This is a genomic window from Labrenzia sp. VG12 (assembly GCF_002237595.1).
Classification (GTDB): domain Bacteria; phylum Pseudomonadota; class Alphaproteobacteria; order Rhizobiales; family Stappiaceae; genus Roseibium.
Genome location: NZ_CP022529.1, coordinates 3436985 through 3492620, shown reverse-complemented (window position 1 = coordinate 3492620; position 55636 = coordinate 3436985). Strand labels below are relative to the sequence as shown.

Below are 55636 nucleotides of genomic sequence, written 5' to 3'. Positions count from 1 at the left end.
CGCTTCCGCGGTTTTCTGAACGGCGATCACCTCGTCCAGGATCTCGGCTTCCGCCTGTTTATGGCGTTCGTCGCTCCACTCGCCGAGGACGATCAGGTGTTTTTTCAATCGCTCGATGGGATCGCCGAGCGGCCAGGCGGCAGCTTCGGTCTTGGACCGGTAAGCAGAGGGATCGTCGCTGGTCGAATGTCCGCCAGCGCGGTAGGTGACATGCTCGATCAGCGTCGGTCCGAGGCCTTTGCGCGCACGCTCACACGCCCATTTGGCAACGGCATGCACCGCCAGATAATCATTGCCGTCGACGCGGATGGAAGCGATGCCAAACCCGTGGCCACGGGCGGCGAAGGTTCCGACACCGCCGCGGGCAATGCCCTGAAAGGTCGAGATGGCCCACTGGTTGTTGACGATGTTCAGGACAACAGGCGCTCTATAGGTCGAGGCAAAGACCATTGCGGCATGGAAATCGCTTTCGGCAGTGGAGCCGTCGCCAATCCAGCCTGCAGCGATCTTCGTGTCTCCGGAAATCGCCGATGCCATGGCCCAGCCGACGGATTGCACGAACTGTGTGCCGAGATTGCCGGAAATGGAAAAGAAGCCGTGTTCCTTCGAGGAATACATGATCGGCAACTGGCGGCCATGAAGCGGGTCGTCCGCGTTTGAGTAGATCTGGTTCATCATCGTGAGCATGGGATAGTCACGGGCGATGAGCAGGCCGGCCTGGCGGTAGGTCGGGAAATTCATGTCCCCCGGCCGCATGGCTCGGCTGAAGGCGCAGCTGACGGCTTCTTCGCCCAGGTGCTGCATGTAGAAACTTGTCTTGCCCTGCCGCTGCGCATTCATCATCCGCGCGTCGAAGGTGCGCAGGGTCATCATGTGGCGCAGGCCCGCCTTCAGGTCGTCGCTGGTCAGCGAGCCGGCCCAGTCGCCGACGGCCTCACCGTTCTTGTTCAGTACGCGGACAATGGAAAAGGCCATGTCGCGCATGTCGTCCGGGTCGATGTCCACCGGAGGACGCGGCACCGATCCGGCGCGCGGAATTTCAAAGTCGGAAAAATCAGGCGTGTCACCGGGGCGACAGCCTGGTTCCGGGACATTGAGCGATAGGGGGCTGACGTCATCGGTCATGCTGCGCCTTTCCGGACTTGGAGTGCCTGGGTCAGGATCGATTCAACCATGTCATCGGCGACTTGTATCGTTGTTTTTCCAGTCCGCAGGCTGTCGGCAAGGATGTCGCGGATCCGCGAGGCGATCCCGGTCAGGCGCTCTTCGCGATAACCGGGGCCTGCCTTGTGAATTTCACCGGCCACGCTGATGATGCCGCCCGCATTGACCACGTAGTCGGGCAGATACTGGATGTTGCGGGCGCGCAGGATTTCAGCCACTTCCGGTGTTGCCAACTGGTTGTTGGCGGCGCCGCAAACGAGGTTCGCGGTCAGTTTGCGTGCCGTTTCAGCCGTCAGAACTCCGCCCAGGGCGCAAGGGGCAAAAATGTCGAATTCAGTCTCGAAGACTGCCTCCACCGGGCAGATTTCCGCATCGAGTTTCTGCCGTGCCTCGTCCAGCGCAGCCTGATTGATATCGGAAACGATCAGGTCCGCACCGGCAGCATGCAGTTTTTGGGCGAGGGACATGCCGACGTGACCCAGGCCCTGCACCAGAACGCGCTGTCCTTTCAGGTTATCGCTGCCCGACAGGATCTCGCGTGCGGCCCGCAGGCACTGGAAGACACCTTCAGCCGTGAACGGCGAGGGATCTCCACTGCCGTGGGGGCCGCCATCCAGACCGACAGCATATGGGGTCTCCCTTGCGACAACCGCCATGTCTTCCGGCGAAATTCCGACATCTTCAGCGGTGTAATAGGTCCCGTTGAGGCTATGCACCGCCTGGCCGAAGGAGCGGAAAAGATCCTCAGACTTGTCAGTCCGGGCGTCGCCGATGATGACGGACTTGCCGCCTCCCAGTTCGATGCCCGCCATGGCATTCTTGCTCGTCATGCCGCCTGCCAGGCGAAGGACGTCGGTGCGCGCCTCCTCCTTGCTCGCGTAATTCCACATGCGGCAGCCACCTGCAGCCGGGCCATAGGCCGTGGAATGAAGACAGATATAGGCGCGCAATCCGCTGGCCGGGTCTTCTGCATAGATCAGGCGTTCGTGGCCGTCCGGTGCTTTTTCTTCGGTCAGTGTGAGCGGCATGGGAATTCTGTCCTCCTCCAGAATGCAGGTCTGGTGCCATTTTAGCCCCGCAGAGTGGTTGAAAAACCATCTTCTGGGGTCTATCGATAGGAAAGTTAGAGATAAACGCTCCAAAAATGGAAAATTTAGAGTGACTATCACTATTGACGATATAGATCGGAAGATGCTGCGCGCCCTGTGCGAAGACGGCCGGATGTCGGTTGTCCAGCTCGCCGAGCTTATCGGCCTGTCCCCGACCCCGTGCAAAAGACGTCTTCAAAGACTGGAAGAGACGGGTCTTATCGCCGGTTACAGCGCGACGATTGACCGGAAGGCCGCCGGGTTTGGCATCACAGCTTTTGTGTCCGTGGAGCTTGAACGGCAGGACACGGAAGAAATCCGGAAGTTCCAGAAACAGGTGGCCCTTTTCGAGGAAGTCGTGACCGGAGCGTTGATGACAGGTGCGCAGGATTTCCTGCTTGAGGTCGCGGTTGAAGGACTGGAGGAATATGAAACCTTCCTGCAGGCCAAGCTGATGAAAGTGGCTGGTGTCCGGGCCGTCCGCTCCCGTTTTGCCTTGCGCAAGTTTATCGACCGGGACCGGCTGCCCTAGCAGCCTGTTCCTCTCGCTGCCTGAACCGCGTTTTCAGGTCGGTGTGACCTGTTTCCAAACCTGTGCAGCCGGTCAGAGGACTGTGCCTGACACGGGTCTTCAGCAGGCCCTTGCTTGCAGGAAAGCCGAAGCTGTGCTGCAATTCCGGAGACTGAAGGTGGGCTCACTCTGGAGGATCTGATGATACTCCTGCGGATATTTGTTTTTCTGTGTGTGATACTGGGACTTGTGCAGCCGTCGCTTGCCGACAGACGGCTCGCTCTGGTCATCGGCAATTCCAGCTATCTCAATGTGCCGTCGCTGCCCAATCCGGGCAATGATGCAAACGACATGACGGCCAAGCTGGAGTCTCTCGGCTTCCAGGTCACCAGGGGCGTGGACCTGACCTATCAGGATATGCGCAAGACGATCAGGTCTTTCGTGACGGCGCTGAAGGACACGGATATCGCGCTGTTCTATTATGCCGGGCACGGCCTGCAGGTGAACGGAAAAAACTATCTGGCCCCGATCAATGCGCAGCTTCTGCATGAAGAGGATATTCAGTTCGAGCTGGTCCAGGTCGATCTGATCCTGGCCGCGATGGAGCGCAATTCCAGGACGAGTCTGGTCTTCCTGGATGCATGCCGCAACAACCCGCTTGCAGGCAATCTGGTGCGGTCGATGGGGGTGAGCCGGTCTGCGGCCGTTGGTAGAGGTCTGGCCCAGATCGGAACGGGTGTCGGCACATTGATCAGTTTTGCCACACAGCCGGGAAACGTTGCGCTTGACGGCACCGGACGGAACAGCCCCTTCACATCCGCGCTGGTCCAACATCTCGGCACGCCCGGTGAGGGCATCACGCGCAATCTGATCCGTGTGCGCAATGACGTGTTGCGGGCGACCGACGGCAAACAGGTTCCCTGGGACAATTCCTCGCTGACCGGTGAGGTGGTTCTCAAACCGTTGCCGTCCCTGACAGGCGAGCCTGGGGGAAGTGCATCAGAACCGGCAATGTCAGGTCCGCAGCAGGCTGAAATTGTCTACTGGAACTCGATCCGGCAGTCGGAAGACCCCGCTTATTTCGAGGCCTATCTCAATCGTTTTCCCGACGGGCGTTTCGTGGATCTGGCGCGCCTGAAACTTGCTGCCCTGAAATCCGGAACGCCTGTGAACCGGGACACTGCCGAAGAGACACAACCGGAAAGCGGGTTTGACCGGTCGAAGCTGGCCCGTCTTGATCCGAAGGCGGCCGGGTCGGCGCTGCCAGCGAAACCGCTTTCCCGGTCCCCCGACGATCTCGAACGCCAGCTGGCTCTGGTGCCGGATGACTATAAGCGCATTCAGGTCGCGCTGAATGCGCTCGGTTATGACGTCGGTATCCCCGACGGGGCCTTCGGGCCCAAGTCACGTGCGGCCTTGCGCCGTTACCAGATCCGCAACCGGCTCGAAGAAAGCGGCTTCCTTACCGAAAAAACGCTGACTGCACTGCTCAAGACATTTGAAACAACGCCAAACACCTATGACGGCACCTGGCTGCTCCAGTTTCATCGCTGGCACTATGGCTCGCAGGACAGAAGCGGCGTCAATCTGCGTTCGCTGCTGGCACGGGCCAGGGTCACTGTTCGGGGCGGCGAGATTTTCATTCTGGATGGCAAGGTCTTTTCCTCCGACAAACCCATGTTCGATACGTTCAAGGGACGGTTGTCGGACGCCGGTCAGCTCACCCTGTCCATGAGGATCGACAGCCTGTTCGGGAACGAACCCAAGCCCCAGCAGGAGGTCGACGTGACAGTGAGGACCAGGCTGCCGGCGCTTGTTCCTTACGACCACTCCCTGTCCGTCAAGGGATCGCGTCTTTGGGTCAACCCGAAGAAGGGGGAAAATGTCTGGCTGAGGCTGGAAATGCGCCGGATGAAATAGCGCACCGGGCGCGGTGGCAAGTCGCTGATCTCCCGGGCTGAAGCTCTCCGGGTGAGCCCCTTTGTTTTCGGGTCATACTGGAAGCGGGTCTACTTCAGATAGTGCATTTTGATGGTCCGTACCGGGTCTTTCGATGCGGCCCGCTGGAAAGGCGGCTCGTCATAGGCGTCGCGGGCACCGGACAGCGCATACCCCTCCACTGGGATCTCGCCTTCCAGATCAAGGTCGCGATTCCTGTTTTCGTCGTGAAACGCAATCACAGCGTAACGCCCTCCGGCAAGCTCCGGAAAGTCGGCCCGTACCGATCCCGTCGAAGCCGGGATTTCCAGGTAGCCCACGGCAGCCTCGTCATTTCCGCTTTGATAGGCGTGAGCGTCCTCCATGACCAGAACAATGACCTGTCCCCGGGTGTTGCGGATGTTCTTCACAGTGACAGACAGGCCTTGTCTGGTTTCACCGGTTTTCAGCTCATTGGCGCTGGCGCCTGGGACAAGGCTCGCGGCCCATGCACCACCGGCCAGGATGGCGGCACTGATAAAAACGGCGGCAAGGCGTTGGCGATGGTTTGGCCTGCGTGTCTCCTGTTACTCGGACCTGGGGGTTTGGGAGCCGGATTTCGGTTGCCAGCCCGGCGGGTTCGTCAGGACACGGACCTTGTTGGCAAGGTCGGGCATCTGCCAGATCTCCTGACCGAGCCGATGGAAGCCATGAAAGAAGGCAATCAGTGGATTGACGGAGTTGATGGGCCGGGTCAGGCCATAGGTGACCGGTTCCCGCTCTTCCGCGAACGTGCCGAACATCCTGTCCCAGATAATGAAGATGCCGGCGTAGTTCTTGTCGAGATAGGCCGGGTTCGAGCCGTGGTGCACCCTGTGATGGGAAGGCGTGTTCAGGACGGCTTCGATTGGCCGCGGCAGTTTCTTGACCGCCTCTGTGTGCAGCGCTGTCTGGTAGACCTGAACGATGACTTCAGCAAAGACCACGACCACCGGATTGAACCCCAGCAGGACAAGCGGCAGGTGGAACAGCACCGGCCAGAAGGAATCCATCGGCCCGAAGCGATAGGCCACCGAGATATTGAAAAACGGCGAAGAGTGATGAACCGAATGGGTCGCCCAGCCGAAATTCACCCGGTGCAGGAAACGGTGTTCCCAATAGTAGACCAGATCCGCCAGCACGATGCAGATCAGCACCGTTGCCCAGTTGATCTCGATGTCGAAGATCGCGAACTGCCAGACGTAGTAAAAGGCGGCAACATAAAACGCGGCCAGGAAGACTACGGTGATGCCCATGAACATGGCAAGCGTGACGTAGTTGGTCAGCGTATCCCCGATCAGGGTCCAGTTCAGCTTTTTGAGCAGCCAGTACCGGCCCAGTTCGAACAGCAGGAACACCAGTGCAAAAACAAAGAACCAGTCGTCTATGAAGACCTGCAGTCCTTCGAGCCAGGCTGGGCTGAGAGGTGATAGAATGCGGTCCAAGTGACATTCTCCAAAATTATCAAGGTTGACAATTAAATGTGGTGACGATATTTGTTTGTCAAGATTGAAAATCTATTTTGAGGTGACATTTGGCTCGGCCCGACATCAAGGACGATCGCAGGGAGCAGATCCTGGATGCGTTTGAAACCTGCGTTGCGCGTTATGGCGTCGAAGGAGCGACGCTCGGCAAGACGGCCGAGATTGCGGGGCTTGCCCGGCCGCTGATCCGGCACAATGTCGGCAACCGGGATGACCTTCTGGCAGCGCTTGTCGAACGGTTCCTGGCGCAGAGCCGCAGCAGCACGGCGGCGCTCCTTGACATGTTGCCGGCGGAAAACCGGATGGAGGCGTTGATCGAGATCCTGTTCGATCCCCGTTACGCCAATCCGCAGGCCGTTCTGGTGTTCAACGCCCTGAGCGCGGCTGCCCTGGAAGACCGAGCGCTGGGTGATCATCTGCAGACCTGGCTGGGCGATTTTGTCGACGTGCTGGCAAGGGAAATCGCCGCGGCCCACTCTCGAGCTGACGACAAGGATGTCCGGGCTGTCGCTGCGGGAATCACCGGGATCTATTTCAACGTCGAGGCGCTGCACCCGATCAATGTGCCGATGTCCTTTTCACAGGATTCGAAGCGGGCGGCGCGGCTTCTTCTGTCCACTCTGGCGAGGGCAACATGAGCGAGAATTTCCGTCTGCCGCGCAGCGCGTATGTCGAACCTGACTGGTTGAACCGAGAGAACGGCGATCTTTTTGCCGGTGCCTGGTGCTATGCCGGCACCAGCAAGATGTGCCCCGGCCCCGGCGACTATGTCACGCTGCAGATCGGGGCCTATGATGTTGCGGTTCTTCGGACCAAGGACGGAACGCTGCACGCGGTTCACAACCATTGCCGCCATCGCGGTGCGGCCCTTTTCGACGGGCCGAGCGGCAATGCCGGTGGCAGCATCGTTTGCCCTTATCATCGCTGGACCTACGGACTGGACGGCGCCTTGCGCGGCGTTCCGGATAGGCAGACCTGTTTTCCGGGGCTGGACAGGTCGGAGTTCGGACTGAAGCCGGCAGGTCTCGGTGTCTTTCGAGACTTGGTCTTCGTCAATGCGAACCCGGCTGCCGATTTCGAAGCCTGGATCTGAACGGTTGCGAACGAGGCCTGGCCGCATGATCTTTTTGCCGCCGACGTGAAGGCGTGCGTCCCGCTTCACTACGACGTCAAATGCAACTGGAAAGTCTTCGTCGAAAACGCTCTCGATGGCTATCATCTGGCCTATCTGCACGAAAAAACACTTGGTGGGCCGACACCGGACAAGAACGTCTGGGACCGGGCGGGAGACCATATGATCTGGTATGCCAACGAGGAGGGCGTTCGTCACCGGCTGCCGGCCAAGATCCGCAATGAAGGCGGACGCACCGGCATGATCAAGAGCGCGTCGGCACCAGGTTATGGCGGTGTCTATTTTCTGTTCCCGCTCACGCTGGTGGTACCGACACCCTATGGTCTCTCGCTGACCGCGCTGAAACCGCTATCAGCCGATCGGACACGTCTGGATGTCTACCAGTGGGTCGGACCGTGGCAATCGACAGACGAGCGCAAGCATGTGCCGGGCTACGACAATAAGAGCGATTTGATTTCGTCGGAAAACTGGACGCAGCATCCGCTTGAAACAGGTGATTTCCAGACCGAGGACATCTGGATTTGCGAGAAGGTCCAGCGCGGGCTGTCCTCGCCTGCCTTTGAACCGGGGCCCCTGTCGAAAGGCCCCGGCGCTGAAGATCCGATCACCTGGTTCCACGACAGCCTTCGGCGGCACATGCAACTCTGATGGCAGGAAAGGATACGCCATGACCTGGATGGCCCTGCTGGGTATCGCGTTGCTGGTCTGGGTGCTTTACGATCTCGTGACGGGCAAGGTCTGGCTGCATCGCGCCTATCACCGGTCGGAAGAACCTGCGGGATACTGGCTGACGATGGGGCTCTGGTTCCTGGTCGCTCTGTCCTGTTTTTACTGGGGCGGCGGCCTGTAGATCCATCAGGTCGGTTCTGGCGAGATATCAGCCCCTCTAGCCTTCGGTTTTGCGTTTGCCGGAAAATGACATGTTGCTGTTTTCGCCCAGGCCGTGGCGCAGGCAGTAATATATGATGGCCAGGCTCGCTGCCAGCCACAGGCCGCCCCAGAAGACCGTCGGGCCGCCGAATTCTTCCGCCAGCATATAGGCGTCGGAGCGGATGCCCGAGCGGCGGATCGTGTCGTCGAAAATGTCGTATGGCACATAGAGTATGCTCGACAGGCCGATGACCCTCAGGATCAGGTCGTTGGCCTGGACGCTGAGATAGCGCGCGGCGCCCAGCATGGCGATGCCGGTCGCGAGGCAGAACGCGAGCGCGAACCAGTCGCGGATGTAAAGCGCCGTCACAATCAGCGTGAGGCCGCCAAGCACGCCCAGCACCATGCGGTCTGCTTCCGTTTTCAAGGCCAGCAGCAGCAGGGCGACACCAAACAGGAGGGAACCGAGATAGCCCGCCGTCAACGTGAGGAAGCGGTTGCCGCCCCGGGCAATGACATGACCGCCCTGATTGGGTGAGAGCGAAATCTCGTCGACGGAACCACCGGTCAGAATTGCTGCCAGGGCATGGGCCAGCTCGTGCAGATAGACGATGAGAATCTTGAGTGGAACCACGAACACCGAGTTCCAGAACAGGAACAGCACCAGGGTGATCAGGATGAGCTGCCAGTGGCCTTTGAGGATCTGCATGTGCTGAAAGACCATCGCATGGTGCGAAAAGTCAAGCTGTCTTGCCGGCCGCCACGCCGGTCAACCAGCCGGTGAAGGTCCTGGCGTCTTCGGTGTCACTGTTGCAAGATAGAAAATAGCCTTCCTTGGCGTCGATCAGCACGTCCGAAACACGGGCAATCAAGCCGTGTTGCAAGGGGTGCCGGGACAGCAACTCATTGACCAGGCAGGCACCGTTTCCCTGAACGGCCAGATCCAGGGCGGCGCCATAAGAATCCACAAAAATCGATGGCGACTGAACAGGGCTGCCTGTCGCCCGGCCCCACGCCGGCCAGCCACCGGAAATGCCGATGGCCTCTATCAGCGGCATTTCTTCGAAGGGCACCGCGACGTTTTTCGGCTTCAGTGCAATCAGCTTGTTGGAGCCGAGTGGAACGGCCTTCGGCGCGGCCTGTTTCCTGGATCCGAAACGGATCTCGATATCGGCAAGCGTGCGGCTGAATTCGTCGGGCCAGATGGCGCTGATGAACCGCAGCGATAGGTCCGGGTGCTCTGCCCGAAAGCGCGGCAGCAAGGGGGCGATGACCCATTGCAGGACGCTGACAGAGGCCGACACTGTCAGAAGCCGGGCTGGCTGGTCCGTAAAGAAGGCGCCTGTGGCAGCCGACAGGGTTTCGAGCGCCGCATCGACCTGCGGCAGGAGGCGCCGGCCATGATCCGTCAGGGCCAGACTTCTTGGTTTGCGCTCGAACAGGGGGACGCCAAGTCGGACTTCCAACGATTTGATCTGCTGGCTGACCGCCGACTGGGTCATGCCGATTTCCTCGGCTGCCGCCGTGAAGCTCAAATGTCTGGCCGCGGCCTCAAAGGCCCGAAACCAGTTCAAGGGGGGAGTGTTTTGCTCATGGTCAAGCGTCCCATTAGTCAAGCTAATGCCAAAGGGTCAAAATCATTCGTTTGTGCCGGAAGTCAACCGCACCGATAGTTTTCTGAACACAGGCCAATGCGAAGAGGGAGCCGGAATGCGGCCGGACATCAGAAAAATTGTCACCTATGAAGAGGAAACGCTGATCGAAGGTTTCCGGAAAACCGAGACGCCCTGGCGCATGTTCGGCGTTGCCGCCATTGTCCGAAATCCCTGGTCCGGTCGTTTTGTCGAGGACCTCAAGCCGGAGATCTCTACCTATGGTCCGGAACTCGGCGCTCTTTTGACGGAAAGAATGTTGCGGCTGGGGGGCAACGGCGAAGCGATCGAGGCCTATGGCAAGGCTGCGGTCGTCGGCCTGGACGGAGAGATCGAGCATGCCTCAGCCCTGATCCACACGCTACGCTTCGGCAATCATTTCCGGGAGGCTGTTGGCGCCAAATCCTATCTGGCCTTCACCAATACGCGCGGCCCGGCAAATGCGCCGGTCTCGATCCCCCTGATGGACAAGAATGATGCAGGTCGCCGCTCCCATTATCTGACACTGCAGTTTTCGGTGCCCGATGCGCCGCGGGCAGATGAAATTATCGTGGCGCTTGGCGGGGCCACATCGGGCCGGCCGTTTCACCGCATCGGCGATCGCTACCAGGATCTGAAAGAGATGGGCCATGACGTGGACAACCCGGCCGCGATCTAGGACAGGCCGAACAGCTTATATCCGGGCGGGCAGCGGTCCACGTCTGGTGCTGATCCATGGCGTCGGGCTCCGCGCGGAAGCCTGGGCCGGGCAGCTTCCAGACCTTGCAGGGTCCTTCGAGGTTCTGGCGCCGGATCTTGCCGGTCATGGGGAGAGCGACGGATTTGCAGAGGAGCCGACGCTTCAGGCGTTCAGCGATCGACTTGCCGGGTTGCTCAACCGGGACACTGTTCTCGTCGGCCATTCCATGGGCGCGATGATCGCGCTCGACCTGGCGTTCCGCAATCCGGACGCTGTGCGCGGCGTGGTGGCGCTGAATGCCATCTACCGCCGAACCACTGCAGCCGGCGAGGCTGTTCGCCAACGGGCAGGCCAACTTGACGGCGTCCATGGACCCGACCCGGAGCCGACACTGGCGCGATGGTTCGGCGATCGGGCCTCGCCCGAACGGAACGCCTGTGCCGGCTGGCTACGGTCAGTGGACCCGGAAAGCTATCGGCACGCCTATAGGGTTTTTGCCAGCGAGGACGGACCAAGTGATGCCGGTCTCCGATCCCTCAATTGTCCGGCTCTGTTCATGACCGGGCGGGAAGAGCCCAATTCCACGCCGGCCATGTCGGAGGCGATGGCGGCCCTGGCAGCCGACGGCCGATGCAGGGTCCTGGCGGGTGCCGCCCACATGATGCCCATGACCCATGCGGCTGAGGTGACGGCGGCCATTCAAGCGTTTGCAACGGAGAGCCTGACATGAGGACTGTTGATCCGCGCAGCCTGCGCGATGCCTTCGGACGCTACATGACCGGCGTCACGGTGGTGACCACTCTGGACGCAAACGGACAGCCGGTCGGCTTCACGGCAAATTCCTTTTCTTCCGTGTCGCTGGACCCGCCGCTCTTGCTGGTCTGCCCGGGCAAGTTCCTGTCGAGCTATGAGAGCTTTCTGTCCTGCGAACGCTTTTGCGTGAGTGTGCTGTCGGAAGACCAGAGGTCTGTGGCCAATACGTTTGCCGGCTACAAGGGAGACCGGTTCGCGCAGGTGGATCATGCGCCGGACGCACATGGGGTGCCGGTCATTTCTGGTGCGCTCGCCCGGTTTTCCTGCAAGACACACAAGGTTGTGCCCGCCGGGGATCACGTGATCCTGATGGGTGAAGTGACCGGTTTCGACCAGGAACCGGGGGCAGGGCTGGGTTATGCCGGCGGTCAGTTCTTCACCCTGGGTCTGGAGCACAGCACCCGGGACCCGGCTGCAAGGCGGAATGTCGCCGGGACCATTCTCAAGTTTGGAAACAGGGTGCTGCTGGAGCAGACACCGGAGGGGCTCCGTCCTCCCTCTTGTGCCGTTCAGGAAAAAACAGCAGTGCGGGACACCTTGAATTTGGAGCTCAAGCGGCTTGGCGTCGGGGCCCGGCTCGGACCTGTCTATTCGGTTTTCGAGGATCCGGAGCAGTCGTCGCATTTTGCCTATCTCCTGGCGGAAGTGTTTGAGGTCGCAGCGGACAGCCCTTTGGTCGCGGTCGAAATCGACCAGCTGTCCGGGATTTCCTGCGCTTCACCGGCGGTTGCCAGCATGCTGACCCGGTTTGCCAGGGAAACGGCCAATCAGAATTTCAACCTCTATCTCGGGGACAGCGCCTCGGGAGAGATTCACACACTGAGCGGAGGCGCCTGACATGGAGTTTTCCCTGTTTGCCCATATGGAGCGGCTGACGCCAGACCAGCCGCATGACCAGCTCTACGAGGACTTTTTGTCCCTGTGCCGGCTGGCCGATGAGGGTGGCATGCGCGCCATCTGGACCGGTGAACACCACGGCATGGAGTTCACCATTGCGCCGAACCCGTTCATGTCGCTCGTTGACCTTGCGCATCACACGAAGAATGTCCGCCTTGGCACCGGCACCGTGATTGCGCCGTTCTGGCACCCGATCAAGCTGGCCGGGGAGGCCGCCGCCGCAGACCTGATGACCGGTGGCCGACTCGAGCTTGGCATCGCGCGGGGGGCCTATTCGTATGAATATGAACGCCTGATGCCCGGTATGGACGCCTGGGAGGCGGGGCAGCGCATGCGCGAAACCGCACCGTTGATCCCGAAACTCTGGCAGGGAGACTGCGCCCATGAAGGGGCCTATTTCCAGTTCCCGGCCTCCACCTCCGCGCCCAAACCTCTGCAGGAGAGCGGTCCTCCGATCTGGATCGCCGCCCGTGATCCGAAGAGCCACGAATTTGGGGTTCACAACGGTTTCAACATTCAGGTGACGCCACTCTGGCAAGGCCTCGAGGAAATCGAAACCCTGATGGAACGGTTCAACGCTGCCTGCGCCGGCCATGACGGGCCGCGACCGAAAATCATGCTGCTGCATCACACCTATGTGGCCAGCGATTTGGATGACGCCACGCTCGCTGCACAGGAATTGTCCCGCTTCTATTGTTATTTCGGGGCCTGGTTCCAGAACAAGCGACCGGTGCGCCAGGGCCTGATCGAGGAACTCGGCGACCATGAAATTGCGGGCAACGCCATGATGGCGCCTGAGAACATGGCACGGGATCTCACGGTCGGCACGGCGCAGGAAGTGATTGACCGCATCAAGCGCTACGAGGATCTTGGTTATGACGAGTATTCGTTCTGGATCGACAGCGGCATGAGCTTTGAGCGCAAGAAAGCCTCGCTGACCCGGTTCATCGAAGACGTCATGCCGGCCTTCGGCTGAGGGGGAGTGATGCAGCATTATCAGCTTTACATCGACGGCAAACGGCGCGAGGGCGCGCTAGGCCAGGTGATGACCACCGAAGATCCGTCGACCGGGGAAGCGTGGGCAACCTTCGCCTGTGCGTCGCCGGAAGACGTCGAGGCCGCCGTTGCCGCCGCGCGCCGCGCCCTGAACGACCCGGCCTGGCGTGACATGACGCAAACCGCGCGCGGCAAGCTGCTTCACCGTCTGGCTGACCTGATCGAGGCCAATGCGGAAAAGCTTGGCAGGCTGGAGACGGCCGACAGCGGCAAGCTCCTGGCCGAAACACTCAGCCAGACCAGTTATGTCGGCGACTTTTATCGCTACTATGCCGGGCTTGCCGACAAGATCGAAGGGGCAGTCCTGCCGATCGACAAGCCGGACATGCATGTCTTCACCAAGCGCGAGCCCATCGGCGTGGTTGCGGCCATCGTGCCATGGAACGCGCAGATGTTTCTGACGGCAACGAAACTGGGGCCGGCGCTTGCAGCAGGGTGTTGCGTCATTCTGAAAGCGTCAGAGATGGCGCCGGTGCCGATGCTTGAATTCGCCTCTCTCGTCGAAGAGGCCGGTTTCCCACCGGGTGTTGTTTCGGTCATTACGGGAGATGCGGAAAACTGCGCCATCCCGTTGACACGTCATCCGGACATTGACCGGATCGCCTTTACCGGCGGTCCGGAAACGGCGCGGCATGTGGTGCGCAACTCGGCAGAAAATTTCGCCGTCACCTCTCTGGAGCTGGGCGGCAAGTCACCGGTGCTGGTCTTTGACGACGCGGATCTGGACGGGGCGGCCAACGGACTGATTGCCGGCAATTTCGGCGCATCCGGACAAAGCTGTGTTGCCGGCTCACGTGGCCTCGTTCAGCGCGGCATCTTTGATGCGCTCGTTGCCCGGATCAAGGAAAAGGCATCCGGTATCCGCGTCGGAAACCCGCTGGATGCGGCAACGCATGTCGGGCCGCTTTGCACGAAAGCCCAGGTGGAGAGGATCAGGGAGACGCTGGAGAAGGCACAGGCACAGGGGGCTTCGATACATTTTGGCGGCGCACCGCTTGATCAGCCGGGCAACTACATGGCCCCCACTCTGGTTGAGTGTCCCTCAGCGGACATCGAGACGCTGAACGTGGAGATGTTCGGTCCGGTGATGTCGCTGATGCCCTTTGACACGGAAGACGAGGCCATCGCCCTGGCCAACAAGTCCGACTATGGACTGGCCTCGGGTGTTTTCACGCAGGATGTTGCCCGGGCGCACCGGGTCTCCTCGCGGCTGCGCGCTGGCATCTGCTGGGTGAACACCTATCGCGCGATCTCGCCGATCGCGCCTTTCGGCGGCTATAACCAGTCGGGCTACGGCCGGGAAGGCGGGCTGGAGGCCGTGCTGGACTACACCAGGACAAAGACCACCTGGATCAACACCTCGGGCGCGCCGATGGCCAATCCGTTTGTCATGCGATGACACAAGCAGGCTGAGGTCAGGGCATGTCGAGCTTTGTGATCAGGGAAACGATCTTGCCGTTCTCAAGCCGAAAGATGTTTTTGCCACTTCCCTGTCCGCCGGGAATAGCCCTGGAGTAGCAGGTCCAGGCCACGGTGATGGTATCGTCTTCAAGTTCGACAGATCCGAGATGGATGACGGCATCGTCGAATTCCTCTGTGCGACTGCCTGCGAAGGCTGCAAGAATGGCGTCACGGCCGCGATGGGGTTCATCTTGTCCTGAAAATGGCTCTGAATACTCGGCATCCTCGGTGAATAGAGCGCGCAGAAGCTCCTGGCCTGAGGGACCGGCTTGCATTGCCAGGAAAAAATTTGTGATCTCAAGGGGCATGCTGTTCACGGGGAAGTCCTTTCATGTCCGTTGATCCAAAAATGCTTGATGCGCTGGCCACAGCGCTGGACGACCTGACCGGTGACCCCAAACGGGCGATGCCGGTAAAAGCGCTTGAGGCTCTGGCTCCCCTGGCAAGACCCGGAACCCGTTTGAAGATTGATCTTGAGGCCAGCGCAATCCTTGGGGCGCCGCTCGTAACAGTTTCCGAGGCCCCATCGCCAGGTTGTCTGCTGGACCCATTGACGCCGCGTCAGCGCATGGTGGCCGAACATCTGATTGCCGGACGATCCAACAAGGAGATCGCAAGGGAGCTGAGGATTTCCGTTGCCACCGTCAAGGATCATGTCCACGCCATCCTGGAACGTCTGAAATTGCCCACTCGCGCGGCCGTCATGGCCGCTGCAAGGGGTGTTGCCAGACGCTAGTCCGGCTGCCGCGGGGCCGCAATCCATCTGAAGATGGATGGGGATTGGATTTATTGCGGGCTATCGCTGCTACCGGTGCCCGCCAAAGGAAAAGTCAGCGGACTTTCGCCGCTCGGCCAGATGCCGCGGTCCACGGCACGACCGTCAGCAAAGGTCACAAAGCTCTGGCGGCCATAATGCCTGAGGGTCCGGCTGACCGCCTGAAGTCCTTCAGGGCTGTTGACGGATATCAGCAGGACGGGTGCGCCAGATGGCGTTTTGTCGACCCAGGCTGCCGCCTCTGTATTCGGGGCTGGCAATCGCTCCAGTCCGTGAGTGGCCGCAAAACGCTCCAGACTTTCCCTTGTGCCAAAGACAAGCGCTGGACGATCGTTGGCCTGATAGTTCTTCGCCAGGCGCAGTTTTGCGCCCCGATCCACCATGCGAGGGACGACTGACATTGCCGCGTCAGCTGAAAGGATGCTGTCGAGCACAACAACATCAACCGCAGCGGCCAGGGTAACATCGCGCAGAATCGGCGGGCTTTCCCCCGGCAGGAGGTGCCGGAAGAGGTCAAAGTCCGGATCAAGGCTGATCCGTGTCGGCTGATCGTTCGTTTCAAATCGGAGCGTTGTTGATGGGCCGTCGATCTCGGCATGGTGCCGAGCAACACCGGCGGTCGTTTCGAGATCAACTGGCAGGCGCAGCCTGTAGGTCGGCTCAGACTGTTTCACCGTCAGGGAGGTGAGGTAGGTATCATCTTCACGGGCGGTCGTGACATCAGCAACGGCAATCGAGGGTGCACCCGGCTGTGAAATCCATTGATCGAAGAACCAGGCAAGATCCCGGCCGGACGTGGCTTCGAAGGCGTTTTGAAGATCGGACCAGCCGGCAATCTTGAATTGGTGTTCGGTCCAGAACCTTCGAATGCCTTCGGAGAAGGCACTCGCGCCGATTTCGCCCTCCAGCATGTGGAAGATGTGGGCGGTCTTGTTGTAGCCGATGACCTGGGCTGCCTGATGCCGCTTGCTGATGAAGCGGTTGACCGCCTGGTCGCGCTTGGTGGGCAGCGCTGCATAGTCACGCAACCAGCCGAGACGCATCTGGCGGGCTGCGTCCGCACCCTTTTCCCGCGCAAGGCCGTAATCGGCCATATAGGTGGTCAGACCCTCTGCCCAGTTGCCGCTGCCATAATCGACCTGAACCCCATTGCCCCACCAGTTGTGCAGGATCTCATGGGCAAGGGACTGTCCCTGCATGAAGGGCAGCGGTACGATCATCTCACCGATATAGGTCAGATTGGGATAACCGAGCCCGACAGGCAGTGGCGACGAGATTATGTGGAAGTCCTCGAATGGATAGGCCCCGATCTCGGTGCCGAAGTCTGCCAGGTACTTGCCGGCGGTATCCAGGTACTGGTCGGAGTAATCCGCCAGGCGCTCTGGGAAATAGGTACGCAAACGTGTGCTGCCAACATGACTTTCACCAACCTCATAGGGGCCAACGAACAATGAAGGAGGTTCCAGCGAGAGAGCCTGTTCGAAAATGGCGGTGTTGCCGTTTTCGCTCGATGTTTCTTCCCGCAGCGAGCCGAAGGACACGGCCCGAAAGGGAGCTGGCACCGAGATGTCCAGCCGATAGCTGATCACCTTGTCGCCGACATAGGGAAACCAGCCGGCATACCCCGACAGAAAGGCGCCTTCCGGCCCGGCAAAGGCATCGGGCAAATTCCGGCTGCCTTGTTCCAGCCCCGGAACCTCTCCGCGAAGCCGGATGGTCACCGTTTGAGCGTCAGCGTTTGCAAGTGGCACAACAACACCGTCCGCCCGCGTCACACCGTCTATCGGTTTGCCGTTCAAACTGATTTCTTCAAGGACCATCCAGTCCGCAAACCGCAGGAAGAGCCGCGTGCGTCCTTCCACCGTGATCTCGTCGGTCACCTTGAGGGAGCGGGTCGCCGGGTCCAGCTGCACCACAAGAGCGTGATGCGTTGGCGCTGCAGGTCCTGACGCGTCTGCCGGCGAGAGGGACAGAACCCCGAGGATCAGGACAAGGAAAGCGGCCCTGAACACGCTACTCGTCCGACTTCGTTGGAAACCTGGCCACAAGCTCCAGCCGGTCCCCGTCGCGCAACACGGCGAGTGGCAGCCATGTGCCCGGCGCCTGGCGTGAGACCACCTCCACCAGATCAGCTGATGTCTTCAGTTCGACACCGGCAGCTTCAATGATGATGTCCCCCGCAGTCAGCTCCGCTGCCGCGGCAATGCTGTCGTCAACAATTTCCAGCAACCGGACACCGCCATCCTCAGCGGTCTCGATGAAAACGCCGAGGCGCGGCCTGTCGGCTGGATTTGCATCGGAGGCTCGATCATCAACGAGGAACACGGCCTCCGCCAGCGTTGGCTCAACCGCTGCGCAGTCTTTTCCGGTTCGGACCGGCAGGAAACGTGTGACGGGATCCGTGCCGAGATCCGCAAGCTGGTGCGGCACGCCATAGCCATGTTCGACATGGCCGCGTCCCAGAATGCCAACAACGAGCGCGTCCTGGTCGATCTGCCGGGCATCGGCCAGTGCCTCCGCCATCGCCCGGTCCCAGGTCAGCTGTGCCTCAACGAACCTTGCAAAGCCGGGGTCCTTCAGGATGTCTTCGATGCTTGGGGCCGCGCTCGCGGGAGCCTCCTTGTCATCGCCGGGCGCGGCTGACCCGTGTCTGAGAGCAGCCTTGGTCGCCCATACACGGGCGAGCGCGTCCCGGTAACCGGCACTGGCTTCGGCCGGGTCGCCGAGGCCCTCACGGTCAGCGGCGGGAATGGCGTCCCAGCCCTCACGTCCAACACGGGAGACGAGCCCCCTATCGACGTTCAGGGCAATCATCGGCAGGCGGTTCTGGCGGGCAAACTCAAACAGGGGCATGTAGAGATCGGCGTCATAGCCCCAGACCTCGCTCCAGCGCACCTGCTTCAGAAACTCCTGCTGCGAGAGCTTACCGGCCGACCATTCGTCGAGGATGGGCTGGACTTCCCTCGGGAACGCTTCAAAGCCGATGACCATCTGTGGATGATAAGCATGCAGCCCGGCCACGGTCTGAAGCTGCCAGAGGTGGTCTTCCCGGGAGGTGTGGGATTCGCCAAGGAGCACGACACCGGGATTGGCCGCCTGTTTCAGGGTTTCGCTTGAAACAAGTGTTTGCCGAGTCTCGGGATCGAGCCATTGGCCGGTTGCCTGACACCTCATTTCCACATCGATGTCCTGGTTCACCTGTTCCGTCGACATGGCCGCTGACGACCACAAGACAGAGCAAAAACAGACCGAAATGAGCCAGAGGCTTCGTCTCGGAGCCGTGGGTGTGCGATGGTTGTGATTTTCTGTCACCGGTTGATATCCAGTCTGCTCGATCGAACGAAGTCCGCATTCACATTTGCTACGTATGATGCGTCACGGTGGATTGACAACGAATGTGAAGCAATGGAGCTGGGGGCCGCCTCACCAAATGGCAGTCAGTCGCGCCATATGCCAACGAAACAATTCTATCGTGTCAGAGGGTAATTCCTTACCGGCATTGGCAAAGATTGTAGTCTGGATCAATTCAGGACCAAGGGGCTGCTCGTTGACAAAGAAGACAATCTGGATTTGCCGTTGTCCATGCACCTCATGCTCGGCCTGAAATCCCTTCAAGGCACCGCCTCGCATGGAAACAGGAAAAAAGTTCAAGCAACGACCATCCGGCTCGGTGACCAGCCGTGCGCAAAAGACTTTTCGTTCGGCTAGAAACCTGCTTCGCGGAGAGGCAAATGATGCCTTTGTGTATGGGCTGATGATTTCGAGTCTGGCCGCCACTGCGTTCTGGCAGGCCAGGCAACGATATTCGATTGACGTCTGTGTAACGTCTGCCGACCAGATCCCCTGATCGAGAAGGTTCTTGAAAAGAACCGAATCGACAAGTCTGCTCAGGCGCTCTTCTTCTGCCTGACCTGGTCCAGCGACCAGACACATTGCGATCGAAAGGCATCTCAAAAGAGCGTTCACTGTTTGCCTCAAATTCAGGGCAAGCCATCAAGGCTCATGATGCCAGCCTGGTTTGTTCAGGTTCGTTATCCGGAGCGCTGCTGCCGGCAAATCGGTCAGTCGCGACAGGCCACACGGCTGAGAAACACGCTCCCCAGTCAATGCGGGACGGGTGTCTCACCGTTCGGTCAGTTTCAGCTCTATGCGCCGGTTTTTGGCCAGCGCCTCTGGCGTCTCGCCGTCTTCCAGTGGCTGGAATTCCCCAAATCCGGCGGCAACAAGCCGCTTGGGATCGACGCCCTTTTCAATGAGATACCGCACCACCGAGATCGCGCGGGCGGCGGAGAGTTCCCAGTTGTTGCGCAGGCGGCCGGTGCCGGAGAGCGGACGCGCATCCGTGTGACCATCAACGCGCAGCACCCAGTTGATCTCGTCCGGGATCTGGGCGCTGAGTTCCTGGATGGCTTCGGCAAGCTTGTCCAGTTCTTCCTGGCCGGCCGGATTGATGTCTTCCTGGCCACTGTCGAAAAGGACCTCCGACTGGAACACGAACCGGTCGCCGACCACGGAAATGTCGGAGCGCTGGGAAAGGATCTCGCGCAGGCGGCCGAAGAAATCGGACCGGTAGCGGGACAGTTCCTGGACCCGCTGAACCAGCGCGGCATTGAGGCGTTTGCCGAGGCTGGCAATCTTGGCCTGGCTGTCCGCCTCCTTGGCCTCGGAGGCTTCCAGCGCTGCGTTGGCTGCCGCGATCTGGCGGCGCAAGGCGGCGATCTGCTGGTTCAGCAGTTCCACCTGGGCAAGGGCTTCCTGGCTGATCTGGCGTTCGTCGTCGAGCAGGTTTTCAAGCTGGGTGGCCCGACCGCCGGCCGCATCAGCGGCGCCGGAGCTGCTTTCCAGAAGGCCGAGCAGGCGGGACTGTTCGGCTTCGGCATCCGATAAACTGGCCTGAAGGCCAAGGATCGTGTCTTCCAGTTCGCCGGAATTCGCCCGTTCCAGGGCCAGCAACTCGGTCAGTTCGCTGATCTGGGCGTTGAGCCGGTTCAGCACCGTGTCGCGGCCGGACAGCTGCTGGGACAGGAAAAACTGGGCGATCATGAAGATCGAGAGGAGAAAGATGATGACGAGCAGGAGCGTTGCCATGGCATCGACAAAGCCAGGCCAGTAGTCGGTCGCCTGTCCGCGGCGGCGGGCGCGCAAGCCTCCTGCCATCGTCGCTGCTCCTTGTTATTCCTTGGCCCGGTCGAAGGCAGCGGAAATCGAGGTCAACAGGCCCTCGATCCGTTTCTGCTGTTCACCCTGGGACTCGGCCCAGTCGCGCATCATCTGCTGTTCGGAGCGGACATGCTTGACCAGGCCCTGGATGCCTTCGGCCAGATTGGCCATGGCCTGGGCCGCATTCTTGCTGCCACCTTCTTCAACGCTCTTTTGGAGTGCGCCGATCGAAGCCTGAATTTGCTCCACGCCGGGCGAGTCGCTGGCGCTGAACATGCCGTCTTCCGGATCGATGTCCGTGACGGTGGAGAGCCAGTCTTCCAGCTCGTTGTAAAAACGGTTCTGGGCCTGGCCTGCCTGGAGGTCAAGAAAGCCGAGCACAAGAGAGCCTGTCAGACCGAAAAGCGAGGATGAAAACGCCGTGCCCATGCCGGAGAGCGGGGCTTCAAGACCGGCTTTGAGATCCTCGAAGATGACGTTGGCATCGCCCGAACCGACATCCAGCGACTGGATGGTGGCGCCGACAGAGCTGACGGTCTGAAGCAGACCCCAGAAGGTGCCGAGCAGGCCGAGAAATACAAGAAGGCCTGTCAGATAGCGGGAGATCTCGCGGCTCTCCTCAAGGCGCATGCCTATGGAATCAAGGATTGAGCGGGCGGTTGTCGGCGTCAGGGCCATGTCACCGGCCTTGTTGCCCAGAAGCGCTGCCATCGGGGCCAGCAGCACCGGCGAGCGCGTGTCGAGCGCCGGGTCGCCGATGCGGAAACTGTTGACCCAGGAGATTTCCGGGAACAGGCGGATCACGCGGCCGAACAGCAGCAGGACCCCGAAGACCCCGACCAGCACGATCAGCCCGTTGAGGCCGGGATTGCTCATGAACGCAATCGAAATCTGCGGGAACAGGATAAAGGCGATGAAGGCAACGATCACCAGAAAGATGATCATGAATGTCAGATAGGCCCGCGGACTGGACAGGCTGTAGGGGTCAAATTCACGGGCCATATTGCTCAATCAATCACCTGAATTGGACGTAACTGATTGATAGCGTGATTTTTAACGCCTTGGAAACCTCTTAAAGGTCTGAAGGGGCAATAAAGTCTGGAAAGGCCGTATTCCGGCGTCTTCTTTTCTCTCATTCGTCATCCTGAGGAACCGCGTCAGCGGTGTCTCGAAGGACGGGCGGGAAGGAATGGCACAAGCCGTCGATCCTTTGAGACGGACCAGAAGGTCCTCCTCAGGATGAGGCTGAGTGCATGTTCAAGTCAGACATCCGGCGTTGGCGAATTAGCTCTTCGCCGGAGCTTCCGCCTGTTTCAGGAGACGCAGCAGATGCTTGTGGGCGTCTTCGTTGCCGACAACGACGTCGCCGCTTTCCAGCATCTTGTTCTTGCCGGCGAGGTCACTGACGAAACCGCCAGCCTCGCGCACCAACAGGATACCGGCGGCGATGTCCCAGGAATTGAGATCGCGCTCCCAGTAGCCGTCGAGGCGACCGGACGCGGTCCAGGCAAGGTCGAGAGCTGCGGCACCGCAGCGGCGGATGCCGGCAACTTCCGGCATGATGTAGCGCAGCTCCCTGAGGGTGCGGCCATGGTCGCCGCGGCCGATGAAGGGCAGGCCGGTGCCAAAAACCATGTCGTGCAGGTCGGAACGACCGGCCACACGAAGGCGGCGGTCGTTCAGGAACGCGCCGCGGCCGCGTTCAGCGGTGTAAAGCTCGTCCATGACCGGGTTGAAAATGACGGCGGCAACGATCTCGCCGGCACGCTCCAGTGCGATCGAGGTGCAGAAGATCGGAATGCCGTGCAGGAAGTTGGTGGTGCCGTCGAGCGGGTCGACATGCCAGCGGTGCTGGCCGTCCGTCCCTTCGACTTCGCCGCTTTCCTCCATGACAAGGCCGAAGGTCGGCCGGGCCTTGGTGAGTTCCGCACGCACGATCTCTTCGGCCTTGCGATCTGCCGCTGACACGAAATCACCAGGCCCCTTCCGGGACACCTGAAGATTTTCCACTTCGCCAAAGTCACGAACGAGGGAACGTCCGGCCTTGATGGCGGCTTGTGTCATCACGTTGAGGAGAGCTGTGCGGGCCATGGATTGTCACTTGTTGTTGGGCGGCGCCCGAACGGTTCCGGGCGCGCCAGATCAGATTGAGGGGCAGCGATCAGTCCGCGCGGCGGACATATTCCAGCGTGCCGGTGTCGACGATGATTTTCTCGCCGGCAGTGATGAAGGGCGGTACCATGACGCGCACGCCGTTTTCCATCAAGGCGGGCTTGTAGGAAGACGACTGCGTCTGGCCCTTGACGACCGCATCGGCTTCGGAGATTTCCAGCGTGACGTGCTGCGGCAGGGTGATGCCGATCGGGCGCTCCTCGTGCAGTTCCACGGTCACCATCATGCCGTCCTGCAAAAAGGCGGCGCGATCACCGACAAAGTCGGACTGCAGTTCGAGCTGCTCGTAGGTCTCCGTGTCCATGAAGATCAGCATGTCGTCCTGGGTGTAGAGGTACTGGAAGTCCTTCTGTTCCAGGCGGACGCGCTCGACCTTGTCTTCGGAGCGGAAACGCTCGTTCAGCTTGCGGCCGTCCAGCAGGTTTTTCATTTCGACCTGGGCAAAGGCGCCACCCTTGCCGGGTTTGACGTGCTGGACCTTGACCACGGCCCACAGGGTGTCCTGATGCTGCAGCACGTTACCGGGCTTGATTTCGTTTCCGTTGATTTTCATGGAACGACCGACTTCTTGACTTGTATTGGATTCGAAAAGCGGCGCGGACTGCGGCTGGTGGCCGAGGCGCCGGAAATTGCTCGCGCCTGTCCACCACAAAACCCTGCTGAATTCAAGGAAAAAAGGCAAACATGCTTACAATTTGGGATGCAATCGCAAGGTTTACGGCGATTCGCGGGCCGGATCTTCCGAGGGTGCCATCAGGGTCGCGGAATATTGCTCGGCAAGCTTTCGTGCCTCGGCCATGGTTGTCTCGTCGAGGCTTTCCACAACGCGGTCGAGATTGAAATCGGCAACTCCGAGCGTGCGCGCAATCAGGTGCCAACCGGCAGCTGCGGCAAAGTCCTGTTCCCGGCCGCGGCCGTGGGCATAGATGCGCGCAAGCCGGTTCATGGCGACCGGGTTCCCGGCAGTTGCTGCCCGTTCGAACCAGTCCGCGGCCTCTGATTCATCCGGATCCACACCTTTGCCCTGGAAGCGGAGTATACCGTAATAGACCTGTGCCGACGTGTGGCCGCGCCGGGCCGCCCGGCCCATCCAGAAGGCACCCTGTCCCGGGTCGTTCAGCCCGGTCTGAGCCTCGAGGAAGGAAAGCGCCAGCGCATATTGGGCTTCCGGATCATTGAGCTTGGCCGCCTGTTCCAGGAGTTCCCGGGCCCTGGCCTCGTCAAATGGGCGACCTTCGCCCTCCTGGTAAAGCAGTGCGAGATTGTAAAGCGCAGAAGCATTGCCTGCATCTGCTGCCTGTTGGAAATAGTCGGCGGCTTTTTTCTTGTCGGTGTCGACCCCGGTGCCGAGCAGGTAAAACTGCGCCAGCTGCATTGCTGATCCGGCATCGCCCTTGCCGGCAGCCAATGAATACCAGTCCGCGGCCTTGGCCTTGTCCTGCCGAATGCCGAGACCTGCCTCGTGTAACACGCCCATCAGCGCTTGCGCCGCCTGATCGCCTTGTTCGGCCAGCGGTGTTGCAAGGCCCAGTGCAGTCAGGAACCAGCCACGTTGAAAGGCGGCATAGGCCGTCGATGCGTTGGCCTGTTCGCTTTCACCCAGCTTGGGTGGACCGGCATCGATGATGCCGCGCAACGTCTTGTCTCGCGTCGTGACATCGATCAGTGCCGGAACCGGCACCTCCGCCTGATCTCCCGTTTCCGCTTGCGCAGATGTTTCTGCGGCGGGCTCGCTCTGCTGCGCCAGAACCGGCTGGGTCGGCATGCCGAGGAAGACGGCGGCTCCGAAGAGCAGCGCGGTCCAGCTTGTCGATGATATGCGGGGGGCAGAAATCGGCATCAGCTTCGCAGGTCCTCCGGCTCAATCACCTTCAGGGAACGGGTGAGCCTCCAGAATACGGTTGGCTTCCGCAATGAGGGATGAAATTTCGGTGTCGGACTGCCAGACAGCATCCTTGAGTGCGACGAAGTCGGCGCCCGTTGCGGCGACATCGGCGAGGGTCTCGAGCGTGTTGCCGGCAAGCGCCACACAGGGGGTTTCAAAAAGCTCCGCCCACCACGCCGCGCTGCGCAGGGTCTTGTCATGCGCCGATGTTTTTTCCGGCAGATCCAGCTTGCCGAATAGAATGTAGTCGACGCCGGTTTCCGCCCATTCCATCGCGTCATGTTTCTGCTTGGTACCGCCGGTGCCGACGATCCGCTCCGGCTGAAAGCTCTCGACCGCGAGTTTCACATCCTCCAGGGAGGCGTCGACGTGAACGCCATCTGCGCCACTGCGACCGGCTGCCTGGGTGTCCTGGTAGACAATCGCGGCAGCGCCACCTTCCTGGATCACCGGGACCAGGACACTGGCCGCTGCCTGCAGATCCTTGGTGCCGGCTCCAGGCATGTAGATCAGGACGCAGGCGATGTCACCGCCGCTGAAGGCCTGGCGCAATTTGCCGGCAAGCTCTTCGGCATCGAATTGCGGCGGAGTGACAAGGTAAAGGCGAGGGCGGTTCACGGGCGGCAGTCCTGATTGATCTCACATCGGGTTCTTGTCCCTAAAGACGGCGAAAGAGGGACGCAAGGCCCCTCTTTCAAGAAAGTGAACAAAGGACGCGGCAAGATGGCCGCGGCAGGGCCCAATCAGGCGACCTTCGGATCCAGTTCGCCGGACTGGTAACGCGCTGCCATGTCGGCCAGCGTGACGATCTTCTTGATCTTGGAGGCCTGGCCGGCCGTGTTGAAGGCTTCCAGGCGGGCGACACACAGTTTTTCCATGGCATCGCGGGCCGGCTTCAGATATTTGCGCGGGTCGAACTCACCCGGATTTTCCGTCAGGATCCGGCGGATCTGGCCGGTGATGGCCATGCGGTTGTCGGTGTCGATGTTGACCTTGCGAACGCCGTTCTTGATGCCGCGCTGGATTTCTTCCACGGGCACGCCCCAGGTCTGGGGCATCTCGCCGCCATACTGGTTGATGATGTCCTGCAGGTCCTGCGGCACGGAGGACGAGCCGTGCATGACAAGGTGCGTGTCCGGCAGGCGGCGGTGAATTTCCTCGATCACATGCATGGCCAGGATGTCGCCGTCCGGCTGGCGGGTGAACTTGTAGGCACCATGGCTGGTGCCCATGGCGATGGCCAGGGCATCGACCTTGGTTTCCTTGACGAACTTGACGGCTTCTTCCGGGTCGGTGAGCAGCTGGTCCTGGCTGAGTTTGCCTTCAGCGCCGTGGCCGTCTTCCTTGTCGCCCATGCCGGTTTCCAGCGACCCGAGCACGCCGAGTTCGCCTTCAACGGAAATGCCGCCCAGATGCGCCATGTCGGTGACCGTCTTGGTGACTCCAACATTGTAGGCCCAGTCGGCCGGGGTCTTGCCGTCGGCTTCCAGGGACCCGTCCATCATCACGGAGGTGAAGCCGGCCTGGATGGCGGTCATGCAGGTCTGCGGCGCATTTCCGTGGTCGAGGTGAACACAGACCGGAATATGCGGGTAGATCTCGACAACCGCGTCCATCATGTGTTTCAGCATGACGTCATGGGCATAGGCGCGCGCGCCGCGCGAGGCCTGGATGATGACGGGAGAATCGGTCTTGTCCGCCGCGGCCATGATGGCCAGCGCCTGCTCCATGTTGTTGATGTTGAACGCCGGAACGCCGTAATCGTGTTCTGCGGCATGGTCTAGAAGCTGGCGGAGGGTAATGCGTGCCATCAATTGTCTCCCGAAGGTCCGGATCCGTTAGCGTCACAAGCTAGCAAAAAAACACGGCACCGATGTTGCGGTGCCTCAATCCTCGGTGGTTCTAACAAGATTTTCCGGTATGGAAAGAGGACTGGTTTCCCTTAAATCAATTTAAATACAAAGGCATGCCGGAAAATGCCGGGGGGCAATTAATTTGCTTCACGAATTAACTTTTCGCCCCTCCCGCATCGTTATCCGACCGGCGAGCTGATATCGACAAAGGTTCCGGCCGGGTCCCGGACGATCATGCGGCGCTGGCCATAGGGCAGGTCGCGCGGCGGTTCGATAATCACGGCCTTCATGTCGCGAGCGCGCTCGTAAAGAGCGTCGCAATCGTCCACCACGAAGGTCAGGATGACGCCGGCCGGCGCGCGCTGGGCGCGTGCCGGGACAATGTCGCTGGTCTGGTTGAGGATGCCGAGTTCAAGCCCCGGTGTTTCCGGATCGGCCAGATTGACAAACCAGTCGGAAGAAAACTGCGGCACCAGCCCGAGGAGCTGCTCGTAAAAGGCCGCCGTGACGGCGACCTCTTCGGTCAGGATGTTGGTGAACTGGCGTTTCATGGTGTCCTCTCCGTGTTGGCAGATCAGGCTTCGAGCGCCTTGACGCCGGGCAGTTCCTTGCCTTCCAGCCATTCCAGGAAAGCGCCGCCCGCGGTTGACACATAGGAGAAATCCTCCGCTGCGCCTGCGTGATTGAGGGCAGCCACCGTGTCACCGCCACCGGCGACGGAGTTGAGTTTGCCGGCCTTTGTATTTGCGGCCGCATGTTGGGCGGCGGCGACGGTCGCCTTGTCGAAGGGGGCAATCTCGAAGGCACCGAGCGGACCATTCCAGACCAGGGTCTTTGCGGCATCAATCTTTGCGTTGACCGTGTCGATGGAGGCGGCGCCAACATCGAGGATCATGCCATCTTCCGGAATGACATCCAGCGCGACGGTTTCATTGTCGGCGCCTGCCTTGAATTCCCTGGCAACCACAGCGTCGGCAGGCAGGACAATTTCGCAATTTGCAGCATCGGCGGCTTTCATGATCCGGTTGGCTGTGTCGGCGAGATCATGTTCACACAGGGACTTGCCGACATTGACGCCCTTTGCGGCAAGGAACGTGTTGGCCATGCCGCCACCGATCACCAGCATGTCGACCCTGGAGACGAGGTTTTCCAGGAGGTCGATCTTTGAAGAGACCTTTGCACCGCCAACGACAGCCAGAACGGGGCGGACCGGCTGGCCGAGCGCCGAGCCGAGGGCTTCCAGTTCGGCCTGCATGGTGCGGCCTGCATAGGCCGGCAGCAGCTTTGCCAGGCCCTCGGTAGACCCATGTGCCCGGTGAGCCGCTGAAAACGCGTCATTGACGTAGATGTCGCCATTGGCGGCCAGCGCCTTGGCGAACTCCGGATCGTTCTTTTCCTCGCCCTTGTGATAGCGGGTGTTTTCCAGGAGCAGAACGTCACCATCACCAAGTTCCAGAACGGCGTCCTCGGCGGCCTGACCGATGCAGTCATCGGCAAAGAGCACCGGTTTGCCCAAAAGAGCCGCAACGGCCGGGGCGACCGGCGCCAGTGACATGTCGGCAACCCGCTCGCCTTTTGGGCGGCCGAAATGGGCAAGCAGGATCACCTTCGCGCCTTTGTCGGACAGTTCGCTGATGGTCGGCAGGACACGCTCGATACGCGTGGTGTCGGTCACCTTGCCGCCGTCCATCGGGACGTTCAGGTCTACCCGGACCAGAGCCCGTTTGCCGGCAATGTCAGTCAGATCGTCAAGAGTTTTGAAAGCCATGGAAGAACACCTGTCGTCAGGGGCGGGTCGAGTTGGTCGTTACGGCGATGCCGATGCCGAAGAGCGTCAGCAGAACACCGAAGGAACGCTCCATCCAGAGTTTGGCGCGCATGAATTGAAGCCGGACGGCCGGCAGGGTGAAGAACATCGTGACCAGCACAAACCACAAAAACACGCCGCTGGCCATGATGACGCCGTAACCGATCTGGGTCCAAAGCGGCGTTTCAGGAGAGGTGACCTGCAGGAACACGCTGAGCGCGAACATTGTCGCCTTCGGATTTGTCACATTTGTGAAAAAGCCCCAGCGCAGCGCTTTCAGGGGTGGCATGCCGGTCAGGGTTCCGTCGGCAGGCATATCCCGGGAGGCGGTGCGATACATGGTAACGCCAAGGAAAACCAGGTAGGCGGCGCCAATCAGTTTGAGTGCATTAAAGAGCAGAATGGACTGGGACACGATGAGGCCGATGCCGGCCAGCGCGTAGGTGACGTGAACGCCAAGCGCCAGGGCAATGCCGAGCGCAGTCATGATTCCGGCCAGACGGCCGCCGATGAGCGCGTTGCGCAGAACCACCGCGAAATCCGGGCCCGGCACGATGGCAACAACAATGGTCAGGGAAATGACAGTGAGAAGTTCGAGCACGGGGTCTCCGGAAGTTGCTGAAAACGGTGGCTACGGATCTTTTGCAGAAGGGGGGCGCACGCCAGGAGCGTCGTGGAGGATGGTATGCGCGGAATCGGACGGCTCCAATTCGGGCGCCCAATCCTGGTCCGACGGGATGCGTTGTTCCTCCCTGGAAAGATCAGCCCTGTAGAAAAGAAGGCCCACAAGGCAGCCGACTGCAAATAACGAACCGAGGATGACCAGGAGTGCGGTCATGGCGGTGTCTCCAGACTTGAACTCTACCTGCGTAAGTCAAGTCTACCCGACGCGCGCCTGAAAGGAAAATCGAGCCCGGTTTGCGGCAGCCGCCCGTCCATGCGGTCTGTCCAAGTGAGTGTGAAAGGTGCCGGAGGGTGTCCGGCACCTTTCCAGTCGTTGATCAGATCAGCTTCGCCATGGCAATGGCGGTGTCGGCCATGCGGTTGGAGAAGCCCCACTCGTTGTCGTACCAGGTCAGAACACGCACGAAGGTGCCGTCCATGACCTTGGTCTGGTCGCAGTGGAAAACAGACGAATGGCTGTCATGGTTGAAGTCCATCGACACAAGCTTGTCGTCGGTGAAGCCCAGAATGCCGTTCAGTTTGCCGTTGGCAGCGGCCCGGATCGCGTCGTTGATCTCTTCAACGGTCGTCTCGCGCTTGGCGATGAAGTTGAAATCGACCACGGAAACGTTCGGCGTCGGAACGCGGATCGCGACACCGTCGAGCTTGCCGTTGAGTTCGGGCAGAACAAGGCCGACGGCCTTGGCGGCTCCGGTGGAGGTCGGGATCATGGACATGGCTGCGGCACGGGCGCGGTAAAGATCCTTGTGCAGCGTGTCCAGGGTCGGCTGGTCGCCGGTGTAGGAATGGATCGTTGTCATGAAGCCCTTTTCGATGCCGATGGCTTCATTGAGGACATAGGCGACCGGTGCCAGGCAGTTGGTGGTGCAGGACGCATTTGAAACAACCAGGTCATCCGCGGTCAGAGCATCGGTGTTAACGCCGAAGACGATGGTCTTGTCGGCACCGGAAGCCGGTGCGGAAACGAGCACGCGCTTGGCGCCGGCCTCCAGGTGGGCGGCTGCCTTTTCCTTGGAATTGAAGATGCCGGTGCATTCCATCGCGATTTCCACACCTAGCTCGCCCCAGGGCAATTCTTTCGGATCTCGAACGGCGGTGACCTTGATCGGTTTGCCGCCACCCACGGAGATAGTATCGCCGTCAACGGCAACCTCAGCCGGGAACCGGCCGTGAACGCTGTCATAGCGCAGCAGATGCGCGTTGGTTTCTACCGGGCCGAGATCGTTGATCGCAACGACTTCAATGTCGGTACGGCCGGATTCGACGAAGGCGCGCAACACATTGCGGCCGATGCGTCCAAATCCGTTGATTGCTACCTTGGTTACCATAATCAACTCCCGCAGTCTCCGGTCTGCCTGGTCGGGTCTTAAACCGGTTTAAAAGCCACATAGAGTGGTCACTGAAACAGCACATCACGTGCGCGAAGGCCCGGCAACATAGGAGGAAATTATGTCGCCGGGAATTGATTTCGATTAAGAAGCGAGCTTTTCCTTGGCTGCGGCGACAACCGCATCCTTCGTGATGCCGAAATGCTCGTAGAGCGCTTTATAGGGCGCGCTGGCGCCAAATCCGGTCATGCCGACAAAGGCGCCGTCATTGCCGATGAAGCGGTCCCAGCCCATGCGAATGCCGGCTTCAATGGCAATCTTGACCGGGCTGGTGCCGATAACGGCCGCCTTGTAGTCGTCGGACTGGGCCTCGAAGAGCTCGAAGGACGGGACCGAGACGACGCGGGCGTTCACGCCGGCTTCCGTCAGTTCCTTGTGTGCGTCCACCGCGATTTCGACTTCCGAACCGGAGGCGAAGATGGTGACGGCTGCGTCGTCGTCGCTGTCGATCAGCACGTAGGCGCCCTTGGCGCACAGATTGTCGTCCTCGTAGGTCTTGCGCAGGGACGGCAGGTTCTGGCGGGTCAGGGCCAGGACCGACGGACCGTCCCGGTTTTCCAGCGACAACTGCCAGCACTCGAGGGTCTCGGTGATATCGGCCGGGCGGAAGAAGTTGAGGTTCGGGATCGCGCGCAGGGCGGCGAAATGCTCGACCGGCTGGTGCGTCGGTCCGTCTTCGCCGAGACCGATGGAATCATGGGTCATGACATGAATGACGCGCTGTCCCATCAGGGCCGCAAGGCGGATCGACGGCCGGCAATAGTCGGAGAAGATCAGGAAGCCGCCGGAATAGGGGACAAGACCGCCATGCAGCGCGATACCGTTCATGGCAGCGGCCATGCCGTGTTCGCGAATGCCATAATGGATGTAGCGGCCGGAGAAATCGTCCGGCGTGATCGGAGCGGTCTGTGCCGTCTTGGTGTTGTTGGACCCGGTTAGGTCAGCTGAGCCACCAATGGTTTCCGGAACCACTTCGTTGATCACGCCCAGCACGGCCTCGGACGCCTTGCGGGTCGCCATGGTCGGCTGGTCTTCAGCGAGCTTCTTCTTGTAGTCAAGCATGGCCGCTTCGTAGCCTGCCGGAAGATCGCCGCGGTTGCGGCGCTCGAACTCGGCCCGCTTTTCGGCGTCGGCTTCGGCGAAGCGTTTCTGCCAGTCCTTGTGTGCCTGGGCAGAGCGCAGGCCCGCGATGCGCCAGGCATCGAGAATGTCGCTCGGAACTTCGAACGGCTCATGCGGCCAGTTGAGGGCTTCGCGGGTGCCGGCGATTTCCTCTGCGCCAAGCGGCGCCCCATGGACCTTGGCGGTGCCGGCCTTGGTCGGCGCGCCGAAGCCAATCGTGGTCTTGGCCGCGATCAAAGTCGGACGGTCGCTGGCCTGGGCCTGGCGGATGACGGCGGCAATCGCGTCCGGATCATGGCCGTCGACACTGAGCGTGTTCCAGCCCGAAGCGGCAAAGCGTGCCTGCTGGTCGGTGGAGTCGGTGATGTCGACCTTGCCGTCGATGGAAATGCCGTTGTCGTCCCAGATGACGATGAGCTTGTTCAGCTTCAGGTGACCCGCCAGAGACAGGGCTTCCTGGCTGATGCCTTCCATGAGGCAGCCGTCGCCGGCCAGCACATAGGTGTAGTGATCCACCAGATCGGCGCCAAAGCGGTCTGCCTGCAGCCGTTCTGCGATGGCCATGCCGACGGCATTGCCGAGGCCCTGGCCGAGAGGGCCGGTCGTGGTTTCGATGCCGGCGCCGTGGCCGAATTCAGGGTGACCGGCGGTGCGGGCACCGAGCTGGCGGAAATTCTTGATTTCGTCGAGCGAGAAGTCTTCGTAACCCAGCAGGTAAAGCAGGCTGTAAAGCAGCATGGAGCCGTGACCGGCGGACAGGACAAAGCGGTCGCGGTCGGACCAGTTCGGAGCCGTCGGGTCGAATTTCAGGAATTCGGTGAACAGCACGGTTGCGATATCCGCAGCGCCCATCGGCAGTCCGGGGTGACCGGATTTGGCCTGTTCCACGGCATCGATGGCAAGAAAGCGGATCGCGTTTGCCATGCGCTGGTGTTTCTCAAGATCGGTCATCTTCTTCCCGTTGCTTGCTTTGGAGCCCCTTACACTGAGCAGAGCGCTCGGCAAGGCAGATTTGAGGTACGTTGCTCAAAAGTTAACTATCGTCAATTTCGATCAGGCGCCAGACAAATATCAGGAACCGCACCTGAGTCAATAAAACAGGTCGCACGACTCCGCGTGGCGGTTTGGGGAATAAATTTTCATCCCGGGCGTTATAGAGTTGAGGATTCTGCCAATGGCGGCATTGACTGGGAGAAGATGCGGTGCCTAAGCTCGAGGCCCTGATAAAGATTTGCTTTTTCGCCAATGGACTTGCGTTGTGGAACGACGCACGATTTGCACGCTTTTTGGGCAGTCATGCCGGGGCGGAAGCGTTAAATCTCCAGTCTGATGCTTGAAAGGACCGGGCGGACCGCCGCAAAAACACTTGGGACAACGTAATTAATGGCGGAAGTGGACTGCATGGAAAAAACCAGCCTCGCTGACGCGGTCAGGCGCCTGGACCAGGCCGTCGGTCATCTGGAAACCGCTGTCCAGCGCCGGATGGATGCCGACCGGTCGCTGAATGCCCTGCAGGATGATCTGCAACGGCTGGGCGAGGATCGATCTCAACTTGCCGCCTCCCTTGATGAAAGCGAAGCCCGGGCGTCCCGTCTGGAAGAAGCCAACAAGGACGTCTCCCGCCGGCTGGTCTCTGCGATGGAAACCATCCGCAGCGTCCTGGATGCGCATGGGGGCTGACGGCTGATGGCGCAAATCACGGTCACGATCAACGGCAAGTCTTTCCGCATGGCCTGCGACGACGGCGAAGAAGAGCGCCTGCAGGGGCTGGCGGCACGGTTTGACGGCTGGATCAACGAGCTTCGCGGCGCCTTCGGCGAGATCGGCGACCAGCGCCTGACCGTGATGGCCGGTATCATGGCCACGGATCAGGTTTCCGAGCTGGAGCGGCAGGTTGCAGCCCTTCAGGAAGAACTGGCAGACGCCAAGAAGCGGCAGGTTGCCGCTCTGGACGACATGAGCCAGAACGAGGAAGAGCTGTCGAGGGCCGTGAACACGGCGGCGGCCCGCATCGAAAGTCTGGCCGACAGCCTGTCCAAGAGCCTCAAGTCGTCCGACATCTCCTGAACGAGCTCGTCCGTCAGCTTCTTTTCATTTCGTTTGTGATGAAATTCGTGACGCTCTGGTAATTGCACCGGGGCCGGATTATATGCGGTACTTGCGGCTGCCCGATACGTCAGGAACATTATCCCCGGGGCCTTACGCATTCCTTCGGGAGCTGTCCCTGCGCTGGGCCGTGGTCCGTTGCATACGGCGCCCACCTACATTGTAGGTTCTCCGGGATTGCAGATCCAACGGTCGGGCGGCCGCGCGTTCCCTTGTTCGGGATGCGGGCCGATCGCAGCAACCAGTCCGAGGGCCCATGACCGACCTTCTTTCTCCAGCCGACGAAAAAGCCGCCCTGCGTAAGGAGGTGCTGGCACGACGGACTGCTATGGCCGTCACAGACCGGATCGAACGCAGTCTGATGCTGGTCGATCACGCCGGCGCATTGCCATTGCCGGCGGGCGCGATTGTCTCCGGCTTCTGGCCAATCCGGGACGAGATCGACGCCCGGCCGTTGCTCGACCGGTTGCGGCAACTGGGACACAGGCTCTGTCTGCCGGTCATGGTCGGTCCGTCCCTGATCTTTCGCCATCTGGACCGGGACACCGAGCTGGTGCCGGCCGGTTTTGGCTGCATGGAACCGGGACCGTCGGCGGAAGAGTTGCGCCCGGATGTCCTGTTGATGCCGCTTGCCGGGTTCGACGAAGAGGGCAATCGCATCGGCTACGGCCGTGCGTTTTACGACAATGCCATTGCCGGCCTTGAAAAAAACGGGCCGCTTTTGCGCATCGGCCTTGCCTTTGCGCTTCAGGAGGTTGACCGCGTGCCCGTGGAAGCGCATGACAAGCCCTTGGATGGAATCCTGACCGAAGACGGCTATCGTGCCTTCGGCTGATCCAGCGAGGACTTATGCGTATCTTGTTTCTGGGCGATCTTGTTGGCCGCGTCGGCCGGACCGCCGCCATTGAGGAATTGCCGCAGCTGGTGGAGGACAACCAGCTCGATTTCGTGATCGTCAACGGCGAGAACTCTGCTGCAGGGTTTGGAATTACCGAGGCCATTCTCCAGGATGTTCTGGATGCCGGGGCCGATGTTGTGACGACGGGCAACCATGTCTGGGATCAGCGCGATACGCTTGTCTACATCGAACGTCAGGACCGTCTGCTGCGGCCGTTGAACTATCCGGCTGGAACGCCGGGCCGGGGCGCGCATCTCTACACGGCCCGCAATGGTGCCAGGGTGATGGTCGCCAACGTCATGGGCCGCGTCTTCATGGATGCGCTTGATGATCCATTTGCAGCCATCGACCGCGCGGTCAATGAGTGTCCGCTTGGCGATGTCGCAGACGCGATCATCGTGGACATGCATGCCGAAGCGACCAGCGAAAAACAGGCGATGGCCCACTTTCTTGACGGCCGCGTCTCCCTTGTTGTGGGAACCCACACACACGTTCCGACCGCCGATCACCAGATCCTGGAAAACGGCACGGCCTACATGTCGGATGCCGGCATGTGCGGCGCCTATGACAGTGTGCTCGGCATGGAAAAGGAAGAGCCGGTCAACAGGTTCCAGCGCAAGATCCCGGGCGCCCGCTTCACACCGGCCTCCGGGGATCCGACCATCTGCGGCGTTGCCATCGAGACCGACGACCGGACCGGGCTTGCCGAGCGCATTGCGCCGCTCAGGATCGGCGGGCGTCTGGAGCCCGTGGTGCCGTCCTTCTGGAACAGTCGCAGCTCGGTTGCCGATCGATAATTTCACTGAACTGGATTTTCGCCGCCAACTTGCCTATAAGCGGCGCAGTTTTCATCGAGATCATCCGTAAAGAGCCGAGAAGAGCCATGGCAGGCCATTCAAAATTCAAGAACATCATGCACCGCAAGGGACGCCAGGATGCGGCCCGTTCCAAGATGTTCTCCAAACTGTCCAAGGAAATCACCGTCGCCGCGAAAATGGGCGATCCGGATCCGGATTCCAACCCGCGCCTGCGCCTGGCCGTCCAGAACGCCAAGGCCCAGTCCATGCCGAAGGACAACATCCAGCGTGCGATCAACAAGTCCCAGGCTGGTGACGCGGAGAGCTACGAGGAAATTCGGTACGAGGGTTACGGTCCGGCCGGCGTTGCTGTCGTGGTCGAAGCCCTGACCGACAACCGCAACCGCTCCGCGTCCAACATCCGCTCCTATTTCACCAAATGTGGCGGCTCCCTGGGCGAGACCGGCTCGGTCTCCTTCATGTTCGACCGGGTTGGCGAGATCGTCTACAAGCCGGAAGCCGGCGAGGCCGATGCCGTTCTGGAAGCGGCGATCGAAGCCGGTGCCGAAGACGTCCAGTCCGACGAAAACGGTCACACCATTTATACGGCCTTCGAAGACCTCAACGAGGTTGCCAAGGCGCTTGAAGATGCGCTTGGCGAGGCGGATTCCACCAAGATCATCTGGAAGCCGCAGAACCTGACGCCTGTAGACGCTGAAAAGGCGCAGACCCTGTTCAAGCTGATCGACATGCTCGAAGACGACGACGACGTCCAGAACGTCTTTGCCAATTTCGACGTGGACGACGACACGATGGCAGCGCTGGCGTCCTGAGCATCGTCTCGATTTGAGAATTGAAGACCCCGGCTTTGCCGGGGTTTTGTTTTGGCAGAGAGGTTAGCCACGCTGTGTTCAACATCTATGAGCTAACGCAGAATGATCCCAAGACGCTTCAGGAACGTTCGCTGAAACTCGCTGAGGAAGCGGGCGAATTGGCGCAGGCAGTCCTTTCGGCGACAGGAGCGCCCGGAAGCCAATACAAGATGCACGATCTCGCAGATGTGCGTGAGGAGGCTGCCGACGCGGCAATCGTCGCGTTGAGCGTTTTGGCTCAGGCTTGTGAAAGCAAGGATGTCTTTGAAGCAGAACTCCGCCGGCTGATGGCTCGGAAATGCGCCAAGTGGCAAGAGAAGCTATCGAAATAACGGGTCCAGCGCGGGCATGCTGGTCAGGGCGGCCAGCGCAATCAGTCCATAGGCCAGTTTGCGATACAGGCGCGGGTCGGCTTTTGAAAATCCGTGAGACCCAAGATAGATCGCCAAGGCATAAACGGGAACGGCCATCAACAGCAGGTGGAAAACCTCAAGGGTGAAGAAGCCGTTCAGGGTATAGGCGACAAAAGTGCCGAGGCTGGCAAGCGGGAAGAAGACAATGAGGTTCGCCCGGACCACGGCCGGTTCCTTCGCGCTTGAGAGCCAGAACGCCACGATCGGCGGCGCGGAGACCTGCGAAACCCCACCGAGAATGCCGGCGAGGGCGCCGGCGCCGAAGGAAACCGGTCTGGTGGGTTTCCTGCGATACCGCCAGCCGGATATCAGCAGCACCAGAAGGCCGGCAACAATCGCGAAGATGAACCAGCGCAGCGGCAGCACATCGAGATTGGCAAGAAGCCAGGCGCCTGCCTGCACGAAGATCACGGATCCCAGGACTGCCGGCAGCACGGTTGACCAGTCGCAGAGTTTCAGCACGCGGAAGATCAGCGGCAGGGCGACGATACCGTCAATCACCAGAAAGGCTGCTGCGGCGGTCGATGGCAGCATGACGCTGGTCGCCACCGGCATGAAGATCATGCCGGCTCCAAAGCCCGCAAATCCGCGCACGCATCCGGCGATGAAAAGGACAACTGCCAGAAACGCGATCAGCTGCGGCGGGTAGGAACTGAAGATGTCGAACATGGGCCTTCACAAAAAAGAGATGGAAACATCGACATCGCCTGGATGCGAAATGGAATAGGTCCAAAGATGAATAGGCGTGTTTGCCCTGCCTTCGAGGTGGGTTTTGGACAGGCTTTCCCGTGGTACGGTGTGCTTTGGCTGGCGTCAACGGGCAAGTTTTGTTACCGATTTGTTCTATGACACATGCGATTCGATTGCTGGGCATTGACCCTGGACTGCGCCGGACCGGCTGGGGCATGATTGAGGCAGCCGGCAACCGGCTGTCCTTCATTGCATCCGGCACTGTGACCTCAAACAACAAGAAGAGCCTGGCAGAGCGGCTGGTGGAGTTGCATGACGGGCTTACCGATGTCGTGCGGCGCTATGAGCCGGCGGAAGCTGCCGTCGAGCACACATTCGTCAACAAGGATGCCGGGGCGACGCTGAAACTGGGCCAGGCGCGCGGTATTGCGTTGCTGGTGCCGTCTCTGGCAGGTCTGGATGTTGCCGAATATGCGCCGAACCTGGTCAAGAAGACAGTGGTCGGGACCGGCCACGCCGAAAAGGAACAGATCCGGGCCATGGTGAAGGTCCTGATGCCACGTGCGACCTTCAACACGGACGATGCGGCCGATGCCCTGGCCATTGCGATCTGCCATGCACAGCACCGGGCGAGCGGGGCTGCGCGCCTGGCTGCCCATGTTGCCAGGGGGGCCGCATGATCGGGAAACTGAAAGGCACCGTCGACAGCTATGGCGAGGACCATGTCATCCTCGACGTGCATGGCGTCGGCTACCAGGTGCATTGCCCGTCCAGGATTCTGCAAGGCCTGCCGCGAGCGGGCGAGGCAGCCGTTCTGTTCATCGAGACGATTGTGCGCGAGGACATGATCCGGCTTTACGGTTTTTCTGCCGAAGCCGAGCGGGAGTGGTTCCGGATCCTGATGACCGTCCAGGGTGTCGGCGCCAAGGTGGCGCTCGGCATTCTCGGCATTCTGAAAGCAAGCGAAGTGGCCAATGCCATTGCGCTTGGCGACAAGGCGGTGATCACGCGGGCGCCGGGGGTCGGCAAGAGGGTGGCAGAACGCATCGTCGCCGAACTGAAGGACAAGGCGCCGGCCCTTGCCACCGTCGACCAGGGCACCATCGCCGTGTCGCAAAATGTCGCCGACAATGTTGCCGCCCGGCCGGTTGCCGAAGCGGTATCAGCCCTGACGAACCTTGGATATGCCCAGGCGCAGGCCAGTGCCGCCGTTGCAAAGGCAATGCAATCTGCCGGTGACGAGGCGACGACGGAGACGCTGATCCGCCTGGGTTTGAAGGAACTGGCCGGATGATCGCCCTGACCTATGCCATTATTGCGATCGTGTTTGTCGTCCTGGGCATCGGTGGCATCATGTATCTGGACCAGCGCTTTTCAAAAGCGGTCGGTGACAGGCCTTTTGTTCTGAAAGGGCGCCGGATCGAAACCGACGATCCATATGTCCGTCGCCAGTTCAACAAGTTCTACGCTCTGCGCGTGGCCTATTCGCTAGGTCTCCTGGTGCTTTTGTTTGTGGTCGTAAGCCATGTCGGATGACAGCCGTATCGTGACGCCGGAAATTCGCGGCGATGAGATCGACAGCACAATGCGCCCGCAGGCGCTGGACGACTTTGTCGGTCAGGCCCAGGCGCGCGCCAACCTGAAAGTGTTCATCGGGGCTGCCAAGGCACGCGGCGAAGCGCTCGATCATGTGCTGTTTGTCGGCCCTCCTGGCCTCGGCAAGACGACACTTGCCCAGATCATGGCACGCGAACTCGGTGTGAATTTCCGGGCAACGTCTGGTCCGGTCATCGCCAAGGCTGGCGACCTGGCAGCCTTGCTGACGAACCTGGAAGAACGGGACGTCCTGTTCATCGACGAAATCCACCGGCTCAATCCGGCGGTCGAAGAAGTGCTCTACCCGGCGATGGAGGACTTCCAGCTCGATCTGATCATCGGTGAAGGTCCGGCGGCGCGCTCGGTGAAGATCGACCTGGCGAAGTTTACCCTGGTGGCGGCCACCACACGGCTGGGACTGCTGACGACACCCTTGCGGGACCGGTTCGGCATACCGGTGCGCCTGCAGTTCTACACGGTCCCGGAACTGGAGCACATCGTCAAGCGCGGTGCCTCGATTCTCGGGATCGGCATGGCGGAGGACGGGGCCCGTGAAATCGCCAAGCGGTCCCGGGGCACTCCGCGGATTGCCGGACGGCTTCTCAGGCGCGTGCGCGATTTTGCCGTCTTCGACGGCGCTGAGCGCGTCGACCGGGCGCTCGCCGACAAGGCGCTTTTGCAGCTGGAAGTCGACGGCGCGGGTCTCGACAGTCTCGACCGACGCTATCTCAACCAGATTGCCGTCAATTTCGGTGGCGGTCCCGTCGGCATCGAGACCATCGCGGCCGCGCTCTCCGAGCCCAGGGATGCCATCGAGGAAATCGTCGAACCCTATCTGATCCAGAACGGGTTCCTCCAGCGCACGCCGCGCGGGCGAATCCTGACCCCGATGGCTTTTGAACATCTCGGACTGGCCGTGCCGGCCCGTCCGGATGCGCCGCAAATGGGCCTGTTTTCAGATCCCGACTAGGTTTCCGTAGCGAAAATAAAGTCTCACCTCGTAAAAACTGCTCATGGCGCTTGGCGGATTAAGCTTTTGTTGGCGAATCCAGCCGTATTGTCCCGTTAACTATGCGGGGGAAACCATGCGGAAGCGGCTTTCATCTAAACTGGCACTCATGTTTCTGGCTGGTGCACTGACCATGTGCGTCGCCATTGTCACCGTGACATCCATCATTTCTCGAGACGTTGCCAACGGACAGGCGGATGCCGGTCTGCAGAGTGCGACCAGTGCAAAGCAGAAAGTGCTGGAACTGTCGCTTGGACAGGTCAAGGACAGCGCAGCGTTTTTCGTGACCCTGGAAGGGGCGAAAGACAGTCTGATGAAGACCATGGTCGGCTGGAAGAACCTGAAGGAAGGCCAGACCGGGCTCCTGCGCAAGATCTTCGTCGATGACAATCCGAACCCGGAAGCGCGCCACCTCTTGGTCGAGCCTGCGGAATCCAACTACTACGTGAACAATCACAAGGTCGTTCACCCGATCTACGAGGACCTGATCGGGCAGGGCCTTTTCTCCGATGCGGCGCTGACCAATCCGGAAGGGTTCATCACTTACACCTACCGCAAGGGGCCGGAGTTTGGCTACCATGTGGACGATGCGCAGATTGCGGGGCATCCCGTCCAGATCGCGATGGGCAAGCTCCATGCTGCTGCAAAGGCCGAAACCCTCGCGGGCGGGCAGATCTACTCGTCTGGCTTTGTCACGGCCGAAGACGGGTCCGTCACGGCGGTGCTGGCAGCACCGGTGTTTTATCTTGACCGGTTCTTCGGCGCGGTTGCCTTCACGGTCGATATGCAGCATCTGGCCTCGCTCCTCAATGAAAAGACCGGGCTTGGCGAAAGCGAGCTGGTGTTCCTGTCCGATTCTGTTGGCAAGCTGGTTCAGTTGGGAGCGGATGGCCAGGCAGCGGCCGTTCATTCCATCTCTGACATCCGCGTGGACGATCGCCTTCTCAGCCTGGAGGACGGTGTCTATCGTTTTGCCGAGGCCAGCAATACCTTCATTGACGCGCCCTTCGGTGTGGTCGCTGCGGTGAAACAGACCGAACTGTCGGCTGCGGCTGACCGGATCACCTTCGGCGCCGTCATTTCCGGGTTTCTTTGCCTCGTGCCGATCGTTGGTCTGATCTGGTGGGTGACACGGCGCATGTTCGCGCCGATGGAGCGCTTGTCGGATGCGGCGCGCAAGATCGCCGACGGTGACCTGGAAGTTGCGGTTGAAGCGACAGAGCGGTCTGACGAAATCGGCCGCATGGCGCGCTGCATCGAGGTCTTCAAGGACAACTCCGTTGAACGTGAGCGGCTGGCTTCGGAACGCAAGGTCGGGCACATCGCCCGCGAGAAGCGCGAAAAGCTGATCGACTCGTTGATTGCTGAGTTCCGGGCTGAATCCCAGGCAGTGCTGGAGTTGGTGGAAACCAATATCGCGCGGGTTGAGGATGTCTCCTCAGCGCTGAACGAGCGGTCGGCCTCCGCGTCCGACCAGGGGCAGACGGCGGTTTCCACGTCGGAAAACGCCTCGTCCAACGTCCAGGCGGTCGCCTCGGCGACGGAAGAACTCAACGCGTCGATTTCGGAAATATCCCGACAGGTCGAAACCACGGCTTCGATCGTGTCCCAGACCACGACGGCAGCGCAGAGCTCAAATTCCAAGATCTCCGGTCTTGCGGAAGCCGCCAACAAGATCGGCGACGTTGTCTCGCTGATCTCCGAAATTGCCGAACAGACCAACCTTCTGGCCCTGAACGCAACCATCGAAGCTGCCCGTGCCGGCGATGCCGGCAAGGGCTTTGCGGTTGTTGCCTCCGAGGTGAAATCGCTGGCCGGGCAGACCGCAAAAGCGACCGAAGAAATCTCGACGCAGATTGCCGCGATCCAGGCATCCACCACCGAAGCGGTGGAAGAAATTGCACGGGTTTCGGAATCCGTCGAGGAGGTCAACTCCTATACAACGACCATTTCCGATGCCGTTCAGCAGCAGGGCGCAGCCACGAGCGAGATTTCACGCAACGTGGCAGAGGCCGCGGATGGCACACGCAGCGTGGCCAACACGGTGGCCTCGCTCAACGAAGGTGTCGCGGAAAACTCCCAGGCGGTTGGTGACATGCTGACAGCGACGCTGGAGATGAAGCAGCAGGCGGAACACCTGCGCGCGTCGGTCGAGAAATTCCTGTCCGAGGTTGCAGCAGCGTAGTCGCCACCATAGGTAAGACGCAGTTGGGCCGTCCGGTCGGGTGACCGGGCGGCCGTTTCTTTTGAAAAGATGAGGTTTGCCGTGTCCGACTGGCCCGATCTCTCCGGCCGCCTGGAAGAAGGTGGTCATGTTCTTCCCGTCCGGGTCTATTATGAAGACACCGATTTCACGGGCATTGTCTATCACGGTGCTTATGTGCGGTTTTTTGAAAGGGCCCGGTCCGATTTTCTGCGCCTGATGGGCATTCACCACGCGGATATGGCGTCAGGTGCACATGGCGCCAGCCTGGCCTTTGCGGTGCGCTCCATGACGCTGGACTTCCAGAAGCCGGCGCGGATTGACGATGTCCTGGAAGTTCACACCAGTCTTGCGGAATACAAGGGCGCGCGAATCCGGCTCGATCAGCTGATCCATCGCGGCGATGAACTTCTGGTATCGGCCGCGGTCACGGTTGCCGTGATCACCGGGGAAGGTCGACCGACCCGGTTACCGCAGATCCTGTCCGAGCGCCTTCAGAACCACGCGCCTTCGGAAAACATCGACAATTGAACTGCTTGGCCGAACCTGGGTACGGACATGTGCCTCAGGAACGGAAAATAGTTTCAATACACTTTACTGCGTTAATCTTGCAGTAACCTTAATTGATTCCTTTAAGGGGGGACGTTCTTTGACCAGAAAGTCCCAGTTTTGACAAATTCAAACGTCAGAGAGGCGACTGGTCATGAGAACCGGTCGAAGGATTCCGGTTCCTCGCTGTCGTTTCGCAACCTTGAACGCAACCAGCGACAGCCGACCCAGGGGTCATTGAAATAATGGAAACACTTGTCGAATCGACATTGGCAGCGCCGGAAGGCGGCATTTCGTTTTTCGCGCTGTTCTGGCAGGCGCATCTCGTCGTTCAGCTCGTCATGATCGGCCTCCTGGCCGCATCGGTCTGGTGCTGGGCGATTATTGTCGACAAAGTCATGCTGATTGGCCGCACACGGCGGCAGATGAACCGGTTTGAAACCGTGTTCTGGTCCGGCCAGTCGCTCGAAGAGCTTTACAACACGCTTCATAACCGCGTGAACCATTCCATGGCGGCGCTGTTCGTGGCGGCCATGCGTGAGTGGAAACGCAGCCATGAAGGGGCGCGCCCGGCGATCGGCAGCCTGCAGCAGCGCATCGACCGGGTCATGGACGTCACCATACAGCGGGAGGCCGAGCGTCTCGAAAACCGCTTGCTCATTCTGGCGACCGTCGGCTCGGCGGCACCTTTCATCGGTCTGTTCGGCACGGTCTGGGGCATCATGACAGCCTTCCAGGCGATTGCGGCTTCCGAAAGCACGAACCTTGCCGTTGTCGCTCCGGGTATCGCCGAAGCCCTGTTCGCGACGGCCCTTGGCCTGCTGGCGGCCATCCCGGCGGTGATTGCCTACAACAAGTTCAACAACGACGTCGGCAAGGCCGTGGCCCGCATGGAAGGGTTCGCGGACGAGTTTTCGGCGATCCTGTCCCGCCAGATCGACGAGAGGGGCTGAGCCATGGCCATGCAGGTCGGGTCCGGACAGTCAGGCGGGCGCCGCGGGCGGCGTCGGCGGCGGCATGCGCCGATGAGCGAGATCAACGTGACGCCGTTTGTCGACGTCATGCTGGTGCTCCTGATCATCTTCATGGTGGCTGCACCGCTGCTGACCGTTGGCGTGCCGATCGACCTGCCCGAAACACGCGCCAAGGCGCTGGAAGGCGATACGGAACCGATCACGATTTCGGTGAACTCCAGCGGAGAAATCTTCATTCAGGACACTCCGATCACGATCGAGGAAATCGTGCCGAAACTCGAGGCGATTGCCGAGAACGGCTACGATGAGCGCATCTATGTGCGCGGCGATCAGGATGCGGATTACGGCACCATGATGCGTCTCATGGGCCGGATAAGCGCGGCCGGGTTCAAAAGGCTCGGTCTGGTCACTCTGGAAGAACGGGACTCGTAACGCGTCATGCGCGCTGGTCTCATCGCGTCTTTGGCCGGTCATTCGGCAATTCTGGTCTGGGGCTTGATCGCCTTTCCGAACGCGGAGAGCTTTACCGTGCCGCAAGTGGAATCCCTGCCGGTCGACCTGATCCCGGTGGAGGAGTTCACGCAGCTGAGGCTCGGCGAAAGAACCGCAGAGATCCGCGATGTGGCAGCCGTTCAGCCGAGCGACACCCCTGACGAAGAGCCGCCCCAGCCTGCGGACAAGCCGGGCGACAGTCAGGTGGAACAGCCAACGCCGCCAACACCTGCGCCCGCACCAACGCCGGCGCCTGCTCCCGAGCCAGCCCCTGTTGCCGAGCCGGAGCCTGAACCTGAACCTGCGCCCGCGCCGGAACCCGTACCGGCGGCTGAGCCGGCTCCAGCTGCTGAGCCGGAACCGGCGCCGGAACCAGAACCCCAGCAGGAAGCGGCCCCGGCGCCGCAACCGATCGTCACGAGCGTGGCGCCGCGGTCGAAACCGACGCTGCCACGCCGTTCGCCCGAGCCGCCGCGGGATGACTTCAACAGCAACGATATTGCTGCGCTCTTGAACAAGACCGAACCTGCACGCCAGTCCGGCAACGCGTCCGATCAACCGGCCTCGCTCGGATCACGTTCCGGGGCGCAGAATATCCGCATGACCCAGTCTGAGCTCGATGCTCTGCGGGGCCAGGTCTCCCAATGCTGGAACCCGCCGGTAGGTGCGGTCGGAGCTGAGGAACTCAAGGTGCGCGTGCGGTTCAACCTGTCTCAGGGCGGGGAAGTCGTCGGCGCGCCGGAGATCCTGAATTCAAGCGGCAATCCGGCCTTCCGGGCGGCCGCAAGCAGCGCAACGCGTGCCATCATGCGCTGTCAGCCATATTCTCTGCCAATTTCCAAGTATGAAGCTTGGCAGGAAGTGATAATTAATTTTGACCCGAGAGAGATGATTATCGGGGGATAGTTCGGACAGACCGGACAATGTCGATGAGGGAGCTGTATTGCTCATGCGTGGAATACTGAAACACATTTCTGTTCTCGCAGGCCGGAAGGTCCTGGGGGCCGCCATAGTTGCCGCAGCTCTTGTTGCCATCGGGCCGCGCCCGGCAGCTGCCCTTGTTGAAATCGACATCACGCAGGGCAACATCGAACCCCTGCCGATTGCCTTGCCGTCCTTTTCCGCTGAGGGGGGAGACAGCAAGCTGGCCAGTGACATGACCAATGTCATCGCGGCTGACCTGAAACGTTCCGGGCTGTTCAGGCCGCTCGATCCGGCAAGTTTCATTCAAAAGAACATGAGTGTGAATTCCACGCCGCGATTTGGTGACTGGCGTCAGATCAGTGCCCAGGCGCTGGTGACCGGTACGGTGATCAAGCAGCCGGACGGGCGTCTGCGCGCAGAGTTCCGCCTGTGGGATGTATTTGCAGCCGAGCAGATGCTCGGTCAGCAGTTCTACACCACGCCGGAAAACTGGCGCCGGCTGGCGCATATCATTGCCGACGCGATCTATGAACGGCTGACCGGTGAAAAGGGCTATTTCGACACCCGCATCGTTTTTGTCGACGAGACCGGCCCCAAGGACAAACGCGTCAAGCGCCTGGCCATCATGGACCAGGATGGTGCCAATACCCGGTATCTGACACGGGGCGACGATCTGGTGCTGACGCCACGCTTCTCGCCGACCAGTCAGGAAATCACCTACATGTCCTATGGCGGCGCCGATCCGAGCGTCTACCTGCTTAATATCGAGACCGGCCAGCGGGAAATTGTCGGCAACTTCCCGGGAATGACCTTCGCGCCACGGTTCTCGCCGGACGGCCAGAGCGTCATCATGAGCCTGCAGCAGGGCGGCAATGCGAATATCTTCAAGATGGATCTGCGCTCGCGTCGCACGACGCGGCTGACCAACACGGCGGCGATCGATACCAGCCCGTCCTATTCGCCCGACGGAAGCCGGATCGTGTTTGAAAGCGATCGTGGCGGTACGCAGCAGCTTTACGTCATGGGGGCAAATGGCGGGCAGGCGCAGCGGATTTCGTTCGGTCCGGGACGGTATTCGACGCCGGTTTGGTCGCCGCGCGGCGACCTGATTGCCTTTACCAAGCAGCATCAGGGCCGCTTCATGATCGGTGTCATGCGTCCGGATGGCAAGGGTGAGCGCATCCTGACCGAGGGCTACCACAACGAGGGACCTGCCTGGTCGCCGAACGGACGTGTCCTGGTGTTTTTCCGCGACACGCCAGGTGCAACCGGCGGACCGCAGGTCTGGACCGTTGATCTGACGGGTTACAACGAACAGCGTCTGGAAACACCGGCCTTTGCGTCGGACCCGTCCTGGTCGCCTTTGATTGACTAGAAATCTGACAAGCACGGCACGGCGTTTGGGCGTGCCGTGTTAAGCTTTCGCTAACCATCTTTGAAAAGACGTTTTTTACCGGTTTTGGCTAGAAAGCGTTTACCAAGAACCGGGTGGTCCGGAACCAGGGTTTGCGGGGCTGGGGATTATGGAGACAGGAATGTTCAAACGAGTAAATGCCGCGGCTGGCGCGCGATGGATTGCGGTCTGTTTCGCCGTGATGTTCGTGGCCGCGTGTGCCCAGACGAGGACCGACGGGCCGACGAGCAACGTGAAACCCGGCACGGGTCAGGACTTTGTCGTCAATGTGGGTGACCGCGTCTTCTTCGAGGAAGACCAGTCGGTGCTGAACGCGCAAGGTCAGACAACACTTGCGAGCCAGGCCAAATGGCTGAGCCGTTATTCGCAATACACGATCACCGTGGAAGGTCATGCCGATGAACGCGGTACGCGCCAGTACAATATTGCGCTGGGGGCGCGGCGTGCGCAGGCTGCCCGCGATTACCTGGTCTCACAAGGCGTGAATGCTTCGCGGATCCGTACCATCTCTTATGGCAAGGAGCGCCCGGTGGCGGTCTGCAACGACAACAGCTGCTGGTCACAAAACCGGCGCGCGGTTACGGTGCTGAACAACGCAACCAACTGATCGGAGCCATCCGAGGAATTTGAGGCCGGGCCATGTGCCCGGCCTTTTTGTGTCTATTTTCCATGCCGAACGGTTTGAAGGCGAAAATCTCTGCTGTTTCGCCAATCCACGCCAAAATTTAGCCGAAGTCGAAGCGCTCTGTGCACTTGAGTAGAAAACCGGTCATGATAAGACATCATGCGGAAGGATCTGCAGGCATGTCGCGAACAGATCCCCCCAACCGGAGGAGCGAATGCAACATTTCAAGGGACTGGCAGGTCTCCTACTGGCGCTGGTGATGATCGCCACCGCCACACCATCCGAAGCCCAGTTGTTTGGCCGCCGCAACGACGAGTCTGCCGTGCGGATCAGCCAGCTGGAAGAGCGGATCCGGGTGCTGACCGGCCAGATCGAGCAATTGTCTTTCCAGCTACGTGAAATGCAGGACCAGATGCGGCGCATGCAGGAAGACAACGAATACCGGTTCCAGCAGCTGGAAGGCGGTACTCCTGGGAAAAGATCCGATCTTGCGCCCGGTTCGGGCGCTCCGGGTCTTGATGCGAACGGCGTGCCGCGATCCGGCACGCTGGCGGCACCCAATGGCGGGCTTGCCACCTTGCCGGCCGATGGCTCGGGTGATGCCACCTGGGACCAGTCGGGCGGTTATGACAACAGCCTGCCAACGGACGGGCCGATCGATCTGTCGGCCCTGGCCAAGGGCCTGGAAACTGTTCCGGGCACAGGCCAGGACCTGGCGGCCGATCCGGGCCTGACGCTCGACGATGACCAGATCGCGAGCGTAATCGGCAGCGGAGATCCGCAATCTGACTACGACAGCGCGTATTCGCTTGCCGTGAACGGCGATTATGTCGGTGCGGAAGACGGCTTCCGGACCTTTCTGGAGAGTTATCCTGACGATCAGCTGGCGGCCAACGCGCAATACTGGCTGGGCGAAAGCCTTCTTGCCCAGCAGAATTATCGCGAGGCGGCCGACGCCTTTCTGAAGACCTATACGGACCATCCCGGCAATTCCAAAAGCCCGGACAGTCTGCTGAAGCTTGGCGTGTCATTGCGCGGGCTTGGCGAAGGTGAAGCCGCCTGTGCCACATTCTCCGAACTCCTGAACAAGTTTCCGAATGCCGCGCCTGCCGTTCTGTCCCAGGCAAGGGACGAACGCCGCCGTGCCCAGTGTTCCTGATGGTCCGGTTGAGCCTGAAGGGCTCCCGGATGACGTGGTTGATGCCCTCTTTTTCAATCTGAAACGATTTTCCCGTCTGGCTGTTGCCGTCTCTGGTGGTGCGGATTCTCTGTGCCTCATGACGCTGCTTGCCGAATGGAAACAACGCTCGGCCTGGTCTGGTCAGCTTGAAGTGCTTTGTGTCGATCATGGCCTGAGGCCGGAAAGTGGCGCGGAAGCTGCCTTTGTTGCCACATGTGCTGAAGAGCAGGGGCTGGACTGCGCAATCCTGCGCTGGACCGGTGTGAAACCGGACCATAATCTGCAAGAAGAAGCGCGCCTTGCCCGATATCGCCTGATGGCAGGTCACATGGCAAAATCCGGCGCCGAGGCGTTGCTTCTGGGACACCATCTCGTTGACCAGGCGGAGACCTTTCTCGATCGTCTGACCCGTGGCAGCGGGGTTGCCGGACTGAGTGCCATGGCGGCTGATGACACCAGCGGTCCGGGGGGGTGAGGTTGTTGCGACCGTTGCTGACCATCGAAAAGACGCGCCTGGAAGCCAGCCTGACGGCGCGCGGCAGGACTTGGTGCACCGATCCGTCCAATGAAGATGACCGATACAAGAGAAGCCGGCTGAGGTCTGTTCTCGCGCTGCTGGCGCAAGAGGGGCTGACAGCGGAGCGGCTGGCGCGGACCGCGGATAATATGCGCAGGGCAGGCGAAGCATTGCAGGCAACCTTGCAGGACCTTGCCGAAAAACACCTGGTGGAACATGCCGCCGGCCCGCTCAAACTGGAGCGCTCCGTCTTTCGAGCAATCCCCGAGGAGCTCCGCCTGAGGCTCATCACCTTGATGATAGCCCGCGTGACAGGAAGTTCTCCCCGCCCGCGGCTGCGCAGTCTGACCGGATTGAACCGGATGTTGTCCGGAGACCGGCCTTGCCGCCTGACGCTGGCGGGTGCCGTTTTCGAGGCAGGACCCGAGATGGTCTGTTGCTGGAAGGAAAGGGGGCGAACGCCGCCGGAAACGTTGGTCGGCCTGAAAGGCCGCGGTGTCTGGGACAAACGCTATGTCTTCTCGGTCGTCGGCGAACCGGACGAGCCAGCGGGCATCCCGCTTCAGCTCGGTCCGCTGTCGGATGCGCCCGTGTCATCAAAAGAAATTGACTGGCCGAAAGGGTGGCCGAAAGCAGCATTCGACTGTGCCCCGGTTGTCTGGTGCGGCGAGCGTGTGCTGATGCTCCATGCCCTGACCGCCCTTCTCGAGCCTGGGACCAGTCATCCGGAAGGCGGCATAACCTTGGAACGCCTGCCAATTCACGCTAAATTGCTCGGTAACTATGTCGATGATGGAGACGTGGCTGAGGAAAACTAGAGTTTTCCCGGCTTCAAAGATCTGATAGACGTCCGGGCTTAAGAAAATAGTCAGTGCATCTGCGCAACTATGGCGCACCGCCTTGGCAGCGGGCCTCGGGCGACCTATCTTCGCCCTAAGGAAAATATGACCGCGCGCTAGTAACGTCGCGTTGGGCGGTTAAGGAAACGAAATGAACGCACATTTTCGCAACTTCGCTCTTTGGGTGATCATCGCACTTTTGCTGATCGCGCTGTTCCAGCTGTTCCAAAGCCCTGCGCAGCATGGCGCTACCAATGACATTGCCTATTCGGACTTCATGAAACAGGTCGACAATGGTGAAGTCAGGGAAGTCACGATCCAGGAACAGAAGATTACCGGCAGCTATAACAGTGGCGGTGCCTTCCAGACCTATGCGCCGGACGGGGCGCAATATGTGAACGAACTGCGCGAAAAAGGCGTTCTGGTCAATGCGCGTCCGCCTGCTGAAAGTTCACCTCTGCTGAGTGCGCTGTTCTCCTGGTTGCCGATGCTGATCATCCTCGGCATCTGGATCTTCGTGATGCGCCAGATGCAGGGCTCCGGTGGCAAGGCGATGGGCTTCGGCAAGTCCAAGGCCAAGCTTCTGACCGAAGCGCATGGCCGCGTGACCTTTGAAGACGTCGCAGGTATCGACGAAGCCAAGGAAGATTTGCAGGAAATCGTTGAGTTTCTGCGTGACCCGCAGAAATTCCAGCGCCTGGGCGGCCGCATTCCGCGCGGCGTTCTGCTTGTGGGCCCTCCGGGCACCGGTAAAACGCTGACGGCGCGTGCCGTTGCCGGCGAAGCCAATGTGCCGTTCTTCACGATTTCAGGTTCCGACTTCGTTGAAATGTTTGTCGGTGTGGGTGCGTCCCGCGTCCGCGACATGTTCGAACAGGCCAAGAAAAACGCACCTTGCATCATCTTCATCGACGAAATCGATGCGGTCGGCCGTCATCGCGGCGCCGGCCTTGGCGGCGGCAATGACGAACGCGAGCAGACGCTCAACCAGCTGCTGGTGGAAATGGATGGTTTTGAGCCGAATGAAGGCATCATCATCATCGCCGCCACGAACCGTCCGGACGTGCTTGATCCGGCGCTGCTGCGTCCCGGTCGTTTCGACCGCCAGATCGTCGTTCCGAACCCGGATATCACCGGCCGTGAAAAGATCCTCAAGGTTCATATGCGCAAGGTGCCGCTGGCTCCGGATGTCGACGTCAAGACACTGGCACGCGGCACCCCGGGCTTTTCCGGCGCGGACCTGATGAACCTCGTCAACGAAGCGGCATTGCTGGCGGCTCGGCGGTCGAAGCGGCTGGTCACGATGGCCGAGTTCGAGGACGCCAAGGACAAGGTCATGATGGGTGCTGAACGCCGCACCCTGGTGATGAGCGAAGAAGAAAAGAAGCTCACCGCCTATCATGAGGCCGGTCACGCTCTGGTGGCACTCCACCAGGAGGCGTCCGATCCTATCCACAAGGCAACCATCATTCCGCGCGGCCGTGCGCTTGGCATGGTGATGCGGCTGCCGGAGAAGGACCAGGTGTCCCTGACCCGCGCGAAGTGTTACGCGGACCTTGCGGTAGCCATGGGCGGGCGCGTTGCCGAAGAAGAGATCTTCGGACACGATAAAGTCACCTCCGGCGCCTCGGGCGATATCCAGATGGCAACACGTCTCGCGCGTGCGATGGTCACGCAGTGGGGCATGTCCGAGAAACTCGGGCTGATCTCCTATGGGGAGAACCAGGAAGAGGTTTTCCTTGGTCACTCCGTGGCGCGCCAGCAGAATATCTCCGGTGTGACCCAGAAGATGATCGACGAGGAAATCAAGGCCTATGTCGACCGGGGCTACGAGACGGCGCACAGGATCCTGACGGAACACGAGGATCAACTGCACACGATCGCCAAGGGCCTGCTGGAATACGAAACGCTGTCCGGCGACGAAATCAAGGACCTCTTGAACGGCAAGCCGCCGGTGCGCGACACCGACGACGACCAGCCGATCGGACGCTCGTCAGCTGTTCCGACCGCTGGTGCCAAGCGCGGTGGCGACGAAGCCAGCGGCGGCATGGAACCGCAGCCGTCCTGATCTGCGTGACATTGAACGATCTGACAGATGCCCGGTCATGACCGGGCATCTTTCGTTCGGGAACCGTTCAGTCGTTAGTGAATAGTAACAATTGCTCACATATTTTGAATCGTGAGCGCCCGCGTTTGCGCTTAAATAGGCGCAAGACAAACACTTCAGACAGGCATAATTGATGCGCAAGTTTTTCGGCACCGACGGTATCCGCGGTCAGGCGAACAAATATCCCATGACCGCTGAGATGGCTCTCAAGGTGGGCATGGCGGCCGGGCTGGTGTTCAAGAATGGCGGGCACCGTCATCGCGTGGTGATCGGCAAGGACACCCGGCTCTCGGGGTACATGCTGGAGACGGCGCTGGTCGCCGGGTTCACGTCCGTGGGTATGGATGTGTTTCTGCTGGGACCAATGCCGACACCCGCTGTTGCCATGCTGACACGCTCGCTGCGCACGGATCTCGGCGTGATGATTTCCGCGTCCCACAATCCGTTCCAGGACAATGGCATCAAGTTTTTCGGTCCGGACGGCTTCAAGCTCAGCGACGAGATTGAAAAGACCATCGAAGACATGGTCGAAAGCGACATGACACCGCTGCTTGCCGGGACACGTGAACTTGGCCGTGCCAAGCGCATCGACGGTGCACAGCAGCGCTATATCGAATTTGCCAAACGCACCCTGCCGCGGGAAATGAGCCTGGAAGGCCTCCGGGTGGTTATCGACTGCGCCAATGGAGCAGCCTACAAGGTGGCTCCGGAAGCCCTTTGGGAACTCGGGGCGGATGTGATTTCCATGGGGGTCTCCCCGGACGGCTACAACATCAACAAGGATTGCGGTTCCACGTCGACCGATGCCCTGTCGCGCAAGGTGCACGAAGTCCGGGCCGATATCGGCATTGCACTGGATGGAGACGCTGACCGCGTGATCATCGTGGACGAGAACGGCACGGTCATTGACGGTGACCAGCTGATGGCCGTGGTGGCGCAGTCCTGGCAGGCCCATGACCGGCTGTCGGCGCCCGGTATCGTGGCAACCGTCATGTCCAATCTCGGGCTTGAGCGCTACTTGCAGGAACTGGGGCTTGGCCTTGCCCGCACCAAGGTGGGCGACCGTTACGTGGTCGAGCACATGCGTGCAAACGGCTACAATGTCGGCGGCGAGCAGTCCGGGCATATCGTCCTGTCGGATTTTGCCACCACCGGCGACGGGCTGATTGCCGCGCTGCAGGTGCTGGCCTGCGTCAAGGATCAGGACCGTCCGGTTTCGGAAGTCTGCAAGAGATTTGAGCCGGTGCCGCAGATCCTGAAGAACGTGCGCTACAAGGGCGGACTGCCGCTGGAGCAGGATCTGGTCAAATCCGCCATTGAAGATGGCGAGGCTCGTCTGGGCACGTCGGGACGTCTGGTGATCCGGGCATCGGGGACCGAACCCTTGATCCGCGTGATGGCGGAAGGAGACGATGCCGATCTCGTCAAGCAGGTCGTCAATGACATTGCCGGCGTGGTTGCCAGCGCTGCGGCCTGATTTTCTTCCGCTCGAATTGTAGGGCCGTCGTCCGATGCGGTGGCTTTATTCCCTTGTGCTCAAAGTCGCGTTGTTAAGCTTTCCTTAAGGTAAAAAAACGCGGTTAAGGAACAGAGTTAAGTCACAATTAATGAATTCTCGTCAGTATGCTTTCAAGTTTGATGTGTCCGACCATTGGTTGAAGCGGACGCTCACTGGAAGAGGACGAGGACATGGACAATTTCTTTAAGCGTTTGTCTTTGACCGGCTTTGCTGTTGTGCTTTCCACTGCGGGCTACGCTGCGGACTTGCCAACTCCGGTCATCGAGCACGTGCCGATTGCTCCGGCTGCGGCTGGCGGATTCTATTTGCGCGGTGATATCGGATACAAAATCTATAGCGACCCAAGCGGTAGCTTCAACGATCCTGTGATCGGTGATCTGCGTTATGAGCGGGAAAGCATGGATAATGCCTGGATGATCGGCGTTGGTGTTGGCTACCAATTCAACGATTACTTCCGTACCGACCTGACGTTGGACTATGAGACACGTGCGACGGCAACTGGTTATGCTCCTTGCGTGGGCTGTGCAACAGCAGGGCAGTTCTCGAAAGAGCAGGCTGACATAGATGTCTGGACTGTGATGCTAAACGCCTATGTAGATGTTGGTACCTGGAATCGGATCACGCCCTACGTAGGGGCCGGTATTGGCGCTGCATATGTGAACACCAGCAACAAAAAGTCATTTAACCCGGATGGCTCAAGCCCGACTTATGACGGGGATAACGGCCAATGGAACTTTGCTTGGGCGCTGATGGCAGGTGCTGAATATGCGTTCACGCCTAATTGGAGCCTTGACGCCGGCTACCGGTACAAGAATCTCGGCGAAGCCAAGAGCGTTAAGCTTGTTGGCGTTGGTTCGGGTGGTACGCGAGAAAGATGGGAAGATCTGACTGCGCATGAGTTCCGCCTCGGTGCACGCTACAACTTTAACACTACTTCGGCTCCAACATATTACGAACCGCAGGGCCCGATCACGAGCAACTTCTGATCCAACAGGATCTGAAAACAGAAAGGCCGGTCTGGAGACCGGCCTTTTTTGTTTTTGAAATGCGTCGGCGTTTCAGTAGAAACGGCAGGATGATCGTTGGCCGGAACAACCGAATGCGCCTCAGACCCAGAATGAAACCATCCTTCGACTTGCGGTCAGAGGCCGTTGAATGAGCCTGGATGCCGAAGATCTCAAAGCCATCGTCAACCGTGCCCTGGGACCTGAAGCCGCATGCTCCATGGAACTGGTTGCCACAATTGGGGGAGCGATCAATGACGTGTTCCGGATTCGCATCGGTTCTCAGGACTATGCGTTGCGGGTCCGTTTGCGGGAGAACCTGTTCGCTTACGAACACAACCTGATCAAGGAAACCCTGGCAGCGAATTTTCTCGCTTCTGAAAAGAAGGGCGGTATTTCGACCGACAACGAGACTGTCCTTGATCAGTGTCTCGGCGCGATTGGACAACCCGTTAAGAACTCTCGCTGCACATTGTTGCCGAAGGTGTTCTTCCAGGATGGTTCGCGAGAGCTTGTACCCTTTCCCTGGCTGTTGCAGGAATGGGTGAGCGGGGAACTGGTTGCCAGCACAACGAGAGACCATTTCGAGAGCATCGGCAAAGCGCTCGCCGAATTGCATGTATCCGGCTTTCCACGCTTCAGGATCTCGTTCAACGATCCCTGGCAGGACGGAGGCGACTGGCTGGATCAGATTTGCACGAAGGGCGAAACGATCGCTGCACGGCTCGGACTGACGATCCCCTGGCAGGCTTTGCGGGAAGAGGCTGTTTCGCAGGTCAGCGGCTTCTGCCTCAATCACAATGATTTGCAGCCATTCAATATCATTGCGTCCGACGGGGAGATCCGGTTTATCGACTGGGACAATCTCCAGATCGGTCCGCCGGAATTCGACCTGGTGAAACTCAAGTACTGGACAGAATGTGGCGAAGACGGTTTGTTCCGGTCAAATAAGGAAAAGTATCGCAGGTTCCTTGCCGGATATCAGCAGGTGGCCGGACGGAGTATCCAGGACGGCGTCTTCAGGATTTGCGAAACAGTCTGGCTGCTGCGTGTGATGAGTTTTGAAACGGCACGGGTATCTCAGGGGCATCGGCCGGCCGCCCCGTTCCGCGGACCGGACCATTACCGGAAGTGTTTGAAGATTTTGTTCGAAGGCAGAAATACATGACAGCAGCAATCGTGATACCGGCCCGCTACGGGTCGGGCCGGCTTCCGGGGAAGCCTCTTCTGGAAATCCGCGGCATGAGCATGCTGGAGCGCGTCTGGCGGATTGCGAAGGCCGTCGAAGGTTGCTCCCGC

61 protein-coding genes and 1 other RNA gene (2 of these 62 cut by a window edge) are annotated in these 55636 nt (G+C 60.2%); 38 read left to right on the top strand and 24 right to left on the bottom strand.

All coding sequences use genetic code 11. The features are described from left to right. Positions 1 to 1125: the 5' portion of a 3-methyl-2-oxobutanoate dehydrogenase (2-methylpropanoyl-transferring) subunit alpha gene (locus CHH27_RS16125; protein WP_094072494.1), read on the bottom strand. Its footprint begins 111 nt before the window's first position; the window shows 1125 of its 1236 coding nt (coding positions 1-1125); its start codon is at positions 1123 to 1125; its stop codon lies off the left edge, out of view. After that, a complete protein-coding gene (locus CHH27_RS16120; protein WP_094072493.1) occupies positions 1122 to 2192 on the bottom strand; it encodes a Glu/Leu/Phe/Val dehydrogenase in 1071 nt (356 codons plus the stop codon). Before CHH27_RS16120 ends, CHH27_RS16125 begins: the two co-directional genes overlap by 4 nt. Positions 2193 to 2322: 130 nt before the next feature. On the opposite strand from CHH27_RS16120, the gene CHH27_RS16115 reads away from it, so the two are divergent. Both CHH27_RS16115 and CHH27_RS16110 read left to right on the top strand, forming a co-directional pair. Beyond that, complete coding sequence (locus tag CHH27_RS16115) at positions 2323 to 2784, top strand: Lrp/AsnC family transcriptional regulator (protein ID WP_247646116.1); 462 nt, start codon at positions 2323 to 2325, stop codon at positions 2782 to 2784. Positions 2785 to 2964: 180 nt separating this feature from the next. Next, positions 2965 to 4683: a caspase family protein gene (locus CHH27_RS16110; RefSeq protein ID WP_157738958.1), complete on the top strand. Its 1719-nt coding sequence runs from the start codon at positions 2965 to 2967 to the stop codon at positions 4681 to 4683. An 89-nt stretch (positions 4684 to 4772) separates the two neighbouring features. On the opposite strand, the gene CHH27_RS16105 is transcribed toward CHH27_RS16110, so the two are convergent. Together CHH27_RS16105 and CHH27_RS16100 are read right to left on the bottom strand one after the other, a co-directional pair. Further along, the gene (locus tag CHH27_RS16105; RefSeq protein WP_157738957.1) at positions 4773 to 5111 is read right to left on the bottom strand and encodes a DUF2141 domain-containing protein; all 339 of its coding nucleotides are present in this window, start codon (positions 5109 to 5111) and stop codon (positions 4773 to 4775) included. A gap of 156 nt (positions 5112 to 5267) precedes the next feature. Next, the gene (locus CHH27_RS16100) at positions 5268 to 6164 is read right to left on the bottom strand and encodes a sterol desaturase family protein (RefSeq protein ID WP_094072490.1); all 897 of its coding nucleotides are present in this window, start codon (positions 6162 to 6164) and stop codon (positions 5268 to 5270) included. Between the two features lie 89 nt (positions 6165 to 6253). Between CHH27_RS16100 and CHH27_RS16095 the strand changes: the two genes are divergently transcribed. Genes CHH27_RS16095 through CHH27_RS16080 form a run of 4 tightly spaced genes read left to right on the top strand, consistent with a single transcriptional unit; the run spans position 6254 to position 8185 of the window. Further along, positions 6254 to 6841: a TetR/AcrR family transcriptional regulator gene (locus tag CHH27_RS16095; protein ID WP_094072489.1), complete on the top strand. Its 588-nt coding sequence runs from the start codon at positions 6254 to 6256 to the stop codon at positions 6839 to 6841. Then, positions 6838 to 7296, top strand: coding sequence for an aromatic ring-hydroxylating dioxygenase subunit alpha (locus CHH27_RS16090; RefSeq protein ID WP_094072488.1), 459 nt, complete (start codon positions 6838 to 6840; stop codon positions 7294 to 7296). The genes CHH27_RS16095 and CHH27_RS16090 overlap by 4 nt, the downstream gene beginning before the upstream one ends. Before the next feature lie 45 nt (positions 7297 to 7341). Further along, on the top strand, positions 7342 to 7983 hold the full coding sequence (locus CHH27_RS16085) for an RHO alpha subunit C-terminal catalytic domain-containing protein (protein WP_094072487.1): 642 nt from the start codon (positions 7342 to 7344) through the stop codon (positions 7981 to 7983). Positions 7984 to 8002: 19 nt separating this feature from the next. Further along, complete coding sequence (locus CHH27_RS16080) at positions 8003 to 8185, top strand: hypothetical protein (protein ID WP_094072486.1); 183 nt, start codon at positions 8003 to 8005, stop codon at positions 8183 to 8185. A gap of 36 nt (positions 8186 to 8221) precedes the next feature. Here CHH27_RS16080 and CHH27_RS16075 read toward each other — a convergent pair whose 3' ends face one another. Continuing rightward, positions 8222 to 8914, bottom strand: a complete 693-nt coding sequence (locus CHH27_RS16075; RefSeq protein WP_094074801.1) for a M50 family metallopeptidase — start codon at positions 8912 to 8914, stop codon at positions 8222 to 8224. Between the two features lie 31 nt (positions 8915 to 8945). Then, on the bottom strand, positions 8946 to 9779 hold the full coding sequence (locus tag CHH27_RS16070; protein ID WP_208988249.1) for a LysR family transcriptional regulator: 834 nt from the start codon (positions 9777 to 9779) through the stop codon (positions 8946 to 8948). Positions 9780 to 9915: 136 nt separating this feature from the next. Here CHH27_RS16070 and CHH27_RS16065 point away from each other — a divergent pair, with 136 nt between their 5' ends. From CHH27_RS16065 to CHH27_RS16045, 5 genes are read left to right on the top strand one after another with little or no spacing between them, the layout of a single operon-like run. Further along, positions 9916 to 10515: an amino acid synthesis family protein gene (locus CHH27_RS16065; RefSeq protein WP_094074800.1), complete on the top strand. Its 600-nt coding sequence runs from the start codon at positions 9916 to 9918 to the stop codon at positions 10513 to 10515. Then, a complete protein-coding gene (locus tag CHH27_RS16060; protein ID WP_094072485.1) occupies positions 10487 to 11266 on the top strand; it encodes an alpha/beta fold hydrolase in 780 nt (259 codons plus the stop codon). The genes CHH27_RS16065 and CHH27_RS16060 overlap by 29 nt, the downstream gene beginning before the upstream one ends. Further along, positions 11263 to 12186: a flavin reductase family protein gene (locus tag CHH27_RS16055; protein ID WP_094072484.1), complete on the top strand. Its 924-nt coding sequence runs from the start codon at positions 11263 to 11265 to the stop codon at positions 12184 to 12186. Before CHH27_RS16060 ends, CHH27_RS16055 begins: the two co-directional genes overlap by 4 nt. Before the next feature lies 1 nt (position 12187). Continuing rightward, positions 12188 to 13222 carry an LLM class flavin-dependent oxidoreductase gene (locus CHH27_RS16050; RefSeq protein ID WP_094072483.1) on the top strand — a complete coding sequence of 345 codons (1035 nt, stop codon included), beginning with the start codon at positions 12188 to 12190 and terminating at the stop codon, positions 13220 to 13222. A 9-nt stretch (positions 13223 to 13231) separates the two neighbouring features. Continuing rightward, positions 13232 to 14701, top strand: a complete 1470-nt coding sequence (locus CHH27_RS16045; RefSeq protein ID WP_094072482.1) for an aldehyde dehydrogenase — start codon at positions 13232 to 13234, stop codon at positions 14699 to 14701. 16 nt (positions 14702 to 14717) lie between these two features. Here CHH27_RS16045 and CHH27_RS16040 read toward each other — a convergent pair whose 3' ends face one another. After that, a complete protein-coding gene (locus CHH27_RS16040) occupies positions 14718 to 15071 on the bottom strand; it encodes a nuclear transport factor 2 family protein (protein ID WP_247646295.1) in 354 nt (117 codons plus the stop codon). A 23-nt stretch (positions 15072 to 15094) separates the two neighbouring features. Here CHH27_RS16040 and CHH27_RS16035 point away from each other — a divergent pair, with 23 nt between their 5' ends. Next, positions 15095 to 15499 (top strand): LuxR C-terminal-related transcriptional regulator, encoded by a 405-nt coding sequence (locus CHH27_RS16035; protein ID WP_094072480.1) that lies wholly within the window; start codon positions 15095 to 15097, stop codon positions 15497 to 15499. Between the two features lie 50 nt (positions 15500 to 15549). Here the strand turns inward: CHH27_RS16035 and CHH27_RS16030 are convergent, their stop codons facing one another. From CHH27_RS16030 to tkt, 16 genes are all read right to left on the bottom strand, one after another. Further along, positions 15550 to 17550: a M1 family metallopeptidase gene (locus CHH27_RS16030; RefSeq protein ID WP_094072479.1), complete on the bottom strand. Its 2001-nt coding sequence runs from the start codon at positions 17548 to 17550 to the stop codon at positions 15550 to 15552. A 1-nt stretch (position 17551) separates the two neighbouring features. Next, complete coding sequence (locus CHH27_RS16025; RefSeq protein WP_198338234.1) at positions 17552 to 18751, bottom strand: ChaN family lipoprotein; 1200 nt, start codon at positions 18749 to 18751, stop codon at positions 17552 to 17554. Between the two features lie 210 nt (positions 18752 to 18961). Beyond that, positions 18962 to 19504 (bottom strand): hypothetical protein, encoded by a 543-nt coding sequence (locus tag CHH27_RS16020; protein ID WP_157738956.1) that lies wholly within the window; start codon positions 19502 to 19504, stop codon positions 18962 to 18964. A gap of 156 nt (positions 19505 to 19660) precedes the next feature. After that, a complete protein-coding gene (locus CHH27_RS16015) occupies positions 19661 to 20695 on the bottom strand; it encodes a peptidoglycan -binding protein (protein WP_094072477.1) in 1035 nt (344 codons plus the stop codon). Between the two features lie 15 nt (positions 20696 to 20710). Further along, the gene (locus CHH27_RS16010; protein ID WP_094072476.1) at positions 20711 to 21700 is read right to left on the bottom strand and encodes a flagellar motor protein MotA; all 990 of its coding nucleotides are present in this window, start codon (positions 21698 to 21700) and stop codon (positions 20711 to 20713) included. A 282-nt stretch (positions 21701 to 21982) separates the two neighbouring features. Further along, positions 21983 to 22789: an inositol monophosphatase family protein gene (locus CHH27_RS16005; protein WP_094072475.1), complete on the bottom strand. Its 807-nt coding sequence runs from the start codon at positions 22787 to 22789 to the stop codon at positions 21983 to 21985. 70 nt (positions 22790 to 22859) lie between these two features. Continuing rightward, a complete protein-coding gene (gene efp / locus CHH27_RS16000) occupies positions 22860 to 23423 on the bottom strand; it encodes an elongation factor P (protein ID WP_094074798.1) in 564 nt (187 codons plus the stop codon). A gap of 162 nt (positions 23424 to 23585) precedes the next feature. Further along, a complete protein-coding gene (locus tag CHH27_RS15995; RefSeq protein ID WP_208988248.1) occupies positions 23586 to 24710 on the bottom strand; it encodes a tetratricopeptide repeat protein in 1125 nt (374 codons plus the stop codon). A gap of 21 nt (positions 24711 to 24731) precedes the next feature. Then, positions 24732 to 25373 carry a thiamine phosphate synthase gene (locus CHH27_RS15990; RefSeq protein WP_094072474.1) on the bottom strand — a complete coding sequence of 214 codons (642 nt, stop codon included), beginning with the start codon at positions 25371 to 25373 and terminating at the stop codon, positions 24732 to 24734. A gap of 125 nt (positions 25374 to 25498) precedes the next feature. Continuing rightward, positions 25499 to 26566, bottom strand: a complete 1068-nt coding sequence (gene fba, locus CHH27_RS15985; protein ID WP_094072473.1) for a class II fructose-bisphosphate aldolase — start codon at positions 26564 to 26566, stop codon at positions 25499 to 25501. A 221-nt stretch (positions 26567 to 26787) separates the two neighbouring features. Then, positions 26788 to 27159, bottom strand: coding sequence for a VOC family protein (locus tag CHH27_RS15980; protein WP_094072472.1), 372 nt, complete (start codon positions 27157 to 27159; stop codon positions 26788 to 26790). A gap of 23 nt (positions 27160 to 27182) precedes the next feature. Further along, a complete protein-coding gene (pgk, locus tag CHH27_RS15975; RefSeq protein WP_094072471.1) occupies positions 27183 to 28376 on the bottom strand; it encodes a phosphoglycerate kinase in 1194 nt (397 codons plus the stop codon). A gap of 16 nt (positions 28377 to 28392) precedes the next feature. Further along, complete coding sequence (locus CHH27_RS15970; protein WP_094072470.1) at positions 28393 to 29016, bottom strand: LysE family translocator; 624 nt, start codon at positions 29014 to 29016, stop codon at positions 28393 to 28395. Positions 29017 to 29046: 30 nt separating this feature from the next. Further along, entirely contained in the window at positions 29047 to 29253 is a 207-nt protein-coding gene (locus CHH27_RS15965; protein WP_094072469.1) for a hypothetical protein, read from the bottom strand. A 163-nt stretch (positions 29254 to 29416) separates the two neighbouring features. Continuing rightward, on the bottom strand, positions 29417 to 30427 hold the full coding sequence (gene gap, locus CHH27_RS15960) for a type I glyceraldehyde-3-phosphate dehydrogenase (RefSeq protein WP_094072468.1): 1011 nt from the start codon (positions 30425 to 30427) through the stop codon (positions 29417 to 29419). Between the two features lie 144 nt (positions 30428 to 30571). Continuing rightward, positions 30572 to 32560, bottom strand: coding sequence for a transketolase (tkt, locus tag CHH27_RS15955; RefSeq protein ID WP_094074796.1), 1989 nt, complete (start codon positions 32558 to 32560; stop codon positions 30572 to 30574). Positions 32561 to 33010: 450 nt separating this feature from the next. On the opposite strand from tkt, the gene CHH27_RS15950 reads away from it, so the two are divergent. The 7 genes from CHH27_RS15950 to CHH27_RS15920 all read left to right on the top strand — a co-directional run bounded on the left by CHH27_RS15950 (position 33011) and on the right by CHH27_RS15920 (position 36614). Then, complete coding sequence (locus CHH27_RS15950; RefSeq protein WP_208988247.1) at positions 33011 to 33289, top strand: DUF4164 domain-containing protein; 279 nt, start codon at positions 33011 to 33013, stop codon at positions 33287 to 33289. A gap of 6 nt (positions 33290 to 33295) precedes the next feature. Then, positions 33296 to 33676: a cell division protein ZapA gene (locus CHH27_RS15945; RefSeq protein ID WP_094072466.1), complete on the top strand. Its 381-nt coding sequence runs from the start codon at positions 33296 to 33298 to the stop codon at positions 33674 to 33676. A gap of 91 nt (positions 33677 to 33767) precedes the next feature. Continuing rightward, positions 33768 to 33922: non-coding RNA, 6S RNA (ssrS, locus tag CHH27_RS15940), on the top strand. A gap of 49 nt (positions 33923 to 33971) precedes the next feature. Next, on the top strand, positions 33972 to 34550 hold the full coding sequence (locus CHH27_RS15935; protein ID WP_094072465.1) for a 5-formyltetrahydrofolate cyclo-ligase: 579 nt from the start codon (positions 33972 to 33974) through the stop codon (positions 34548 to 34550). A 14-nt stretch (positions 34551 to 34564) separates the two neighbouring features. Then, complete coding sequence (locus CHH27_RS15930) at positions 34565 to 35410, top strand: TIGR00282 family metallophosphoesterase (RefSeq protein ID WP_094072464.1); 846 nt, start codon at positions 34565 to 34567, stop codon at positions 35408 to 35410. 86 nt (positions 35411 to 35496) lie between these two features. Continuing rightward, on the top strand, positions 35497 to 36243 hold the full coding sequence (locus tag CHH27_RS15925; protein WP_094072463.1) for a YebC/PmpR family DNA-binding transcriptional regulator: 747 nt from the start codon (positions 35497 to 35499) through the stop codon (positions 36241 to 36243). Between the two features lie 74 nt (positions 36244 to 36317). Beyond that, the gene (locus CHH27_RS15920) at positions 36318 to 36614 is read left to right on the top strand and encodes a MazG-like family protein (protein ID WP_094072462.1); all 297 of its coding nucleotides are present in this window, start codon (positions 36318 to 36320) and stop codon (positions 36612 to 36614) included. Here the strand turns inward: CHH27_RS15920 and CHH27_RS15915 are convergent. Further along, positions 36603 to 37364, bottom strand: a complete 762-nt coding sequence (locus tag CHH27_RS15915; protein WP_094072461.1) for a sulfite exporter TauE/SafE family protein — start codon at positions 37362 to 37364, stop codon at positions 36603 to 36605. The two genes, CHH27_RS15920 and CHH27_RS15915, sit on opposite strands and share 12 nt — an antisense overlap. A 176-nt stretch (positions 37365 to 37540) precedes the next feature. Between CHH27_RS15915 and ruvC the strand changes: the two genes are divergently transcribed. The 19 genes from ruvC to CHH27_RS15820 form a co-directional block, all read left to right on the top strand. Then, a complete protein-coding gene (ruvC, locus tag CHH27_RS15910) occupies positions 37541 to 38065 on the top strand; it encodes a crossover junction endodeoxyribonuclease RuvC (protein ID WP_094072460.1) in 525 nt (174 codons plus the stop codon). Beyond that, the gene (gene ruvA / locus CHH27_RS15905; protein ID WP_094072459.1) at positions 38062 to 38679 is read left to right on the top strand and encodes a Holliday junction branch migration protein RuvA; all 618 of its coding nucleotides are present in this window, start codon (positions 38062 to 38064) and stop codon (positions 38677 to 38679) included. Before ruvC ends, ruvA begins: the two co-directional genes overlap by 4 nt. Continuing rightward, positions 38676 to 38921 carry an endonuclease gene (locus CHH27_RS15900; RefSeq protein ID WP_094072458.1) on the top strand — a complete coding sequence of 82 codons (246 nt, stop codon included), beginning with the start codon at positions 38676 to 38678 and terminating at the stop codon, positions 38919 to 38921. Before ruvA ends, CHH27_RS15900 begins: the two co-directional genes overlap by 4 nt. Next, positions 38911 to 39951: a Holliday junction branch migration DNA helicase RuvB gene (gene ruvB / locus CHH27_RS15895; protein WP_094072457.1), complete on the top strand. Its 1041-nt coding sequence runs from the start codon at positions 38911 to 38913 to the stop codon at positions 39949 to 39951. Before CHH27_RS15900 ends, ruvB begins: the two co-directional genes overlap by 11 nt. Before the next feature lie 115 nt (positions 39952 to 40066). After that, entirely contained in the window at positions 40067 to 42175 is a 2109-nt protein-coding gene (locus CHH27_RS15890) for a methyl-accepting chemotaxis protein (RefSeq protein ID WP_208988246.1), read from the top strand. A gap of 81 nt (positions 42176 to 42256) precedes the next feature. Next, positions 42257 to 42724 carry a tol-pal system-associated acyl-CoA thioesterase gene (gene ybgC / locus CHH27_RS15885; RefSeq protein ID WP_198338233.1) on the top strand — a complete coding sequence of 156 codons (468 nt, stop codon included), beginning with the start codon at positions 42257 to 42259 and terminating at the stop codon, positions 42722 to 42724. A gap of 263 nt (positions 42725 to 42987) precedes the next feature. Continuing rightward, a complete protein-coding gene (tolQ, locus tag CHH27_RS15880) occupies positions 42988 to 43695 on the top strand; it encodes a protein TolQ (RefSeq protein ID WP_094072454.1) in 708 nt (235 codons plus the stop codon). Positions 43696 to 43698: 3 nt separating this feature from the next. Further along, positions 43699 to 44148 carry a protein TolR gene (tolR, locus tag CHH27_RS15875; protein WP_094072453.1) on the top strand — a complete coding sequence of 150 codons (450 nt, stop codon included), beginning with the start codon at positions 43699 to 43701 and terminating at the stop codon, positions 44146 to 44148. Between the two features lie 6 nt (positions 44149 to 44154). Next, complete coding sequence (locus tag CHH27_RS15870; RefSeq protein WP_094072452.1) at positions 44155 to 45114, top strand: TonB C-terminal domain-containing protein; 960 nt, start codon at positions 44155 to 44157, stop codon at positions 45112 to 45114. Between the two features lie 43 nt (positions 45115 to 45157). Then, a complete protein-coding gene (gene tolB / locus CHH27_RS15865; RefSeq protein ID WP_094072451.1) occupies positions 45158 to 46507 on the top strand; it encodes a Tol-Pal system beta propeller repeat protein TolB in 1350 nt (449 codons plus the stop codon). A gap of 160 nt (positions 46508 to 46667) precedes the next feature. Further along, positions 46668 to 47153, top strand: a complete 486-nt coding sequence (gene pal / locus CHH27_RS15860; RefSeq protein ID WP_094072450.1) for a peptidoglycan-associated lipoprotein Pal — start codon at positions 46668 to 46670, stop codon at positions 47151 to 47153. A gap of 232 nt (positions 47154 to 47385) precedes the next feature. Further along, a complete protein-coding gene (ybgF, locus tag CHH27_RS15855) occupies positions 47386 to 48330 on the top strand; it encodes a tol-pal system protein YbgF (protein ID WP_094072449.1) in 945 nt (314 codons plus the stop codon). After that, positions 48314 to 48826 carry a tRNA lysidine(34) synthetase TilS gene (gene tilS / locus CHH27_RS28530; RefSeq protein WP_157738955.1) on the top strand — a complete coding sequence of 171 codons (513 nt, stop codon included), beginning with the start codon at positions 48314 to 48316 and terminating at the stop codon, positions 48824 to 48826. The genes ybgF and tilS overlap by 17 nt, the downstream gene beginning before the upstream one ends. 5 nt (positions 48827 to 48831) lie before the next feature. Then, entirely contained in the window at positions 48832 to 49686 is an 855-nt protein-coding gene (locus CHH27_RS15845; protein ID WP_157738954.1) for an ATP-binding protein, read from the top strand. Positions 49687 to 49858: 172 nt separating this feature from the next. After that, a complete protein-coding gene (gene ftsH / locus CHH27_RS15840; RefSeq protein WP_094072446.1) occupies positions 49859 to 51775 on the top strand; it encodes an ATP-dependent zinc metalloprotease FtsH in 1917 nt (638 codons plus the stop codon). A gap of 172 nt (positions 51776 to 51947) precedes the next feature. After that, the gene (gene glmM / locus CHH27_RS15835; RefSeq protein ID WP_198338232.1) at positions 51948 to 53291 is read left to right on the top strand and encodes a phosphoglucosamine mutase; all 1344 of its coding nucleotides are present in this window, start codon (positions 51948 to 51950) and stop codon (positions 53289 to 53291) included. 212 nt (positions 53292 to 53503) lie between these two features. Further along, complete coding sequence (locus CHH27_RS15830) at positions 53504 to 54319, top strand: outer membrane protein (protein WP_094072444.1); 816 nt, start codon at positions 53504 to 53506, stop codon at positions 54317 to 54319. Positions 54320 to 54488: 169 nt separating this feature from the next. Further along, a complete protein-coding gene (locus CHH27_RS15825; RefSeq protein ID WP_094072443.1) occupies positions 54489 to 55505 on the top strand; it encodes a phosphotransferase family protein in 1017 nt (338 codons plus the stop codon). Beyond that, positions 55502 to 55636, top strand: partial view of a 3-deoxy-manno-octulosonate cytidylyltransferase gene (locus CHH27_RS15820; RefSeq protein ID WP_094072442.1) — the beginning only. It continues 648 nt past the right edge of the window; 135 of the gene's 783 nt are visible here — the first part of the coding sequence; it begins with the start codon at positions 55502 to 55504; its stop codon lies off the right edge, out of view. The genes CHH27_RS15825 and CHH27_RS15820 overlap by 4 nt, the downstream gene beginning before the upstream one ends.

What these genes read in the sequence shown, in the direction of transcription:
- CHH27_RS16120 (WP_094072493.1), bottom strand. Translation starts at nt 2,192, where the DNA reads ATGCCGCTCACACTGACCGAAGAAAAAGCACCGGACGGCCACGAACGC.
- CHH27_RS16110 (WP_157738958.1), top strand. Translation starts at nt 2,965, where the DNA reads ATGATACTCCTGCGGATATTTGTTTTTCTGTGTGTGATACTGGGACTT.
- CHH27_RS16090 (WP_094072488.1), top strand. Translation starts at nt 6,838, where the DNA reads ATGAGCGAGAATTTCCGTCTGCCGCGCAGCGCGTATGTCGAACCTGAC.
- CHH27_RS16080 (WP_094072486.1), top strand. Translation starts at nt 8,003, where the DNA reads ATGACCTGGATGGCCCTGCTGGGTATCGCGTTGCTGGTCTGGGTGCTT.
- CHH27_RS16075 (WP_094074801.1), bottom strand. Translation starts at nt 8,914, where the DNA reads ATGCAGATCCTCAAAGGCCACTGGCAGCTCATCCTGATCACCCTGGTG.
- CHH27_RS16065 (WP_094074800.1), top strand. Translation starts at nt 9,916, where the DNA reads ATGCGGCCGGACATCAGAAAAATTGTCACCTATGAAGAGGAAACGCTG.
- CHH27_RS16060 (WP_094072485.1), top strand. Translation starts at nt 10,487, where the DNA reads ATGACGTGGACAACCCGGCCGCGATCTAGGACAGGCCGAACAGCTTAT.
- CHH27_RS16055 (WP_094072484.1), top strand. Translation starts at nt 11,263, where the DNA reads ATGAGGACTGTTGATCCGCGCAGCCTGCGCGATGCCTTCGGACGCTAC.
- CHH27_RS16050 (WP_094072483.1), top strand. Translation starts at nt 12,188, where the DNA reads ATGGAGTTTTCCCTGTTTGCCCATATGGAGCGGCTGACGCCAGACCAG.
- CHH27_RS16045 (WP_094072482.1), top strand. Translation starts at nt 13,232, where the DNA reads ATGCAGCATTATCAGCTTTACATCGACGGCAAACGGCGCGAGGGCGCG.
- CHH27_RS16040 (WP_247646295.1), bottom strand. Translation starts at nt 15,071, where the DNA reads ATGCCCCTTGAGATCACAAATTTTTTCCTGGCAATGCAAGCCGGTCCC.
- CHH27_RS16035 (WP_094072480.1), top strand. Translation starts at nt 15,095, where the DNA reads ATGTCCGTTGATCCAAAAATGCTTGATGCGCTGGCCACAGCGCTGGAC.
- CHH27_RS16025 (WP_198338234.1), bottom strand. Translation starts at nt 18,751, where the DNA reads ATGTCGACGGAACAGGTGAACCAGGACATCGATGTGGAAATGAGGTGT.
- CHH27_RS16015 (WP_094072477.1), bottom strand. Translation starts at nt 20,695, where the DNA reads ATGGCAGGAGGCTTGCGCGCCCGCCGCCGCGGACAGGCGACCGACTAC.
- CHH27_RS16010 (WP_094072476.1), bottom strand. Translation starts at nt 21,700, where the DNA reads ATGGCCCGTGAATTTGACCCCTACAGCCTGTCCAGTCCGCGGGCCTAT.
- CHH27_RS16005 (WP_094072475.1), bottom strand. Translation starts at nt 22,789, where the DNA reads ATGGCCCGCACAGCTCTCCTCAACGTGATGACACAAGCCGCCATCAAG.
- efp (WP_094074798.1), bottom strand. Translation starts at nt 23,423, where the DNA reads ATGAAAATCAACGGAAACGAAATCAAGCCCGGTAACGTGCTGCAGCAT.
- CHH27_RS15995 (WP_208988248.1), bottom strand. Translation starts at nt 24,710, where the DNA reads ATGCCGATTTCTGCCCCCCGCATATCATCGACAAGCTGGACCGCGCTG.
- fba (WP_094072473.1), bottom strand. Translation starts at nt 26,566, where the DNA reads ATGGCACGCATTACCCTCCGCCAGCTTCTAGACCATGCCGCAGAACAC.
- CHH27_RS15980 (WP_094072472.1), bottom strand. Translation starts at nt 27,159, where the DNA reads ATGAAACGCCAGTTCACCAACATCCTGACCGAAGAGGTCGCCGTCACG.
- pgk (WP_094072471.1), bottom strand. Translation starts at nt 28,376, where the DNA reads ATGGCTTTCAAAACTCTTGACGATCTGACTGACATTGCCGGCAAACGG.
- CHH27_RS15965 (WP_094072469.1), bottom strand. Translation starts at nt 29,253, where the DNA reads ATGACCGCACTCCTGGTCATCCTCGGTTCGTTATTTGCAGTCGGCTGC.
- gap (WP_094072468.1), bottom strand. Translation starts at nt 30,427, where the DNA reads ATGGTAACCAAGGTAGCAATCAACGGATTTGGACGCATCGGCCGCAAT.
- tkt (WP_094074796.1), bottom strand. Translation starts at nt 32,560, where the DNA reads ATGACCGATCTTGAGAAACACCAGCGCATGGCAAACGCGATCCGCTTT.
- CHH27_RS15950 (WP_208988247.1), top strand. Translation starts at nt 33,011, where the DNA reads ATGGAAAAAACCAGCCTCGCTGACGCGGTCAGGCGCCTGGACCAGGCC.
- CHH27_RS15945 (WP_094072466.1), top strand. Translation starts at nt 33,296, where the DNA reads ATGGCGCAAATCACGGTCACGATCAACGGCAAGTCTTTCCGCATGGCC.
- CHH27_RS15935 (WP_094072465.1), top strand. Translation starts at nt 33,972, where the DNA reads ATGACCGACCTTCTTTCTCCAGCCGACGAAAAAGCCGCCCTGCGTAAG.
- CHH27_RS15930 (WP_094072464.1), top strand. Translation starts at nt 34,565, where the DNA reads ATGCGTATCTTGTTTCTGGGCGATCTTGTTGGCCGCGTCGGCCGGACC.
- CHH27_RS15925 (WP_094072463.1), top strand. Translation starts at nt 35,497, where the DNA reads ATGGCAGGCCATTCAAAATTCAAGAACATCATGCACCGCAAGGGACGC.
- CHH27_RS15915 (WP_094072461.1), bottom strand. Translation starts at nt 37,364, where the DNA reads ATGTTCGACATCTTCAGTTCCTACCCGCCGCAGCTGATCGCGTTTCTG.
- ruvC (WP_094072460.1), top strand. Translation starts at nt 37,541, where the DNA reads ATGACACATGCGATTCGATTGCTGGGCATTGACCCTGGACTGCGCCGG.
- ruvA (WP_094072459.1), top strand. Translation starts at nt 38,062, where the DNA reads ATGATCGGGAAACTGAAAGGCACCGTCGACAGCTATGGCGAGGACCAT.
- CHH27_RS15900 (WP_094072458.1), top strand. Translation starts at nt 38,676, where the DNA reads ATGATCGCCCTGACCTATGCCATTATTGCGATCGTGTTTGTCGTCCTG.
- ruvB (WP_094072457.1), top strand. Translation starts at nt 38,911, where the DNA reads ATGTCGGATGACAGCCGTATCGTGACGCCGGAAATTCGCGGCGATGAG.
- CHH27_RS15890 (WP_208988246.1), top strand. Translation starts at nt 40,067, where the DNA reads ATGCGGAAGCGGCTTTCATCTAAACTGGCACTCATGTTTCTGGCTGGT.
- tolQ (WP_094072454.1), top strand. Translation starts at nt 42,988, where the DNA reads ATGGAAACACTTGTCGAATCGACATTGGCAGCGCCGGAAGGCGGCATT.
- tolR (WP_094072453.1), top strand. Translation starts at nt 43,699, where the DNA reads ATGGCCATGCAGGTCGGGTCCGGACAGTCAGGCGGGCGCCGCGGGCGG.
- CHH27_RS15870 (WP_094072452.1), top strand. Translation starts at nt 44,155, where the DNA reads ATGCGCGCTGGTCTCATCGCGTCTTTGGCCGGTCATTCGGCAATTCTG.
- tolB (WP_094072451.1), top strand. Translation starts at nt 45,158, where the DNA reads ATGCGTGGAATACTGAAACACATTTCTGTTCTCGCAGGCCGGAAGGTC.
- pal (WP_094072450.1), top strand. Translation starts at nt 46,668, where the DNA reads ATGTTCAAACGAGTAAATGCCGCGGCTGGCGCGCGATGGATTGCGGTC.
- ybgF (WP_094072449.1), top strand. Translation starts at nt 47,386, where the DNA reads ATGCAACATTTCAAGGGACTGGCAGGTCTCCTACTGGCGCTGGTGATG.
- ftsH (WP_094072446.1), top strand. Translation starts at nt 49,859, where the DNA reads ATGAACGCACATTTTCGCAACTTCGCTCTTTGGGTGATCATCGCACTT.
- glmM (WP_198338232.1), top strand. Translation starts at nt 51,948, where the DNA reads ATGCGCAAGTTTTTCGGCACCGACGGTATCCGCGGTCAGGCGAACAAA.
- CHH27_RS15830 (WP_094072444.1), top strand. Translation starts at nt 53,504, where the DNA reads ATGGACAATTTCTTTAAGCGTTTGTCTTTGACCGGCTTTGCTGTTGTG.
- CHH27_RS15825 (WP_094072443.1), top strand. Translation starts at nt 54,489, where the DNA reads ATGAGCCTGGATGCCGAAGATCTCAAAGCCATCGTCAACCGTGCCCTG.